34 protein-coding genes and 1 pseudogene (1 of these 35 only partly in view) are annotated in these 44061 nt (G+C 71.3%); 19 read left to right on the top strand and 16 right to left on the bottom strand.

Annotated elements, in window-relative coordinates:
- The first annotated feature begins 1457 nt into the window (after nucleotides 1-1457).
- The 4 genes from ACFWU9_RS03170 (at nucleotide 1458) to ACFWU9_RS03155 (ending at nucleotide 5702) form a co-directional block, all read left to right on the top strand.
- Nucleotides 1458-2177 (top strand): GPP34 family phosphoprotein, encoded by a 720-nt coding sequence (locus ACFWU9_RS03170; protein ID WP_384314319.1) that lies wholly within the window; start codon nucleotides 1458-1460, stop codon nucleotides 2175-2177.
- A gap of 279 nt (nucleotides 2178-2456) precedes the next feature.
- Entirely contained in the window at nucleotides 2457-3323 is an 867-nt protein-coding gene (locus ACFWU9_RS03165) for a helix-turn-helix domain-containing protein (RefSeq protein WP_384314317.1), read from the top strand.
- A gap of 174 nt (nucleotides 3324-3497) precedes the next feature.
- The gene (locus ACFWU9_RS03160; protein ID WP_384314314.1) at nucleotides 3498-3707 is read left to right on the top strand and encodes a DUF397 domain-containing protein; all 210 of its coding nucleotides are present in this window, start codon (nucleotides 3498-3500) and stop codon (nucleotides 3705-3707) included.
- A 417-nt stretch (nucleotides 3708-4124) separates the two neighbouring features.
- The gene (locus ACFWU9_RS03155; protein WP_384314312.1) at nucleotides 4125-5702 is read left to right on the top strand and encodes a sodium:solute symporter family protein; all 1578 of its coding nucleotides are present in this window, start codon (nucleotides 4125-4127) and stop codon (nucleotides 5700-5702) included.
- 134 nt (nucleotides 5703-5836) lie between these two features.
- Here the strand turns inward: ACFWU9_RS03155 and ACFWU9_RS03150 are convergent, their stop codons facing one another.
- The 4 genes from ACFWU9_RS03150 to ACFWU9_RS03135 form a co-directional block, all read right to left on the bottom strand.
- A complete protein-coding gene (locus ACFWU9_RS03150; protein WP_384314309.1) occupies nucleotides 5837-6958 on the bottom strand; it encodes an ADP-ribosylglycohydrolase family protein in 1122 nt (373 codons plus the stop codon).
- Between the two features lie 122 nt (nucleotides 6959-7080).
- Nucleotides 7081-9699, bottom strand: a complete 2619-nt coding sequence (locus ACFWU9_RS03145) for a bifunctional FO biosynthesis protein CofGH (protein ID WP_384314307.1) — start codon at nucleotides 9697-9699, stop codon at nucleotides 7081-7083.
- A 276-nt stretch (nucleotides 9700-9975) separates the two neighbouring features.
- Nucleotides 9976-11316, bottom strand: coding sequence for an FtsX-like permease family protein (locus ACFWU9_RS03140; protein WP_384314305.1), 1341 nt, complete (start codon nucleotides 11314-11316; stop codon nucleotides 9976-9978).
- Nucleotides 11317-11319: 3 nt separating this feature from the next.
- Nucleotides 11320-12165, bottom strand: a complete 846-nt coding sequence (locus ACFWU9_RS03135) for an ABC transporter ATP-binding protein (protein ID WP_384314303.1) — start codon at nucleotides 12163-12165, stop codon at nucleotides 11320-11322.
- A gap of 290 nt (nucleotides 12166-12455) precedes the next feature.
- On the opposite strand from ACFWU9_RS03135, the gene ACFWU9_RS03130 reads away from it, so the two are divergent.
- From ACFWU9_RS03130 to ACFWU9_RS03120, 3 genes are all read left to right on the top strand, one after another.
- Complete coding sequence (locus ACFWU9_RS03130; RefSeq protein ID WP_384314301.1) at nucleotides 12456-17714, top strand: DUF6531 domain-containing protein; 5259 nt, start codon at nucleotides 12456-12458, stop codon at nucleotides 17712-17714.
- Nucleotides 17715-17726: 12 nt separating this feature from the next.
- Nucleotides 17727-18155 (top strand): hypothetical protein, encoded by a 429-nt coding sequence (locus ACFWU9_RS03125; RefSeq protein ID WP_384314298.1) that lies wholly within the window; start codon nucleotides 17727-17729, stop codon nucleotides 18153-18155.
- A gap of 141 nt (nucleotides 18156-18296) precedes the next feature.
- Nucleotides 18297-18812 carry a DinB family protein gene (locus ACFWU9_RS03120; protein WP_384314296.1) on the top strand — a complete coding sequence of 172 codons (516 nt, stop codon included), beginning with the start codon at nucleotides 18297-18299 and terminating at the stop codon, nucleotides 18810-18812.
- A 35-nt stretch (nucleotides 18813-18847) separates the two neighbouring features.
- Here the strand turns inward: ACFWU9_RS03120 and murJ are convergent, their stop codons facing one another.
- Entirely contained in the window at nucleotides 18848-20563 is a 1716-nt protein-coding gene (gene murJ, locus ACFWU9_RS03115) for a murein biosynthesis integral membrane protein MurJ (protein WP_384314293.1), read from the bottom strand.
- A gap of 38 nt (nucleotides 20564-20601) precedes the next feature.
- On the opposite strand from murJ, the gene ACFWU9_RS03110 reads away from it, so the two are divergent.
- The 3 genes from ACFWU9_RS03110 to ACFWU9_RS03100 all read left to right on the top strand — a co-directional run bounded on the left by ACFWU9_RS03110 (nucleotide 20602) and on the right by ACFWU9_RS03100 (nucleotide 23784).
- Nucleotides 20602-20760, top strand: coding sequence for a hypothetical protein (locus tag ACFWU9_RS03110; protein ID WP_384314291.1), 159 nt, complete (start codon nucleotides 20602-20604; stop codon nucleotides 20758-20760).
- A gap of 193 nt (nucleotides 20761-20953) precedes the next feature.
- The gene (locus tag ACFWU9_RS03105) at nucleotides 20954-22486 is read left to right on the top strand and encodes a CehA/McbA family metallohydrolase (RefSeq protein ID WP_384314288.1); all 1533 of its coding nucleotides are present in this window, start codon (nucleotides 20954-20956) and stop codon (nucleotides 22484-22486) included.
- Between the two features lie 182 nt (nucleotides 22487-22668).
- Entirely contained in the window at nucleotides 22669-23784 is a 1116-nt protein-coding gene (locus tag ACFWU9_RS03100; protein ID WP_384314286.1) for a PP2C family protein-serine/threonine phosphatase, read from the top strand.
- A 48-nt stretch (nucleotides 23785-23832) separates the two neighbouring features.
- Here ACFWU9_RS03100 and ACFWU9_RS03095 read toward each other — a convergent pair whose 3' ends face one another.
- The gene (locus ACFWU9_RS03095; protein ID WP_384314283.1) at nucleotides 23833-24339 is read right to left on the bottom strand and encodes a carboxymuconolactone decarboxylase family protein; all 507 of its coding nucleotides are present in this window, start codon (nucleotides 24337-24339) and stop codon (nucleotides 23833-23835) included.
- A gap of 278 nt (nucleotides 24340-24617) precedes the next feature.
- Between ACFWU9_RS03095 and ACFWU9_RS03090 the strand changes: the two genes are divergently transcribed.
- Nucleotides 24618-27674, top strand: coding sequence for a BTAD domain-containing putative transcriptional regulator (locus ACFWU9_RS03090; RefSeq protein ID WP_384314281.1), 3057 nt, complete (start codon nucleotides 24618-24620; stop codon nucleotides 27672-27674).
- A gap of 307 nt (nucleotides 27675-27981) precedes the next feature.
- Nucleotides 27982-28152 carry a sigma-like protein gene (locus tag ACFWU9_RS03085; protein ID WP_384314278.1) on the top strand — a complete coding sequence of 57 codons (171 nt, stop codon included), beginning with the start codon at nucleotides 27982-27984 and terminating at the stop codon, nucleotides 28150-28152.
- Between the two features lie 142 nt (nucleotides 28153-28294).
- On the opposite strand, the gene ACFWU9_RS03080 is transcribed toward ACFWU9_RS03085, so the two are convergent.
- The 3 genes from ACFWU9_RS03080 to ACFWU9_RS03070 form a co-directional block, all read right to left on the bottom strand.
- Nucleotides 28295-28816 carry a hypothetical protein gene (locus ACFWU9_RS03080; RefSeq protein ID WP_384314275.1) on the bottom strand — a complete coding sequence of 174 codons (522 nt, stop codon included), beginning with the start codon at nucleotides 28814-28816 and terminating at the stop codon, nucleotides 28295-28297.
- Between the two features lie 154 nt (nucleotides 28817-28970).
- Nucleotides 28971-31451 (bottom strand): PQQ-binding-like beta-propeller repeat protein, encoded by a 2481-nt coding sequence (locus tag ACFWU9_RS03075; protein ID WP_384314272.1) that lies wholly within the window; start codon nucleotides 31449-31451, stop codon nucleotides 28971-28973.
- A 258-nt stretch (nucleotides 31452-31709) separates the two neighbouring features.
- Entirely contained in the window at nucleotides 31710-32495 is a 786-nt protein-coding gene (locus tag ACFWU9_RS03070) for a VOC family protein (protein WP_384314270.1), read from the bottom strand.
- 294 nt (nucleotides 32496-32789) lie between these two features.
- Between ACFWU9_RS03070 and ACFWU9_RS03065 the strand changes: the two genes are divergently transcribed.
- A complete protein-coding gene (locus tag ACFWU9_RS03065; RefSeq protein ID WP_384314267.1) occupies nucleotides 32790-33437 on the top strand; it encodes a TetR family transcriptional regulator in 648 nt (215 codons plus the stop codon).
- A 94-nt stretch (nucleotides 33438-33531) separates the two neighbouring features.
- Here the strand turns inward: ACFWU9_RS03065 and ACFWU9_RS03060 are convergent, their stop codons facing one another.
- Nucleotides 33532-34110, bottom strand: a complete 579-nt coding sequence (locus ACFWU9_RS03060) for a TetR/AcrR family transcriptional regulator (RefSeq protein ID WP_384314265.1) — start codon at nucleotides 34108-34110, stop codon at nucleotides 33532-33534.
- Between the two features lie 122 nt (nucleotides 34111-34232).
- Here ACFWU9_RS03060 and ACFWU9_RS03055 point away from each other — a divergent pair, with 122 nt between their 5' ends.
- Entirely contained in the window at nucleotides 34233-34940 is a 708-nt protein-coding gene (locus ACFWU9_RS03055) for a pyridoxal 5'-phosphate synthase (protein WP_384314262.1), read from the top strand.
- A gap of 20 nt (nucleotides 34941-34960) precedes the next feature.
- On the opposite strand, the pseudogene ACFWU9_RS03050 reads toward ACFWU9_RS03055, so the two are convergent.
- Nucleotides 34961-35335 (bottom strand): annotated as a pseudogene (locus ACFWU9_RS03050) (winged helix-turn-helix transcriptional regulator); the annotation flags it as partial.
- A 118-nt stretch (nucleotides 35336-35453) separates the two neighbouring features.
- Between ACFWU9_RS03050 and ACFWU9_RS03045 the strand changes: the two are divergent.
- The gene (locus ACFWU9_RS03045; RefSeq protein WP_384314261.1) at nucleotides 35454-35861 is read left to right on the top strand and encodes a RidA family protein; all 408 of its coding nucleotides are present in this window, start codon (nucleotides 35454-35456) and stop codon (nucleotides 35859-35861) included.
- Nucleotides 35862-36040: 179 nt separating this feature from the next.
- Nucleotides 36041-37207, top strand: coding sequence for a flavin-containing monooxygenase (locus ACFWU9_RS03040; protein WP_384314259.1), 1167 nt, complete (start codon nucleotides 36041-36043; stop codon nucleotides 37205-37207).
- Here the strand turns inward: ACFWU9_RS03040 and ACFWU9_RS03035 are convergent.
- Nucleotides 37194-38528, bottom strand: a complete 1335-nt coding sequence (locus ACFWU9_RS03035; RefSeq protein WP_384314256.1) for an MFS transporter — start codon at nucleotides 38526-38528, stop codon at nucleotides 37194-37196. The genes ACFWU9_RS03040 and ACFWU9_RS03035 overlap by 14 nt on opposite strands.
- A 107-nt stretch (nucleotides 38529-38635) precedes the next feature.
- The gene (locus tag ACFWU9_RS03030) at nucleotides 38636-39838 is read right to left on the bottom strand and encodes an MFS transporter (protein WP_384314253.1); all 1203 of its coding nucleotides are present in this window, start codon (nucleotides 39836-39838) and stop codon (nucleotides 38636-38638) included.
- Nucleotides 39839-40087: 249 nt separating this feature from the next.
- Between ACFWU9_RS03030 and ACFWU9_RS03025 the strand changes: the two genes are divergently transcribed.
- Nucleotides 40088-41179 carry a GlxA family transcriptional regulator gene (locus tag ACFWU9_RS03025; protein WP_384314251.1) on the top strand — a complete coding sequence of 364 codons (1092 nt, stop codon included), beginning with the start codon at nucleotides 40088-40090 and terminating at the stop codon, nucleotides 41177-41179.
- Here the strand turns inward: ACFWU9_RS03025 and ACFWU9_RS03020 are convergent.
- From ACFWU9_RS03020 to ACFWU9_RS03010, 3 genes are all read right to left on the bottom strand, one after another.
- Nucleotides 41166-41741: an ATP-binding protein gene (locus ACFWU9_RS03020; protein ID WP_384314249.1), complete on the bottom strand. Its 576-nt coding sequence runs from the start codon at nucleotides 41739-41741 to the stop codon at nucleotides 41166-41168. The genes ACFWU9_RS03025 and ACFWU9_RS03020 overlap by 14 nt on opposite strands.
- Before the next feature lie 492 nt (nucleotides 41742-42233).
- Nucleotides 42234-42746, bottom strand: coding sequence for an EF-hand domain-containing protein (locus ACFWU9_RS03015; protein ID WP_384314247.1), 513 nt, complete (start codon nucleotides 42744-42746; stop codon nucleotides 42234-42236).
- A gap of 67 nt (nucleotides 42747-42813) precedes the next feature.
- Nucleotides 42814-43188 (bottom strand): STAS domain-containing protein, encoded by a 375-nt coding sequence (locus ACFWU9_RS03010; RefSeq protein WP_384314245.1) that lies wholly within the window; start codon nucleotides 43186-43188, stop codon nucleotides 42814-42816.
- 277 nt (nucleotides 43189-43465) lie between these two features.
- On the opposite strand from ACFWU9_RS03010, the gene ACFWU9_RS03005 reads away from it, so the two are divergent.
- The gene (locus tag ACFWU9_RS03005) at nucleotides 43466-44047 is read left to right on the top strand and encodes a sigma-70 family RNA polymerase sigma factor (RefSeq protein WP_384314244.1); all 582 of its coding nucleotides are present in this window, start codon (nucleotides 43466-43468) and stop codon (nucleotides 44045-44047) included.
- Nucleotides 44044-44061 carry the start of a maleylpyruvate isomerase N-terminal domain-containing protein gene (locus ACFWU9_RS03000; protein ID WP_384314242.1) on the top strand. The gene runs 1563 nt beyond the window's last position, so the window shows 18 of its 1581 coding nt (coding positions 1-18); it begins with the start codon at nucleotides 44044-44046; its stop codon lies off the right edge, out of view. The genes ACFWU9_RS03005 and ACFWU9_RS03000 overlap by 4 nt, the downstream gene beginning before the upstream one ends.

The following is a 44061-nucleotide window of genomic DNA, read 5'->3' as shown; positions in this document are numbered from 1 at the left end:
GCACCCGACTTGGCGGCACCACCGGACCGGCCACCCGGACCAGCCTCGGGCCGTCCGGCCACAGGGGTCGCCTCCGGCGACGCGGACGCCGCACCGCCCGGCGCCTCCGGCTCGGCAGAAGGCGCCTCGGGCTTCGCCCCACCCACAGCTCCCGCACCCGACTTGGCGGCCCCACCGACCTCAGACCCAGCACCGGACCCGGCACGCGACCCGGCCTCCGGACCGTCGGCCGCAGGAGTCGCCTCCGGCGACGCAGACGTCGCCCCACCCACAGCTCCCGCACCCGACTTGGCGGCACCACCGGACCGGCCACCCGGACCAGCCTCGGGCCGTCCGGCCACAGGGGTCGCCTCCGGCGACGCGGACGCCGCACCATCCGGCGCCTCCGGCTCCGCCGATGGGGCCTCGGGCTTCGCCCCACCCACAGCTCCCGCACCCGACTTGGCGGCGCCACCGACCTCAGACCCAGCACCCGACCCGGCACGCGACACGGCCTCCGGCCCGCCACCCGCAGGAGTCGCCTTCGGCGACGCAGACGTCGCCCCACCCGGCGCTTCCGGCTCCGCCGAAGTGGCTTCGGGCTTCGTCCCGCCCGCGGCTCCCGCACCGGACCGGCCACCCGACCCGGCTTCCGGCGCCTCCGGCGCGGCAGCGGCCGAGGGCAGCTCGGGGTTGGCACCCAGGCCGCCAGGCACCGGCTTGGACGGCGCCTCCGTCTCCGTGGGTTCCGGCTCAGGCCCGGCGGTCGAGGCGGCTTCAGGCGCCGACTCGGACTCGTGTCCGGATGTGGATTCCAGTTCGGCGTCCGGCACGCGGAAAACCGCGGTCCTCCGGTCGACGTCGGACTCGGCCACCGGCCCCGATGTCGCGGCGGCCCGCATCTCCGGGTCCGGAGCGGTGACTTCACCCTCCGCTCCGGCCGGACTCTCCGAAGACCCCTCAGAAGCCGTCACAGGCGCCCCAGCGGCCTCAGGAGCCCCGGAGCCACCCTCCCCGCCCCGGACCGTGAAAACGGCCGTCGCGCGGTCGACAGAGGGCTCCGCAGTGTCCACCGCTGCCGCGCGCCGAGCGGAACCGTCGGCGCCCGGCGCCGCGTCCTTGCCCGTGTCGGCGCCGCCCGCCGCCTCCCCGGCAGTGGCATCCGCCTCTCGGGCGGCGGCCGACTCACGGAAGACCGCGAACCTCGGGTCCCGTTCCTCAGTCGCCTCCCCCGACGACTTCCGCTGCTCCGACTTGTCGGGGGACTCGCCCGCCACCGTGCCTCCTCATGCGTGTGCGGCGCGTCGCGCACTCCGCCGCACTCTCCGAACCGATTATCAGTGTCCTGTGGGAAACCACAGCCCAAGTGCAAGACGAGAACGACATACATAACGGTTCCCGCACAAAGCGACCAGGCACCCTCGACAGACCAATGTGAGAGGGGTCACCCTGTCATTCATCCACGCGGGGAGGCATGGATGGGCAGGAGCCGCAGAACAATTCCGGAGGAGCTTCTGCTGCTCGCTCTGGACCCGGCCACGGGTACCACAGCGCAGCCGCAGTCGCTCGACCTCGGCCTGGCCGGAGCACAGCTAGTAGAGCTGGCTCTGGCAGGACGGATAGCCCCTGACGGGGATCGTATCGCCGTGGTGATGCCACGGCCGACCGGAGATCCGACTCTGGACTCCGCGCTGGAACTGCTGCGCAGACGCGGCAGCCCGGTTCGCGCAGTTCACTGGATCGGCGGGCCCCGATTGGGGCTCCGTCAGATTTACCTCTCGCATCTGGAGCGGTGCGGCATGGTTCATGCCGTGGCGGGCCAGATGTGCGGAGTGCTGCCGACGACTCGCTACCAGGCGACGGAGACGGCGATCAGCCGCGACATCAGGTCACGGCTGGACAGTGCGATCCGTACCGGCGTACCGCCGGACCCGCGGACCGCGGCGCTCGCCGCCCTGGCCCACGCGGTCGGACTGGGCAAGCACCTGTACCCCGGTAACGAGGGGCGCTCGTCGCGCTCCCGGCTCCGGGATCTGATCAGACACGACCCGATGGGCGGTCTCGTGGCGCATGCCGTGATGGACGTCCAGAACGGTGTGGCCGCTCAGCCACGCCGCAATCCCGCACCGGGAGGCCGACCGCCGGCCGTACCGATGCAACCGCAGCGCGGGAGCATGGCCCGCGTCGCGGCGCACTGAGAGCACGGACACGCCAGCACGCGGGTATCCGAATCCGCCGCGCCGACGTCCCCAGAGACCCGGTTCGGGAGCCGCAAAAGGCGCGCGGGGTCCAGCCGTACGATCGGCTGCCCCCGCGCGTCGCGCGCCCCGGTACAGGTCCCTCCGCGGGGTGTCCACTTACCACCCGGGCTTTCTTCTCTGTGCCTGTTTTCCAGCGCAGTTGGCCCTATCGGTGGCAGTCTGCTGAGACGTAGACACACAGAGCTACGCAGTTACTCAGCAGGAGGTGCCGTTTCCGTGGCGTCCAGTGTCAATCCCACCGTCAGGCGACGCCGATTGGGCCAGGAGCTGCGCCGGCTCCGAGAGGTCAAAGGCATGACGGCCGAGGAGGTGGCGGAGCGCCTGCTGGTCTCCCAGTCGAAGATCAGCCGTCTTGAGAACGGTCGCCGTTCCATCAGTCAGCGCGATGTCCGCGACCTGTGCGGTGTGTACGAGGTCGAGGACAACCGCATTGTCGAGTCGCTGATGCAAATGGCCAAGGACTCCCGCCAGCAGGGCTGGTGGCACGCCTTCGGCGATATCCCGTACAGCGTCTACATCGGCCTGGAGACGGACGCGGCCTCACTTCGCGTGTACGAGCCGCAGGTCGTGCCCGGACTGCTCCAGACCCGGAGGTACGCGGAGGCGCTCATCACCGGCGCGCTCCCGGAGACCTCGCCCGCGGACGTCGAGAAGCGCGTCAGCGTACGGGTGCGCCGCCAGGAGCGGGTCAACGCGCCGGAGCAGCCGCTGCGTCTGTGGGCGGTGATCGACGAGTCGGCGCTGCGCCGCGTCGTCGGCGACCGGAATCTGATGCGTGAGCAGCTGGAGTTCCTGGGCGAGCTTTCCCAGCTGCCCCATGTCACGGTGCAGGTGCTGCCCTTCGACATGGGCGCCCATCCGGGTATCAGCGGGCATTACGCGATTCTCGAATTCCCGGACGCCACCGATTCGAGCGTGGTGTACATCGAGGGCGTCACGAGTGATCTTTATCTGGAGAAGGCGAACGACGTCCAGAAGTACAGCGTGATGTACGAACACCTTCGCGCGCAGGCGCTGAATGCCGACCAGACCCGCGAGTTCATCTCGGACATCGCCAAGGGATACGCCCGCGCGGCCGGTTGAGCAAGGCGGGGCGGCAGAATACACCCGGTGGACTCGCGTCGGAAGAGTCCACCGGGATATCCCATCCGGTCGAGTGAACGTCCGCCCCACGCGTCCATCCCGGCTAGTAGCGTCGATCTTGCCGGCAAGAAGTTGGCGTATGGACACCACTTGCTGAATCGGAGCGAACCGAACATGGCAATTCTTCAGGGCGCCACGGACACCTGGACCAAGTCCTCGTACTCCGGCGGAAACGGCGCATGCGTAGAGGTCAAGTCTCCCGTCGTGCAGGCGATTGCCGTACGGGACTCGAAGGCCCCGGAAGGTCCCTCGATCACCTTTGTCCCCGGATCGTGGACCACCTTCGTACAGGAGATGAACCGAGGCGCGTTCGACCTCGGCTGAGCCCTTCGCGCCACCCGCACCACAGCACGGAATGAGCCCTCTCGACCTGTCCGCCGTCCTGGCCGAGGGGGCTCGGCCATGCCCATCACTTCACACGAACTCCCTCTCGGCCGCACGGGACCCGCATCCCGTGCGGTCGTTTCTGTTTGTTGCCGTACTACCTGCCGCAGCTGACGAAGTGCCCGCCCATCGTGTGGTTCCCGTCACGTTCGCGACAACGCCCCACAAGGTCAAGAACCAGTAAAATCGTTCGGCTTTCTGATCCGTGTTCACACTTATGACCGCTGGAACCCTTGACCCGCTGGCGCGAGTAGCGGTTCAATCCCCGAAGTCCCCGCTCCCGCACGGGGGCGCCGCTGACCGGACGTACTGGCGGAGCGCACCCACGTTCACAAGGCGGACCCCTGGAGGGGGCACATGAACAGTCTCGACTGGACCGTGCTCATCGGATACTTCGGTGTGATGGTCGCGATCGGCGTCTGGTCCCACAAGCGCGTGGGCGATGTCCATGACTACTTCACGGCCGGCGGCAAGATGCCGTGGTGGCTGTCCGGCATCTCGCACCACATGTCCGGCTACAGCGCGGTGATGTTCACCGGGTACGCGGCCATCGCGTACACCTACGGCGTCACGTCGTACGTCACCTGGTCCTTCCCCATCGCCATCGGCATCGCGATCGGGGCCAAGCTCTTCGCGCCCCGGCTCAACCGGGTTCGCTCGCGGCTGCATGTCTCGTCGCCGCTCGAATACCTCAAGAACCGCTACAACCTGCCCACCCAGCAGGCGCTCGCCTGGTCGGGCGTGCTGCTGAAGATCGTGGACGTCGGCGCCAAGTGGGCCGCCATCGCCACCCTGCTCTCCGTCTTCACCGGTGTCTCGCTCAACATGGGCATCCTGATCACGGGCGCGGTCACCGCGGTCTACTGCACCGTCGGCGGGCTGTGGGCCGACGCCCTGACCGAACTGGGGCAGTTCATCATCCAGTTCATCGCCGGAATCGCGATGCTCGTCGCCGTCATGGCGGAGCTCGGCGGGTTCAGCAGCCTGTGGAACGTCTGGGACGAGCCCGAACTCCAGGGCCACACCGAGCCGTTGGCCGGGCCGTACATGATGGTCTTCCTGATCGCGTATCTGTTCATCAAGACCTTCGAGTACAACGGCGGCATGTGGAACCAGGCGCAGCGCTACATGGCGACCGACTCCGCCAGGTCCGCGACGCGCTCCGGCGCCCTGTCGGCCGTGCTGTGGCTGGTCTGGCCGCTGGTGCTGTTCTTCCCGATGTGGGTCGCGCCGGTGCTCATCGAGACCGACGTGCCGGCCGACAGTTACGCGCTGATGGCCGAACAGCTCCTGCCGCACGGTCTGCTGGGCCTGGTCATCGTCGGGTTCTTCTCGCACACGATGGCCATGTGCTCCTCGGACGCGAACGCCATCGCGGCGGTCGTGACCCGCGACATCATGCCCGCGGTGTCGCGTACGGCGCGCGAGTGGGACACCCGGGTCGGGCTGCTGGCCGCCCGCTGGACGACGCTGCTCTTCCTCGGTCTGTCGATGGCCATCGCGACGCAGGTCAACTCCGACTTCTTCGGCGACATCATCACCGTCGTCATCAAGTGGGTCGCCGGCCTCATGGGTCCGATCGCGATCCCGCTGATGCTGGGTCTGCTGCCCTGGTTCCGCAAGAGCGGTCCCACGGCCGCCCTGGTCAGCTGGTCGGTGGGTCTGGTCACCTTCTGGCTGGTCAACTACCCGATCAGCTGGAACGTGGACGGCGGGGTGCCGCTCCAGTACCAGGTGTCGATCCCGCTCGCCGTCTCGCTCGTCCTCTACATCCTGATCGGCTACCTCAAGCCGGAGGACACACCGGAGCGCGACGCCGTCCTGGAGAAGATCAACAACGACGACGACGGTTCGGACGCGCTCGCGGCGGCGGTGCCGGCGCCGGCCACGTCGGGCGACACGAAGGTGCTCGGCCGCGAGGACGCCTCCGGCTGACGGATCCGCCCCTGCCGGCCCGGTGCCGGGCCCGGACCCGCTCCACCGGGCCCGGCCCGGGCCGGCAGATCCGACCACCACACAGCGTCCGGCGGGTGGCGTGCTCCCTCGCCGGACGGGCTCGAAGCGCGGCCTCAGCCCCGCGGGTACCTCGTCAGCCAGCCCGACGACGTCACCGACGGGCTGTGGAGCGCCGGCCCCTGCGTCATCTCCATCGCGAAGTCGTCCGCGAGCTCAAGGAGCGTCGGGCGGCCCTCCAACTCGGCCAGCCACGCGGGCGGCAGCGCCGTCTCCCCGTGCATCGCCCCCAGCAGCGCCCCGCAGAGCGCCCCCGTCGCCGACGAGGGCCCGTCGTGGTTGACCGCCAGTCGCAGGCCGTGGCGTACGTCCTCGCCGACCAGCGCGCAGTAGACGGCCACCGCCAGCGAGTCCTCCGCCGCCCGGCCCTCCGCGAGCAGCGCGACCCGGCCCGGGGTCGGGATGCCCTGCCGTACGGCTCCCAGCGCCTGCCCCAGCGCGTCGGTGACCGGCTGGTGGCCCGGCCGCTGGGTCATCAGCGCCAGGGCCCGCTGCACGGCCGCGTCGACGCTGTCGCCCCGCGCGACGCCGTGCACGATCACGGCGTACGCCCCCGCCGACAGGTACGCGGTGGGATGGCCGTGCGTCTGCGCCGCGCACTCCACGGCGAGCTGGCACACCAGCTGCGGCTCCCAGCCGACCAGCAGCCCGAACGGCGCCGAGCGCACCAGCGCGCCCGCGTCGCGCGCGGTCGGGTTCTTGGGCCTCTCCAGGGTGCCCATCAGCTCGTCGCCCAGCCCGGTCAGACAGGACACGGAGGGGTCGCGGCGCGCGTACAGCCACTCCTCCTGGGCCAGCCAGCCGTTGTCCTTGCGGCGCTCGTCCGGCCCCCAGTCGCTCTGGGTCGCGGCCCAGCGCAGATACGCGCGGTGCACGTCGGTCGGCGGGTGCCAGGCGCCCGTGTCGCGCCGGACCTGGGCGCGGATGAGGCCGTCCACGGTGAAGAGGGTCAGCTGGGTCGCGGCGGCGACCGCGCCGCGCCGGCCGTAGGCGGGGGCGAAGTCGGTGACGCCCTCAGCGCCGTGCGCGGAGCGGGTCTCGTCGAGGGTGAGTGTGTCGACCGCCGCTCCCAGCGCGTCGCCGATCGCTCCCCCGAGGAGACAGCCACGGACGCGGCTCCGGAAGTCCTGCTGCTCCGCCCGGCCCCATATGGCGGTGGCGGTGGCTGGCCTGTTCACGCGTCCCCTCCCTCCCGATGCGTGGAAAGCGCGTCTGGCGCAGCACTGTAATCGAACGGGAACGGACGGTTGAGCACGGGCACAGCCGGGTGCGCCCGGCGGGTGCGCCGGGCGCACCCGGGTCACTCCGCGGGCAGCAGTGGCAGCAGCTCCGGCAGGTGCCCGTCGGACGCCTCCGCCGCCCGTACGCGCTCCTCGGGCACCTCCCCGTACAGCGTGGTCCGGGGCCTGGCCGGCCGGCCCGCGGCCTCGGCGATGGCGACCAGGTCCTTGACCGAGCGGTACGAGCCGTAACCGGAGCCCGCCATGCGGGAGATGGTCTCCTCCATGAGCGTGCCGCCGAGGTCGTTCGCGCCGGAGCGCAGCATCTCGGCCGCGCCGTCCGTGCCGAGTTTCACCCAACTCGTCTGGATGTTGGTGATGTACGGGTGGAGGAGGAGCCGGGCCATCGCCATGACGGCGCGGTTGTCGCGGGTCGTCGGGCCGGGGCGGGCGATACCGGCCAGATAGACCGGGGCGTTGGTGTGGATGAAGGGCAGCGTGACGAATTCGGTGAAGCCCTCGCGCCCCGCTTCCAGCGCCTTGCGCTGCATACCGGCCAGGGTGCGGAAGTGCCCCAGCCAGTGGCGGGGCTGGTCGACGTGGCCGTACATCATCGTGGAGCTGGAGCGGATGCCCAGCGAGTGCGCGGTCTCCACGACCTCGATCCAGGTGGCGGTCGGCAGTTTGCCCTTGGTGAGGATCCAGCGCACCTCGTCGTCCAGGATCTCGGCGGCGGTGCCGGGGATCGAGTCGAGCCCGGCCTCCTTCGCGGCGGTGAGCCATTCGCGGATCGACATCCCGGTGCGGGAGGCCCCGTTGACGACCTCCATCGGGGAGAAGGCGTGCACATGCATGCCGGGTACGCGCTCCTTCACGGCGCGCGCGATGTCGAAGTAGGCGGTGCCGGGCAGGTCGGGGTGGATGCCGCCCTGCATGCAGACCTCGACGGCGCCGACGTCCCACGCCTGCGCGGCGCGGTCGGCGACCTGGTCGAGGGAGAGGGTGTACGCGTCGGCGTCGGTACGGCGCTGGGCGAAGGCGCAGAAACGGCAGCCGGTGTAGCAGACGTTGGTGAAGTTGATGTTGCGCGTGACGATGTAGGTGACGTCGTCGCCGACCACCTCGCGGCGCAGCTCGTCGGCGATCCGGGTGAGCGCGTCGAGCGCGGGACCGTCCGCGTGCAGCAGCGCGAGCGCCTCGTCGTCGGTGAGCTTCGTCGGGTCGGCGGCGGCCTGGCCCAGCGCCTGCCTGACGTCGGTGTCGATGCGCTCGGGGACCATGCCGGGGGCGGCGGCCTCGCGCAGCGCGTCCCAGTCGCCGTACACATGGTCGAAGTCGTCGCGCCGGTCGCCGGTGCGGCCCTCGGTGTCGATGGTGCGGTGCAGATCGGTACGGCCGGTGGCGGTGAAGCCCTCGTCGGGCTCCTGCCACGGCAGCCCGGCCGGTCTGACGTCCTCGCGGGCGAGACCGGTCGCCGGGTCGGCGAGCGCGCGCACGTGCGGCATCAGGCGCGGGTCGAGCCAGGGCTCGCCGCGCTGGATGAACTCGGGGTAGATCGTGAGCCGTTCACGCAGCTCGAATCCGGCGGCGGCGGTGCGCTCGGCCAGTTCGTCGATGTGCGGCCAGGGGCGTTCGGGGTTCACATGGTCGGGGGTGAGCGGGGAGACGCCGCCCCAGTCGTCGATGCCGGCGCCGATGAGGAGCGCGTACTCCTCGTCCACGAGATTGGGCGGGGCCTGGATACGGGCGGCCGGGCCGAGGAGATGCCGGGCGACGGCGATCGTGGCGGCCAGCTCCTCCAGTTCGGCGTCGGGCGTGGCGCGCATCGCGGTGTCGGGCTTGGCGCGGAAGTTCTGGACGATGACTTCCTGGATGCCGTGGTAGGCGCGGGCGGTGCGGCGCAGCTCGAAGAGGGAGTCGGCGCGCTCCTCGTAGTCCTCGCCGATGCCGATCAGGATGCCGGTGGTGAAGGGGACGTTGGACCGGCCGGCGTCTTCGAGTACCCGGAGCCGTACGGCGGGCTCCTTGTCCGGCGAGCCGTGGTGCGGGCCGCCGGGCTCGGACCAGAGCCGGGTGGCGGTGGTCTCCAGCATCATGCCCATGCTGGGCGCGACGGGCTTGAGCCGCTGGAAGTCGGTCCAGCCGAGCACACCGGGGTTGAGGTGCGGGAGGAGCCCGGTCTCCTCCAGGACACGGATGGCCATGGCCCGTACGTACGCGAGGGTGTCGTCGTACCCCTCGGCCTCCAGCCAATCCCTCGCCTCGGGCCAGCGGTCCTCGGGGCGGTCGCCGAGTGTGAACAGCGCCTCCTTGCAGCCCATTCGGGCGCCCTCGCGGGCGATGGCCAGGACTTCGTCGGGCGACAGATACATGCCGTGCCCGGCCCGGCGGAGCTTGCCGGGGACCGTGACGAAGGTGCAGTAGTGGCACTTGTCGCGGCAGAGGCGGGTGAGGGGGATGAAGACCTTGCGGGAGTACGTGATGATCCCGGGGCGCCCGACGGCTTCGAGTCCGGCGTCCCGGACCCGCGCGGCGGAGGCGGCCAGGTCCTTCAGGTCGTCGCCGCGCGCCTGGAGCAGTACGGCGGCCTCCCCGACGTCGAGCGCGACGCCGTCCCTGGCGCGTTTGAGGGCGCGGCGCATGGCGTTGGCGGTGGGGGCGGAGGGCGATCCGGAGGGGGACGTGGCGCTCGTCGTCATATCTCCGAGCATACGAGCGGGGCCGGGCGATTCCGGGGTGCGGACGAGCGGGTGAGCGGATGCCCACATTCGGGATACCGGGAATAACTCCGGGCCGCTGAACGACTCGAAGGACCTGTCCGGACCGGCGGGTGGCGGCGCCGGGTTGCGGGGGCACAGCCTCCGCGCCCCAACCGGCCGCGCCACAGAGCCCGGAGGGGCAGTCGCTGTCCGCGACTGCCCCTCGGCGGCTGTTCCTGTCGGTGTGGTGCTGTCCGATTCCTCATGTTCCTCATGTCAGGCGGCCAGTGCCACCGCCTCGGTGGCCGGAGTGCGCAGGCCGCGGCGGGCCGTACCCACGCTGGTGACGATCGTCGCCGCCGCGCCGATGCCCACGACCGCCAGCCAGATCCCGAGGTTCTGGCCCTCGGGGACGGCGGTGCCGGTGCGGACGGCGGTGAAGGAGACGATTCCGGCGAGCGCCGACAGCGTCGCGAAGAAGACCCCGAAGACGGTCAGGATGAGCGATTCGAGGCCGATCATGCCCAGGACCTGGTTCGGCGTGGCGCCGGTGAGACGCTGCTGGCCGAACTCCCTGGTGCGGTAGGTGGTCGCCGCGTAGAGGCTGTTGACCAGCATGATGCAGGCGAAGATCACGATGATGCCGGCGATCACGAAGTTGAGGGTCTGGATGCTCTTGTCGTCGCTCGACCGGGTGAGACCGGCGGCCTTGGCCGCGTCGTTCTCGATGACCTGCATGTAGAGGATGGCCGAGGAGATGCTGATGAAGAGGATCAGCGGCATGAGCACGCTGGAGAGCTGGGTGGCGCGCTGCCGCATGTTGTGGACGGTCAGATAACCGCTGGCACCGAAGAGCAGGGTCAGCGGCCCGGACAGCACACCGAGCAGGATGCGCAGCAGTGCGGGCGAGAGGATCGCGAAGCCCGCGGCGAGCAGGATCGCGCCGTAGCCGGGGGCGGCCATCAGGGCGACGTCCGTCTTGTCCATCGCGAAGGTGGAGCTGACGGTGCCGGCACCCAGGAGGAGGGCGGCGACGCCGGCGAAGTTCTTCGCCCGGCCGCGGGACGTGCGCCCGCCCGCCGCTTCTCTGGTCGCGCGGCGGACCGCGAGGAACGCGGCGCCGACGGAGGCCAGCAGGGTGATGGTGGCACCGAGGGACAGTGCGATCGGACCGAAGACATGGTCGACACCGTCGGCGACCTGGCCGGTGTCCTTGAAGACGTTGAGCAGTTGCTGTCCGCCGATCATCGCGGGGACGACCGCCAGGAGCGCTCCGATGATCCCCACCGCGGCGGCCTCGAAGACCACCATCCGCTTGATCTGCGCGGGAGTCGCGCCGCTCCTGCGGAGCAGGGCGATCTCCTCGCCGCGCTGACGGACGTTGACGGTGAGCGTGGAGGCGATGGCGAAGAAGACGAGGAGGGCGCCGTAGCCGCCGACCACGTTCGCCGCGGTGGTGATCGGCTCCTTGCTGACACTGTCGATGCCCGGGGCGGCGGCCGTGTCGAGCATCGAACTGAAGGTCATGATGACCACAGCGCCGAGGAAGGTCGACAGCAGCGTGGCGATGAAGCGTCCTGGACGGCGGCGGACCGAGCTCATGGCGAGAGTGAACATGTGTCACACCCCCGCGTACATGTGGTGGGCGGAGTGGGCGGGCTGGGCGGCGGAGTGCGAAGCGAACTGCGCGGCCGGCTCGTTGACCGTGTCACCGAGGTGCGCGAGGCGCTCGGCGACGGCGTCCACGGTCGGGTTGTTGATCCGCCCGGCCAGCCGGCCGTCGGCGAGGAAGACGACGGAGTCGGCGTACGAGGCGGCGACCGGGTCGTGGGTGACCATGACGACGGTGCGTCCGTGGACCCGTACGGTCTCCTGGAGCAGCCGCAGCACATCACGCGCGCTGCGGATGTCGAGCGCGCCGGTGGGCTCGTCGGCGAAGACCACGCTGGGCTCGGTGACCAGGGCCCGGGCGATGGCGACGCGCTGCTGCTGACCGCCGGAGAGCTGGTCGGGCCGGTGGCCGAGGCGGTCACCGAGACCCACCTGGGTCAGGATCTGCGTGGCGCGGGCCTTGTCGATTCGGCGGCCGGCGAGCCGCAGCGGGAGAACGGTGTTCTGCGCGACGGTCAGGGTCGGCAGCAGGTTGTACTTCTGGAAGATGAAGCCGATCCGGCGGCGGCGGAACTTCGTCAGGGCCGCCTCGCTGCCGCCCGTCATCTCCTCGCCGTCGACCATGACCCGCCCGCTGTCGGGCCGGTCGAGACCGGCCGCGCACTGGAGGAGGGTCGACTTGCCGGAGCCGGAGGGGCCCATGACGGCGGTGAAGGAACCGGCGGCGAGACTCAGCGACACACCGTCGAGGGCGGTCACGGCGCTCTCGGCCGTCCCGTAGACCTTGCTCACATTCGCCAGACGGAGAGCTTCGGCGCTCGGGGTCGGGCGGTTCGTGTTCTTGCGACGCATCATGATCATTCCTTCCGTCGGGCACCCTCTGTGCCTCGAGTAAGACGCTACGGACGACGGACTTCGATCACATTGGGCGTACAGCCCGAGTCTCCGGTGTCGCTGAATACACCCACCTCCTGCGGCCACCCCCCGGGGGTGGGGAGGGCAGGTACCGGCGGGCCCCGGATGCCCTGTTGACACGTACGACCCCCACCCGTACGTTCGATTCACTAAAGCAAATACACGGGGTGGGGTTTGTGGCGTTCTGGATGGCTGCGGCGTCGTTGTGGTGTGTTCTGCAACTGCTGTTGATGTCGTGGCCGGCGCGTACGGTCGGCTGGCCCACCGTCCTGCTGGCCTTCGGCGTGGGGGCGTACGGCTGCGGCGTCTTCTCGGTCCTGATCGAGACGGTCGTCACCCGCCAAGTGGCCGCAGCCGACGAGACGTCGATGCGTACGGTCCTGGACACCGTCACCTGGACGACGGCTCCGGCGGCCGAGGAACTGCTCAAGGTCGCACCGCTCGCGCTGGCCGCCTGGGCGCTGCGCGGCCGGGTCCAGTGGGGCTTGACGGACTTCGTGGTGCTGGGCGGCGCGGTGGGCGCGGGGTTCGGGCTGCTTGAGTCCGTACTGCAATTCGCGTTCGCACCGGATGTCCACGTGCGCCCCGTCGAGTCGGCGGGCGGCTGGTCGGTGGGGACACGGCTCTTCACGGTGCCCTTCGTCTCCGGTTCTCCCGAGTTCCTGGGGCACTGGCTGCCGTCGGCCGTGGGCTCCCTGGAGCTGGGCTCGACGACGGCGACCGTGCCGGTGGACAACCATGTCGTCTGGTCGGCCCTGGGCGGTCTGTCCATCGGGCTGATCGTCTGCGGGCACCGCCGGTGGGTACGGCTGGCGGGGCCGGCGCCCCTGCTGGCGGCCATCGGCCTGCACACGGCGGTCAACTACATCGCCGCGATGCCGAACTCCCACGGGACACCGCGCGAGTGGTACGACCGGATCATCGCGAGCGGGCTCTGGCTGGTGCTGGGCTGCCTGGTGGTGGCGGTGGTACGGGACGTCACGACGCGACGGGCGGGGCGGGCGCGGGAGCCGGGGGTGTGGCTGAGGGCGGAACGGGAGGGGGCGGTCGGGGACGGGGCTGGTGCCGGTGGGGCTCGTGCCGGGGCAGCCGGGGGCCTGCCTGGTAGCGGGGCGGGCGCCGGTGGGGGCTCCGTGGCCGCGCTGCTCGACTACGCGCTGCTGCGGGCCCCGTGGACCACGCTGATCGCCCTCCGTCACGCACGCCGCCGCCGGACCCTCTTCCACCTCACCACCCACCCCCGCGCCCGCCCGGAGCACCTCACCGCCCTGCGCGACGAACTCATAGCAACGACAGTCGAGTTGGACGCCACCTCGGACCCGGCGGCCTGGCGCGGCGTCTCCCCGCGCGAGGCGTGGCGACGGGTGCGCGCACGCGGCGACAGCCGGCTGCCCTGGTGGGAGAAGGTCCTCCTCGTCCTCGGCCTCCTGCTGCTCATCCCCTCCGCCCTCCTCGCCGCGACCTTCGCCTTCGAGGGCACGGAGGACCTGGAGGAGTTCTTCACCGAGGGCCAGGGGTGGCAGCTGCTCATCGGCTGCGGTGTCGCCGCCCTGCTGCTGGCCGCGTTCCGCCTCGTCATCACCTGGCGTTCCCTCCCCCGTATGCGCGCCCTGCCGCCGGCCGAGCCCTACGCGGCCGCCCTGCTGCGGCTGGCGGTCGTCACGGGAGGGCTCTGCGCGGGGCTGCTCCTGCTGTCGCGCGCGGGTGCCATCGCCGAGTACGACAAGGTCCTGCCCGACCATCTGATCGTCTCGTTCGTCCTGGAGAAGTTCCTGGACGTGGCGCCGGCGCTGATCCTGACGCTGCTGATGTTCGCCCTTCCGTTCGCCCTGCCCCTGGGCGTGGCCAGCGGCGGCCTCGGTGTCCTTCTCCCCGAGCTCCTGGCCATGGCCGCGGGCCGGGTGCTCGCCCCGGTGGCCGGGCGGGTCGCGGCCCAGATGGGCGCGCGGGTGGCGGGGCGGGGCGCGCTGGCGTGGGCGCGGAACGCGCTGCGGGGCGGACGGGGCCGGTTCACCCGGCGACCGGACGAGATCAGGCACGGGCGTACGGACCCGGTGGATGTGGCGACCGGCCGGATGTTCCTGCCGGTGACCGACGTGGAACTGCCGGGCGTGCTGCCGCTGGTGTTCTCGCGGCGGGTCGACTCCGGTTACCGGGGCGGCCGTTGGTTCGGCCCGGCGTGGGCGTCGACGGCCGACCAGCGGCTGGAGTTCGACGACCGGGGCGCGGTGTTCTTCACGGAGGACGGTGCGCTGCTGGCGTATCCGCACCCGGTGCCGGGCGGCGCCGCCGTCCTGCCGGAGGGGGTCGCGGGCCGCGCGCGGTGGCCGCTCGCGCGGGCCGCCGACGGCTCGTACACGGTCACCGACCCGGAGTCCGGGCGGGTGCGCGCCTTCACGGCGCACGGTGACGGCGGAACCGCACTGCTGCGTACGGTCACCGACCGGCGCGGCAACCGGATCACGTTCACGTACGACGCCGGGGGCGCGCCGCTCGAGATCGCGCACAGCGGCGGTTATGTGCTGCGCCTGACGACGCGGGACGAGCGGATCACGGGCCTGTGGCTGGGTGATGTGCGCGTCATGGCGTACGAGTACGGGCCCGGCGGCGAGTTGGAGCGCACGTACAACTCCTCCGGCCTCCCCTTGCGTTTCACCTACGACGAGGCGGGCCGGGTGACGTCGTGGACGGACACCAACAACCGCTCCTACGCGTACGAGTACGGCGGCCCCGACGACGACCGGGTGGTGGCGGAGGGCGGCGAGGGCGGCCACCACAGCTTCCGGTTCGACTACGGGCTCTCGGACCCGTCCTTCCCCGGTCTCACGCTCACCGCGCTCACCGCGCCCGACGGGGCGACCACCCGCTATCTGATCGACGAACGGCATCTCGTCGTCGGCGAGATCGACGCGAACGGCGCGGTGACGCGTACGGCCCACGACGCGGCCGGCCGCGTCACCGCCGAGACGGACGCGCTCGGCCGCACGACGGAGTTCACGTACGACGAGCACGGCCGTCTCATCGGCGTGCGGCGTCCCGACGGCAGCACGGTCGCGGCCGAACTCGACGCCGGGGGCAGGCCGGTACGGATCACGGACCCGGCCGGGCAGGTGTGGCACCGGACGTTCGACGCGTACGGCGACCCGACGTCGCTGACCGACCCGACAGGTGCCACGACCCATTGCCTCCACGACGGCCGGGGCGCCCCGCTCGCGGTCACGGACCCGCTGGGCGCGACCACGCGTGTGCGGTGCGACGCGGCGGGGCTGCCGGTCGAGACGACGGACCCGCTGGGGGCGACGACGCGGCTGGAGCGTGACGCGTTCGGCCGGGTGGTGTCCGTCACCGATCCGCTGGGCGGAGTCTCGCGCCTCGCGTGGTCCACGGAGGGCCTGCTGCTGCGCCGTACGGGCCCGGACGGGGCGGCCGAGTCATGGACGTACGACGGGGAGGGCAACCCCCTCACGTACACCGACGCGAACGGCGGTACCACGCACCACGAGTACACCCACTTCGACCTGCTGACCGCCCGCACCGGCCCGGACGGCGGGCGCCACACCTTCACCCACGACGCGGCGACCCGTCTGACGTCGGTGACCAACCCGGCCGGTCTGACGTGGAGTTACGCGTACGACGCGGCGGGCCACCTCATATCGGAGACGGACTTCGACGGCCGCACGGTCACCTACTCGCTGGACCCGGCGGGCCAACTCCTCTCGCGCGTCGACCCGTTGGGCGTCCGCACCGACCACCGCTACGACCTGCTGGGCCGTCTCGTCGCGCAGGACGCGGACGGCGAGATCACCAGGTTCGAGTGGACGGCGTGCGGGGACCTGGCACGGGCGACCGCGCCGGGTACCGAACTGCTGCGCACGTACGACCGGGCCGGGCGGCCCCTGACGGAGTCGGTGGACGGGCGGGAGCTGCGGCTGTCGTACGACGGGGCGGGGCGGCTGTCCGGGCGGCGGACCCCGGCGGGCGCGATCAGCACGTACGCGTACGACCCGGCCGGCAACCGCACCGAACTCACCGCGTCGGGGCGGGCGTTGACGGTGACGCGCGACATGGCGGGCCGCGGGACCCGTCTCGACTGGGGCGGGGCGCTGTCGCTGACGCAGACCTGGGACCCGGCGGGGCGCCAGCGGTCCCGGTCGTACGCGGGCGCGGCGGTCCCGGAGCTCACGTACACCTGGCGCCCGGACGGCCACCTGCTCGCCGCGGGCGACGCGCGCTACACGCTCGACCCGGTGGGACGGGTCACCGAGGTCCGGGCGGCGGCGGACTGGTCGGAGTCGTACGCCTACGACACGGCCGGCAACCAGACCGACGCCGCCTGGCCGGCCGGCCTCGCGTACCCCGAGTCGAGGGGCCCCCGCACCTACACGGGCACCCGCGTGGGGACGGCGGGCGCGGTCCGCTACGAGTACGACGCGGCGGGCCGCACCACCCTGCGCCAGAGACCCCGCCTCTCCCGGAAACCGGCCAACTGGCGCTACAGCTGGAACGCCCGGGACCAGCTCGCCTCGGTGACCACCCCGGACGGCACGAGGTGGCGCTACGTGTACGACGCGCTGGGCCGCAGGGTCGCCAAGCGGCGCCTGGCGCCGGACGGTTCGGTGGCGGAGGAGACCCGCTTCACGTACCTGGGCGACACCCTGATCGAGGAGACGTCCACGTCGGCGGAGTGGGCGGGCGCCCAGACGCTCACCTGGGACCACGACGAGTCGTCCCTGGCCCCGCTGGCCCAGACGACCCGCTACACCCCGGCGGCGGACGCCCCGCAGCCGGAGATCGACATCCGCTTCCACGCGATCGTCACGGACCTGATCGGCACCCCGACCCATCTGATCGACGAGTCGGGCACGGTGTCCTGGCAGTCCCGCCGAACGCTCTGGGGCACCACGACCTGGCCCCCCGACGCCACGGCGTACACCCCCCTCCGCTTCCCGGGCCAGTACCACGACCTGGAGACGGGCCACCACTACAACCTCCACCGCCACTACGACCCCGAAACCGCCCACTACCTGACCCCGGACCCCCTGGGCCTGACCCCGTCCCCGAACCCGACGTCGTACGTCCACAACCCACTGACGTGGTGCGACCCACTTGGGCTGGCGCCTGAGTGCGACGGCGCCAGCAAAGGCAGGCTTGCCGAGCGGTACGGCAGGGCCTACGAGGAACACCTCGTCAACAGGCTCAGAGGTGTCGGGAGTTTCAAGGAGAATGGACGGGAATTCGACGGCGCCTACATCGATGAGCTCACCGGGCGCGGAGTCTGGTACGAGGCGAAGTCCGGCGACTTCTGGGAAAACATACTGAAGAACCCGAAACGGTTGGACAAATTCTTCTCGACCGAAGGACAGAAGTTGGGCATAGCCCAGTCAAAGGGAATCCACTATGAGATCATCAGCGAGAAATCGATCCCCGAACCCGTCGTGAAATGGCTCGCCAAAAAGGGAATTCCTTGGCGGATTCATCCCGGCCCCTGAATGAGGAACATCGTGACACGGACCAGCGATATGGAATTCAACTTCGAGAAGCCACTGCCGATCCGGCAGGCGCTCCATTTGCTCCAGGAATCCAGCCTGACGTTCACCCGAAGCGATCAGGTCTCGTTCGTGATCGACCATGACAAAATGTTCGACTGGACGAACGGGAGTGCGGCGCATTTGGACACCATCATCGACGAGGCGGACCGAGCAGATCCGGCATCGACTACGTTCGGCATCACCTCCTACTTCGGAAGCAGTGCCCACGGGGGTGATCTGCTGTTCCACCCTGGTCGCCGGGAGATTTCCTTCATGGTGACTGTCGACAAGAGAACTCTCCCCGGTTCCCGGTTCTGCGATTTCGGCTGGTACCTGGGCCGCCTCGTCCCTCCCCTTGAACAACTGGGACTTGTCGAACTGACAGCGACAGATATTCGTTGACGCGAAGCCGGCGTCGACCCCGGGCCCCAATCGGCGGAGGTCTCGGCCATCGGCACGAGTGCCGCCGATTGGCACTACCACTCCACGCACTACAACAACCCCTCCTACTGCGAGAACGCCCGAAAGGCCCAGGACCTCCACATGACCACCGACACCCGCGTGGACCCGCCCCACCGTGGCGGCGAGCGCGAGACCCTGCGGGGCTATCTCGACTATCACCGCGACACCCTCGCCATGAAATGCGCCGGGCTGAGCGACGACGAGTTGCGGCAGCAGTCGATGGCTCCCTCCGCGCTCTCCCTGCTGGGGCTCGTACGGCATATGGCCGAGGTCGAACGCGCATGGTTCCGGCGGGTGTTCGAGGACAGCGCGGCGCCGATGGTGTGGGCGCCCCCCGGCGTGGTCGATTTCCAGCTGGCGTACGACGCGAGCGCCTCGTCCCGGGCCGAGGCCTTCTCCGCCTGGGAGGACGAGGTCGAGAACTCGCGCCGTATCGAACAGGCCGCCGAGTCACTGGATCTGACGGGGCATCAGCCGCGCTGGGGCGAGGACGTGTCGCTGCGGATGGTGATGGTGCACGTCCTGCTGGAGTACGGCCGCCACAACGGGCACGCGGACCTGCTCCGCGAGGGCGTCGACGGGGCGGTCGGCGCGTAGCCGGGGCGGTCGGACCCCCGGCTCCCGCGTGGGCCTCAGCGTCCCAGCCGCTTTCGCACCATCGACGTCAGCGCGGTCAGTTCCGGGACGCGGAGCAGGCGGGCCGCGGTCAGGAAGACCAGCAGCAGCGCCGTGCCGCCCGCCGTCAGGGACAGGAGCGATCCCAGCGCGCCGCTGCCCAGTTCGCGGGTGAGCGCGTACGCCACCGCGCCCGCGGCCAGCGCCGCCGGGACCGAGGCCGCGATCAGGCGGGCGTAGGCGCGCAGCACCCGGCCCCCGTCCAGGTCTCCCCCGAGGCGGTGGCGCAGCCTGCGCCAGGCGATGCCGACGCCGAAGGCGTAGCCGAGGCCGTACGACGCGGCCATGCCGACCACCGCCCAGCGCGGCGGCAGGAGCGCGAAGCAGAGCGCGGACGAGGCGGCGTTGACCAGGGCCACGACGAGGGTGTTGTAGAAGGGGGTCCGGGTGTCCTCGTACGCGTAGAAGCCGCGCAGCACCACGTACTGCACGGAGTACGGGATCAGCCCCGGCCCGAACGCCATCAGCGCGAAGCCGATGCCGCGCGCGCCCTCCGCGCCGGAGCCCGCGTAGAGCAGCGTCGCCATCGGGACTCCCAGCGCCAGGAAGGCGAAGGCGCACGGGACGATCGCGACGGCCGAGGTCCGCAGGCCGTACGAGATGTCGTCGCGCACCGCCGCCACGTCTCCGTCGACGGCGGAGCGCGAGATCCTCGGGAGCACGGCCGTCATGACGGAGACCGTGATGATGGCCTGCGGCATCTGCCAGAGCAGCAGGGCGTAGTTGTACGCGGTGATGCCGGTGCCGGTGAACCCGGCGCGTTCGGCCGCCGCGCCCGCCTTGGTGGCGAGCTGGGTGACGACGACCATGCCGAGCTGGTTGGCGAGCACGAAGAGCAGCGTCCACTTGGCCAGGCCCATCGCCTTGCCGAGCCCATGGCCGCGGAAGTCGAGGCGGGGGCGGAGCCGGAAGCCGGCGGCGCGCAGATACGGCAGCATGGCGAGAGCCTGGACCGCGAGACCGAGCAGCGTGCCGACGCCCAGGAGCCGTACGCCCTCCGGGGTGACCGTGGCGGGGGTGACCCCGGAGGCCGTGGAGCCGCCGAAGGCCCAGATGAAACCGCCGAACGCGGCGATGATCACTATGTTGTTGAGGACCGGGGTCCACATCATGGCGCCGAACCGGCCGCGCGCGTTGAGGATCTGGCCGAGGACGACATGGGCGCCCATGAAGAACATCGTCGGCAGGCAGTAGCGGGCGAAGGCCACCGTGACGGCCATCCGGCGCGGATCGTCCGCGATCTCCGGCGACATCAGATGGACGAGGAGCGGCGCGGCGGCGACGCAGAGCGCGGTGGTGGCCGCCAGCGCGACCATGACGAGGGTGAGGAGGCGGTTGGCGTAGGCCTCGCCCCCGTCGGCGTCCTTCTTCATGGCGCGCACGAGCTGCGGTACGAAGACGGCGTTCAGCGCGCCGCCGCCGACCAGGACGTAGATCATGGTCGGCAGGACGTTGGCGACCTGGTAGGAGTCGTTGAGCGTGCCGACGCCGATCGCCGCCGCCATGACCAGGGTGCGGGCGAATCCGGTGATACGCGAGACGACGGTGCCGGCCGCCATGAGCGCGCTGGACCTGGCGAGGCCGGGGGCCGCGGAGGGGGACTGCCGCCGCTCTTCCAGGGCTTCGGGCGGGAGCCTCAGGGTGACGGTGTCTCTGTCGTACGGCGCGCTCATGCGCACACTCTTTCACCTGCGCGTCAGGTGCATGATCAGTGGATGATCGACGGACGGAATCGGAGACGGGACCCCTGGGCGCCCCGGACACGGTGGTCCGCCTTCCGGCACCCTGGGACCGTCCCGCCGCCGGGGCGATGGGCGCCGGTCTGGACGCGCGCATGGCGGCTAACCCCCTGGACGACACCCTCACCTGACGGCGCCGGGCCGGCCGGGTACCCCACACCCGTGGCAGGCTCCGGGATGTGAAGATCCTGCGGGGCCTTCCGCAATCACCGGCAATGTCCCCACCATCTGCCGACCCCCTTCCCTTGCACGGCCGTTCACGACTCAATACCAGGGTTCGAAACCACCACTCCTGTCCCTCTCGAACCCTGGGGAGCCGTCCGCATGTGCAACGACCACACGGAACACGCGATGGGCAGACGCGGTCTGCTCGCGACCGGGGCCGCCGCTGCCCTTACGTTGGGCAGCGTGAGCTTCGCGAACGCCGCCCCCGCAGCCGGTGGTGCCGGCGGCGCCGGAGGTACGGAGACCAGGACCGTGCGCGGCACCCTGCCGACCGGCTCCCCCGACTTCGTCTATCTGCCCGTCGACGTCCCGCGCGGCGTACGGGAGATCCGCGTCGCGTACACCTACCAGCGGCCGGCCGTCCCCGCCGGCACCCAGGGCAACGCCCTCGACATCGGCATCTTCGACGAGCGCGGCACCGCCCTCGGCGGCGAGGGCTTCCGCGGCTGGTCCGGCGGCGCGCGTACGGAGTTCTTCATCCGTGCCGACGAGGCGACCCCCGGCTATCTGCCCGGCCCGGTGCGCTCCGGGAAGTGGCACATCGCGCTCGGCCCGTACACCGTCGCGCCCGAGGGTCTCGCGTACGAGGTGACGATCACCCTCACCTACGGCGACCCCGGCCGCACCCCGCGCCCGGTGCACCCGCCGGAGCGCGCCAAGGGGCGCGGGCGCGCCTGGTACCGGGGCGACTGCCATCTGCACTCCGTGCACTCCGACGGCAGGCGCACCCCCGCCGAGATCGCGGCGGGCGCGCGGGCCGCCGGGCTGGACTTCATCAACACCAGTGAGCACAACACCTCTTCCGCGCACACCGCGTGGGAGGGGCTGTGGGGCGACGACCTGCTCATCCTCACCGGTGAGGAGATCACCACCCGTAACGGGCATGTCGTGGCCATCGGCATGAACGCGGGCACGTTCGTCGACTGGCGCTACCGGGCCCGTGACAACCGCTTCGGGCACTACGCCCGCGAGGTACGGCGCGCGGGCGGTCTGGTCGTGCCCGCGCACCCGCACGCGACCTGCATCGGCTGCAACTGGAAGTTCGGTTTCGGTGACGCCGACGCGGTCGAGGTGTGGAACGGCCCGTTCACCCCGGACGACGAGGTCGCCCTCGCCTCCTGGGACAACACCCTGGTGTCGTCGGCCCGTTCGGGGCGGCCCTGGACCCCGGCGATGGGCAGCAGCGACGCGCACCGCGACCCGGAGCCGATCGGCACCCCGCAGACGGTCGTCCTCGCCGACGAGTTGTCCCGCAAGGCGATCCTGGCCGGTATCCGCGCGGGCCGCAGCTACATCGCGGAGTCGTCCGCGGTGTCCCTGACCTTCGGCGCGTCGGGCGGTCGGGGCGGGCACGCCGGCATCGGTGAGCGGCTCCGGGTCGACGACGACACCCCGGTGACGGTGCGTCTGGAGGTCACCGGCGCGCCCGCGGGCAGTTCGGCGCGCATCGTCACCGACCAGGGGACGCTGCACACGGCGGAGCTGCCGGCGTCGGGCACGGGAACGGTGGAGTGGCGTACGACGGCCGAGTACGCGACGTACGTACGCGCCGAGGTGCGCCGCCCGTCGACGGTCCCGGGCCTGCCGGGGAACTTCGTGGCGCTGACGAACCCGGTGTTCCTGGGCGGCTAGGTCCCGGGCGGCCGGTCCGGGAAGGCCGGGTCCTGGGCGGCCGGGCGTCGGGCACGGTGACCCGCTGACACCAGCGGGTCACCACCGGCCCGCTCACAGGATGCGGACGAACAGGGATAGATTTACCCATATCGGCGGCCTGTCATCCGGACCAGGGCTGCCGCGACATGGGGAGCGGCACGGTGGCGAGGTCTCCTGAGGAACTCGGAGTGACGCACGGTGCCGGTGCGCGGAGGTCGTTGTCCGCGCTGCCTCCTCTGCTGCTGCTCGCCGGCCTGCTCATCGGCCTCTTCACACCCGACGAGGTCAGGCCGCTCGCCTTCCTCGCCACCGGCATGGTCTCCGCCGCCGCGCTGCTGCCGCTGTGGGGGACCGTGCTCGCCGGGGTGGGCGGGTGCGCCATCTACCTCGGTCTGATGGTGCACTTCGAGGCGCTGACGGACGGGACGGCCTACTCCGAGCTGGCCACCCTCGCGGCGATCGCGGGATTCGCCGTCTTCCTCAACCGACTCATGGACCGGCGCGCCCGCCAGCTGGTGCAGGTCCGCTCGGTGGCCGAGACCGCCCAACTGGCCGTGCTGCATCCGGTCCCACGCCACGTGGGGCACGTGACACTGGAGTGCCTGTATCTGGCCGCCGCGGCGGAGGCCCGGATCGGCGGCGACCTGTACGAGGCGGTCCGCACCCCCCAGGGCGTACGGCTGATCATCGGCGATGTGCGCGGCAAGGGCCTGCTCGCGATCGAGGCGGCCGCGACACTGCTCAGCGCCTTCCGCGAGGCCGCCCATGACACGCCCGACCTGCCCCATCTCGCGCGCCGGCTGGAGACGAGCATCGGCCGCCGCGCCGCCCAGTACCCGACGGTCCCGGGCTCGGAGGTCGCCGAGCGTTTCATCACCGCCCTCCTCGCCGAGATCCCGGAGGACGAACCGGTCGTGCGGACCCTCACCTGCGGCCACCCGCCCCCGCTGCTGCTGCGCCAGGGCGAGGTCCGGGAGCTGCGCGCCTCCGCCCCCTCGCCCCCGCTCAACCTGGGCATGCTGGTGAGCGAGGAGTACCACGTCGATCTCGCCCCCTTCCACCCCGGGGACCAGCTCCTGCTGTACACCGACGGAGTCACCGAGACCCGCGACCGCACGGGCACCTTCTACCCCCTCGCCGAGCGCGTCCGCGCGTGGAGCGGCGAGTCGCCCCACCACCTCCTCAACCATCTCCACCGGGACCTCATCGCCTACAGCGGCGGCGAGCTCGACGACGACGTCGCCGCCCTCGTCGCCCGCCGGCGCCCGAAGCTCTGAGCGCGGACGGCGGCCCCCCGGCCCTCGGGAGCCGGGGAGCCGCCGGGCTCACTCCCAGGGGTCGGTGAAGGACCGGCCGGCCACCGGCTTGGCGACGAGCGCGATCGCGATGAAGAAGCCGACCTGCCCGATCGCGTTCATCAGCGTCGCGAGCGCCTTGGGTTCGTAGTGCTCGGCCACCCGCGCGTAGAGCTCGTCGGAGACGCGCTCACCGTTCACGGACGGCTGGAGCACCGCCTCCACCAGCGCCAGCGCGGCACGCTCCGCGCCGTCGAAGTACGGCGAGTCCTGCCAGGACGCCACCGAGGTGATCTGCTCGTCGGACGCCCCGGCCTTGCGCAGGAACCCGGTGTGCAGAACGGTGAGGTAGGTGCTGGCGACGATCTGCCCCGCGCGCAGATGGACCAGGCTGATCGTCCTGCGCGGTACGGAGCCGTTGCCGACGGCCTTGAAGAGCGCCGCCGACACCTCCGCGAGTTCGGGGACGAGCTTCGACGGGTCCTCCGCGAGCCGCGGGCCCTTCGGTGCCACATCGGTGATCGAACGTACTTCCATGACCGTCTCCTTAAGACTTGTCCGGCACTCTCACCGGCTCTGTCACCGGCGCGACAGCTCTCGTCCTCACTGCCGTGTCCGGTGGCGCTTTCACTGTCCTGACGGATGCGGGCGCGCGGATGTGACCGACGGGCTGTCCGGATCCGGATTTACCCGGGGGGGTCCCGTCCTTTACCGTGTCGAGGGCTTGTGCAGACCCCCGCCCAAGGCTGACGCCACCACTCCGGACAAGGCAGACTGTCGGGGGCGATACCGGCAGTTCGGGGGCAGGGGGAGCTATGGACCGTGACAGCGGGCCGCGCGTACCGGAGCAGCGGAGTCCGGCCACACCGAACACCACGACGAGCGGCGCCGCGAGCAGGACCGCGGGCAGCGCCACGAGCGCGTCCATGAGCGCTTCCACAAGCGCTTCCACGAGCGACGACGCACCCGGCACCCCGCCCAGCACCGAGCTGAGCTTCCGTGTGCTCGGCCCCGTACGCGCCTGGCGCGGCGGCGAACCGCTGCCCTCCGGTTCGCCCCAGCAGCGCGCGCTGCTCGCCGCCCTGCTCCTGCGCGACGGCCGTACCGCCACCGCGAGCGAGCTGATCGACGCCATCTGGGGCGAGTCGGCCCCCTCGCAGGCGCTCGCCGCCGTACGGACGTACGCCTCCCGTCTGCGCAAGATCCTCTCCCCCGGTGTCCTGGTCAGCGAGTCCGGCGGGTACGCCCTGTACACCAGACCCGACGCCCTGGACCTGACGATGGCTCAGGAGCTGGCGTCCGCCGCCGAGAAGGAGCGGACGGCGGGCAATCGCCAGCAGGCCCGGGTCCTGATCAACAAGGCGCTGGGCCTCTGGGACGGTGAGCCCCTGGCGTCCGTGCCCGGTCCCTACGCGGAGACCGAGCGCGCCCGGCTCGACGAGTGGCGCCTCCAGCTCGTCGAGGGCCGCCTGGACATCGACCTGGAGCTGGGCCGGCACGCGGAGGCCGTCTCCGAACTCACCGCCCTGACCGCCGCGCACCCGCTGCGCGAGCGGCTGCGCGAACTGCTCATGCTCGCCCTCTACCGCAGCGGCAGACAGGCCGAGGCGCTGGCCGTGTACGCCGACACGCGCCGCCTCCTGGCCGACGAACTCGGCGTGGACCCGCGTCCCGAACTCGCCAGGCTCCAGCAGCGCATCCTGCGGGCGGACGCGGAGCTGGCCCGTCCCGTGGAGGAGCCCGCACCGGTCGCGACCTTCACCCGCCCCGCCCAACTCCCCGCCACGGTGCCGGACTTCACCGGCCGGGAGCTGTTCGTCAAGCAGCTGGGCAAGCGCCTCGCGAGCGCGGAGGGGTCGGTGATGGCGGTCTCCGCGCTCGCCGGGATCGGCGGCGTGGGCAAGACGACACTCGCGGTGCACGTCGCGCACGCGGCCCGGCCGCGGTTCCCCGACGGCCAGTTGTACGTGGACCTCCAGGGCGCGGGCGCCCGCTTCGCCGAACCGGAGGCGGTGCTGGGCTCGTTCCTGCGGGCGCTCGGCACACCCGACTCGGCGATCCCGGACTCGCTGGACGACCGCTCCGCGCTGTACCGCTCGGCCCTCGACGGCCGCCGGGTGCTGATCCTGCTCGACAACGCGCGCGACGCCGCGCAGGTACGCCCGCTGCTGCCCGGTACGGAGGGCTGCGCCGCGCTCGTCACCAGCCGGGTGCGGATGGTCGACCTGGAGGGCGCCCATCTGGTCGACCTCGACGTGATGTCGCCGGAGGAGGCGCTCCAGCTCTTCACCCGCATCGTCGGCGAGGAGCGGGTCGGCTCCGAGCGCGACGCCGCGCTGGACGTGGTCGCCGCCTGCGGGTTCCTGCCGCTCGCCATCCGTATCGCCGCCTCCCGGCTGGCCGCGCGCCGCACCTGGACGGTCTCGGTGCTGGCGGCGAAGCTCGCGGACGAGCGCCGCCGGCTGGACGAACTCCAGGCGGGCGACCTGGCCGTGAAGGCGACCTTCGAGCTGGGCTACGGCCAGTTGGAGCCCGCCCAGGCCCGCGCGTTCCGGCTGCTGGGGCTCGCCGACGGCCCGGACATCTCGCTGGCGGCCGCCGCCGCCGTACTCGACCTGCCGCTGCACAAGACCGAGGACCTGCTGGAGTCCCTGGTGGACACCTCCCTGGTCGAGTCCGCGGCGCCGGGCCGCTACCGCTACCACGATCTGGTCCGGCTCTACGCGCGCGCCTGCGCCGACCGCGACGAAGAGCCGCCCACCGGCATCGACCAGGCGCTCGCCCGGCTGCTGGACTTCTATCTGGCGACCGTGGCACGGGTGTTCACCATCGAGCGGCCCGGCGACCGGCTCAAGGACCATCTGGAGCCGACGGGGTACGAGGGGCTGGTCTTCACCGACCGGAACGAGGCGCAGGACTGGCTGTACGCCGAGGCGGACTGCCTGCTGGCGTGCGCCCGGCAGGCGGCGGGCGGGGCGCGGCTGCGGGTCGCCGTCGACCTGCTGTGGGCCGCGCAGGACCTGGCGGAGTCGGGCGCCAACTCCAAGTCGTACGAGACGGCGGCCCGTTCGGCGCTCACGGCGGCACGCGAGGCGGGCGACGCCCGTACCGAGGGGCGGGCGCGGACCTCGATGACCAACGTCCATCTGGTCGCGGGCCGTTACGAGGACGCGGACGAGGAGGCCAAGCGGGCGGCGGCGCTCGCGGAGTCCGTCCAGGACCCGGCGCCGGTCTACTGGTCGGACAACGACCGGGGGATCATCGCGTTCAACCAGGGCCGCTTCACGGACGCCGAGGCGCATCTCTTCAAGGCGATGGAGGGCTCCCGCGCCGACGGCAACCGCCCCGGCGAGGCGAGCGCCCTGTGCAACCTCTCGCGCATCCAGCTCGCCATGGGCCGTACCTCACGTGCCATAGCGCTGGCCGAGCAGGGCGTCGAGGTGTACGACAGCATCGGCCACACGCTGCTGCTCGCCAACGCCCGCTACGCGCTGGGCGTCGCGCTCACCCACGCGGGACGGCACCACGAGGCCCTGGAACAACTCGCCCAGGCGCTGGAGCGGTTCGAGACGAACCGGCAGCGGCTCTGGGAAGGCACCACCCACTTCCGTATCGCCGAGGCCCATCTCTCGGCCCGCCGCACCGCCGCCGCCGCGCAGCACGCCGAACAGGCGCTGGCGATCGGCTGCATCGGCGGCGACAGGACCCGGGCCAACGTCCTGATCACGCTCGGCAAGGCGCTGGAGAGTCTGGGCCAGGCGGACCGCGCGCGGGTGTGCTGGCGCGAGGCACTCGCGCTGCACGAGGGGTCGGGCGCGGTGGAGGCCGAAGAGGTACGGGAGTTGCTCGAAGCCCCCCTCAGCGCTGCGTAACGCGCCCCGGACGCGCCCCGGACCCGCCTCTGCCCGGGTCCGCTTCCGGGGGTACGGGGGCGGCCTGGTGAGGTGTCCGTTGACGTACGGGGTGCCCGGCCTGGGCGTTCATCGAATGTTTATGCTCGTTCGGCATGCTCCAGTGCATATTCGATCCGTCGCCTCGGGGGGCAGACGGGTCACTTGGGACCACCGCTTCCCCAGGGAGGCGGCCGGTCTCCCAGGCCTTCTGCCCGGCGACCTCGGGGGAGTATCCGGGCAGAAGGCCGCCTTCGGTCATACGTAGGGCAACCCCAAGGGGGAAGTTATGAGCAGCACCGAGAAGAACGCGGAAGACATCACGACGCAGGGCGACCACCACACGCCCGCACCGCCGAAGGACACCACGACCACCCAGGGCGACCACCACACCCCGGCGCCGCCGAAGACCACGGCCAAGCCGCTGGGCGACCACCACACGCCCGCACCGCCCAAGTAGCGACGGGGCAGGACCGGGCGACGGTCGCGGCGGCGGGGGAGGGGAGCCGCCGGGACCGCGCTCCAGGGGGAAAAGAAGAGACGACGGCAGTCGGGACCGTTCAGGGGGCCCCGCCTGTCGTCGTCTCTCCGTGCGTTCGGGGTCAGGTGGCGAGGCGGACGACGTTGTCGACCTCGCACTCGCCGCCGGACGCGCCGTTGTCGCCGGACAGGTCCACCGCGGTGACCTCGATGGTCTTCGTGCCGCCCGCAAGGACGTCCGGGATGCTGCCGACGGTGTTGCCGACCGTCGCGCCGGCCGCGTCGGTGAAGTCGACCGTGAACGAGTAGGAGTACTCCACCGAGCCGCTGTTGTCGGCGGTGACCTCGGCGACGAAGCCGCGGGCGGTGTCGTACGTGCAGCTGGCGATGGTCAGATCGCGGCCGGCGTCGGCCGTGCCGCCGCCCGTCACGGAGCCCCCGGTGCTGCTGGAGCCCGACGTGCTGTCGCTGTCGTAATCGCTGTCGTAATCGCTGTCATAGTCACTGTCCGAGTGGCTGCCGCCGCTGCTGCCACTGCTGGAGCTGTTGCTGGAACAGCCGCCGCCGCTGGAGCCCCGTGCGCCGGTCAGCGCGACGATGGCGATGCCGAAGACGGCTATGGCGCGGACATGGCGGATCTTCATTTCAACCCCCGTTGAAATTGGTGCGGTTGGTCACTGTTCGTGCCCTTTTGTCAAGCGCATGTCACCCTAGCAGGAGGCAGAGGGCTCCCCCCACGGGACAAGATCCGGCGGCTCCCGGTTCCCGGGCAGGGTGTGGAGAAAACGGAAAGGCGCGTCAGCGGTTGCCGCGACCGGTGGCCGTCCCCTTGATGGCGTCCAGCGCGTACACGCACCGGTCCTTGCTGCACGCGTACACGACTCCCCCGCGTGCCACCGGCGATCCGGTGATCTCGCCGCCCGTCGCCAGCTTCCAGCGGAGCTGTCCGCCGCCGGCGTCCAGGGTGTAGAGGACATGGTCGGCCGAGCCGAAGTGCAGTCTGCCGTCGGCCACCACGGGTGCGCCGACGACCTCGCCGCCCGCCGCGAAGCGCCACTTGGGCGTGCCGGCCACCGCGTCGAGCGTGTAGAGCGCGCTGCCGCTGCCCACGTGCACGTTCCCGGCCGTGACCAGGACCGGTTCGAGGGACTGGCGGGCCTCGGTGGCGATGCGCCAGCGGTCCTTGCCGGTGGTGGCGTCGAGCGCGTACACCGTGCCGAGGTAGTCGGCGAGATACACGCCGCCGCCGGTCACGGCGGGGCCCGGCGCGAAGGCGGGCGGCGAGAGGAAGACGGCGGGCGCCTCGAAGTGCCAGCGCACGTGCCCGCTCGCGATGTCGATGGAGAGCACGCGGGTGCCGGCGGAGACGTACACGTATCCGTCCTGCGCGGGCACCAGACGGATCGGTACGCCACCGCAGGCCGCGCCGTCGCCGATGGGGTACGACCAGCGCTCGCTGCCGGTGCGCGCGTCGAGCGCCCTGAGGCGGGCGTTCTGCCACACGTACACCGTGCCGTCGAAGATGACCGGCCCGGCCTCGGGAGTCTCGAAGTCGGTCTGGGCGCCGGTGACTTCCCACAGCTTCTCGCCGTTGGACGCCTCCCACGCCTGGACGCCGCCGCCGCGCGTACCGGTGACGACGGTCCCCCGGTCGGTCTTGAGCGAGTACACCCAGGCGTCGGTCTGGAGGCGCCAGCGCTCGGTGCCGTCCGCGCCGTCCAGCGCGTAGAGCGTGGGGCCGTCGGAGGCGTGGATACGGCCTCCGGCCACGGCCATCGCCCAGGCCACGTCGCGGGTCTTGAACTGCCGGCGACCGCTGCCCACGTCCAGCGCGTGCACCTCGAACGACGTGACGTAGAGGAGATCGCCGTCGACGACGGGGGTGCCCCAGACGTCGTTGGACATCCGGAAGCGCCAGGGCCGCCAGCGGGCGGGTGCGGCGCCGGCGTCGGCGACGGCCGACGGGGGGCTCACGGGAGCCTGGACGGTGCCGACGGGCTCGCCCGAGGTCAGTCCGGCGGGCGGGCGGATCCAGCCGGTGGCAGGTCCGGCGTCGACGGACGCGGCGCCGGGGCCCCGGCGGTCGGCGGCGCGGGGGCCGGGGCCGATCGGGACGGGGGAGCCGGAGAGCCTGACGGGGCCGCCGGGGCCGGGTACGGCGGCGGCCGGTACGGGGGCGCCGTGGCCACCGCCCCGCTGCCCCTGACCGGCACCCTGGCCGCCGCCCCGACCACCCTGATTGCCGCCCTGCCCGCCCTGGCCCTCGCCCTCGCGGCGCCACGCGGAGTCCCAGTCGGGCGCGTGCGCGGGCGGCGGCGGGTGGTGGGAGGGCGGCGGCGGTACGGCGGGACGCGCGGCAGCGGCGGCGGCGGCCGCGTTGATACGCCCGCCGCCCCGCCGTTCCTCGATCATCTCGGTGGCGGAGGCGGGCAGCCAGGCCGATGCCGTACCGCTGTCGTCGCTGCCCGAGGCGAACAGATGCGGCGCGAGCTGCGACTGGAGATCGGCGGGCGACGGGCGCTGGGTGGCGTCCATCTGCATGCACGACTCGATGAGCGGGCGCAGCTCATCGGGCAGCCCCTCCAGATTCGGCCCCTCGCGCAGCAGCATGAAGACGGTCTCGACGGGGTTGGCCCCGTGGAAGGGCGCGTGGCCGGTGGCGGCGAAGACGAGGGTGGAGCCGAGGGAGAAGACATCGCTGGCGCCCGTGACGCTGCGGGAGTCGCGGGCCTGCTCGGGCGACATGTACGCGGGGGTGCCGACGGCCACGTTGGTCATGGTCAGCCGGGTGTTGGAGACGCCGGACGCGATACCGAAGTCGATGACGCGCGGGCCGTCCTCCACCACCAGCACGTTCGACGGCTTGAGGTCACGGTGGACCAGGCCCTCGCCGTGGATGGACTGGAGCGCCTCGGCGATCCCGGCCGCCAGCCAGCGCACGCCCTGCGCGGGCAGCGGCCCGCAGCGGTTGACCATCTCTTCGAGCGAGGGCGCGGGCACATAGGCGGTCGCGAGCCACGGCACCGCGGCGCGGGGGTCGGCGTCCACGACGGCGGCCGTGTAGAAGCCGCTGACCGCGCGGGCGGCCTCCACCTCGCGGGTGAAACGGACACGGAACAGCTGGTCCTCGGCGAGCTCGGTGCGCACCGTCTTGATCGCGACGCGCCTTCCCGAGGCCGACCGGGCGAGATAGACAAGCCCCATACCGCCGGCTCCGAGGCGTCCCAGCACCTCGAAGGGCCCGATGCGTCTCGGATCGTGCTGCGTCAGCTGCTCCACTTGCCTGCCACCTCCCCGTACGGGCCACCAAGGTACGGCCCCCTGCCCCCTGATTCTTCCTGTCTGGCCCGTTGGTTGCGAACCCGGGGGCGGATCGGGGTGTCTCACCCCGATTCGGACAGGGAATGAGCGAACGGCCTCGTACGGAGTACGTATCACGCCCGCACCTGTCTTGACGCGTACTGGCCAACGCCGGTTGCTCCGCCCGCGGTACGGGAGTTGCCCCAGGGACGGAGGAGAACCCACGCCAAAGGGGGCCTAGGCCGCCTCCAGCTCCGCCAGCACCGCGAAGACCGCGCCCTGGTTGTCCTGGAGGACGGCGATCCGGCCGTACGGGGTGTCGGCGGGGGACTCCCTGACCCGGCCGCCCAGCCGTACGGTCTCCGAGACCGTCTCGTCGCAGTCCGCCACGGAGAAGTAAACGAGGAAATGCCCCGGCATCTCCTTGGGAAATGCGTCGGTGATGACACTTCGCCCGCCGATCGCGCTGTCGGCGCCCGGCTCGGACCCCGCCGGAGACCAGGTACGGAAGTCGGCCGGTTCGTCCGGGAGATCCTTCCCGAGGAAGCCGAATACCGACTCGTAGAAGAGGTCGACGCTCTCCTTGTCCCTCGTATAGACCTCTGTCCAGCAGAAAGATCCGGGCTCGCCCTGCTTTTCGAAGCCGGAGTGGGCGCCGGGCTGCCAGAGGCCGAAGACCGCGCCGCCGGGATCGACGCCCTGGGCCATCGTGCCGTAGGGACCCACGGCCGCCGGATCCCTCACCATTCCGCCGCCGGCCTCCTTGATTCGCGCGCTGAGCGCGGCGGCGTCCGATGTCGCGAAATAAACGCCCCAGGCGGTCGGCATACGCCCGTCCTGCTTCGCGGCGAGAGCGGCCACTCGCTTTCCGTCACTGAAAGCATTCGTGTAGTACCCGTATGCCGCACCGCCGTCCGCGCCGAATGTCCAGCCGAACAGGTCGCCGTAGAAACGCTTGCCCGCCTGGACGTCGGGAAGCGACACATCCACCCAACAGGGGGTGCCTTCCGCGAATGCGGCCATGAGCCCGGATCCTTCCTGCGTGTGCGCACCGCACCAGGGGTGCGCCTTCCGGCCACGCTAATGGCGCATTCCCGAGGGCGCAGGGTGGGGCAAATCGAACAATTGACTAATTGTCTCCCGGTGAGGGCTTGTGCGCATTGAGTTGTCCACCACAGTTATCCACAGGCTGTTGATAACACTATTCCTGGTCACGGGCTCCGGGCGAGCCTCTTCCGGGCCCCCGCGATCAGCGGGCGGTTCCCCATTTGCAGTCGGCCGAATCGCGCTCCGATCACCCCTCGGTAAGCTGACGGCATGACAGGACAAGTACGTACCGTCGACGGCCGCGTGGCCGGTCGGCGCGGCCAGGCGACGCGGCAGAAGCTGCTCGACTGCCTCAGCGAGATGCTCAGCACCTCGCCATATCGGGACGTCAAAGTCATCGACGTGGCCCGGAAGGCAGGCACTTCACCCGCGACCTTCTATCAGTACTTCCCGGACGTCGAGGGCGCTGTCCTTGAGATCGCCGAGGAAATGGCCAAGGAGGGTACCGGATTGACCGATCTGGTCTCCGGGCGCTCCTGGGCCGGGAAAGCGGGACGCCAGACGGCGGAAGAACTCGTGGAGGGATTCCTCGACTTCTGGCGCAAGAACGACGCGATCCTCAGGGTCATCGATCTCGGCGCCGCCGAGGGCGACAAGCGGTTCTACAAGATCCGCATGAAGATCCTGAGTTCGGTCACCAACTCCCTTACGGATTCCGTGAAGGAGCTCCAGTCCAAAGGCAGGGTCGACAAGGACGTCAACCCCGCCGCGATGGCCGGTTCACTGGTCGTGATGCTCGCCGCGGTGGCGGGACACCAGAAGGGCTTCCAGACCTGGGGTGTGAAGCAGGCCGAACTGAAGCCGAACCTGGCCCTGTTGGTCCATCTGGGCATCACGGGCAAGAAGCCGGCGAAGTAGCCGCGCGCCCGGGGCACGGTGCGGGCGTGCCCTTCCCTCCGTCCTGTCACGCCGGCGGCGGATCAGTGAACTGATCCCCGCCGGCGCTCCCGTCTCACGGACCGGACGGCAGCACCCGCTCCACGAGCTCGCCGATCAGCCGCTCCGCCTCCTCCTCCGAGAAGACACCGGGCAGCGTGAGCCGCTCCACCACCAGCCAGTTGGTGGCCAGGTAGAGCATCCTGACCGCGTCGCCGTCACCGGGCAGCCCGGACGCCAGATGCTGCGTGACGTTCTGCTCGACATCCTCGGCCACGCGCGCGGTCAGTACGGCACGCAGCTCGGGACGCCTGGTGGCCTCCAGCCTCAGTTCGAGCAGAGCGAGGAAACCGGTCCGGAACGCGGCGACCCGCTCCACCACCTGCCGTACCAACTCCGCCGTCCGCTCCCGGGTGTGGGGCCCGGTGACCATCCCCGCGACGGTGGCCTCGTCCGGGATCAGCCGCTCGTAGATCCGGTGGCCGGCCTGGTTGAGGAGTTCGTCCCGGCTGGTGAAGTAGTTGGACGCCGTGCCCTTGGGTACGGCCGCCTCGACGTCGACGGCCCGGAAGGTCAGCCCGCGGGCGCCGTCACGGGCGAGCACCTCGATGGCGGCGTCGACGAGCGCGGAACGACGGGCCAGGTTCTGTCGCATCGGGGCGGTCACACCTCTCTCCATGGAAACCACTTCACGCGTAGTACTACACCCTAAGTGGCGGAAGGACCCCGGCTGTCCTCCGGGGCGCCGCCGTCCCGCCCGCGCGGTTGAATGGGCCCATGAGCGACGATCAGGGGGAGTTCGGGGCGGTTCTGCGGGACCTGCCGGTCTGGGAGAACGGGCTGGCCGCCTTCGACGCGGACGATGTCCCCGGCCGGCCGATGACGCTGTTCCGGCGGTGGTTCGTCGAGGCGGCTGCGGCCGGGCAGACCGAGCCGCACGCCATGACGCTCGCGACCGTCGACACGGACGGGCTGCCGGACGTACGCACTCTGCTGCTGCACGGCGCCGACGAGCGCGGCTGGCACTTCGCCTCGCACGACACCAGCGCGAAGGGCCGCCAGTTGGCCGCGCGGCCGTGGGCGGCGCTCGGGTTCTACTGGCCCGCGCAGGGGCGGCAGGTCCGGGTGCGGGGCGCGGTGAGTGCGGCCGGGGCCGAGGAGAGCCGGGCCGATCTGGCCGTACGGTCCACCGGCGCCCTGGCCTCGGCACTCACCGGGCGGCAGAGCGAAGTGCTGGACTCCGCCGAGGAGTTGGCGCGTGCGTCGGAGGCGGCGTGGGAGCGGGCGCGGGCCGACCCGGACGCACCGGTGCCGGCCTGGACGCGGTACGTGCTCGCGGCCGAGGAGGTCGAGTTCTTCCAGGGCGACGCCCGGCGCCGCCATGTCCGCCTGCGCTACCGCCGCACCGCCCCCGACGGCGCGGACGCCCCGGACAGCGCGGACGCCGCCGACGGCGACTGGTCACGAGAGCTGCTCTGGCCCTGAGGCCCCGTCCCCGACGGTGCCTCGAAGCGCTCGCGGGAGGACTCGATGTGGCCGATGAACCGGTGGGTCCAGTCGCACATCCGGTCGACCGTCTCCCGCAGGGCCAGACCGGGCTCGGTGAGGCGGTACTCGACCCGCGGCGGCACGGTGGGGTGCACCGTCCGCTCGGCCAGACCGTTGCGCTCCAGCATCCGCAGATTCTGCGTGAGCATCTTGTGGCTGATGCCCTCGACCGCGTCGCGCACCTCGCCGAAGCGCAGGGTGCGCTCCCCCAGCGCCTCGATGATCAGCAGCGCCCACTTGTTGGCGACGTCCGAGAAGATCTCGCGCGCCAGCGAGTCCGCGCGGGTGAGGTCCGCGTCCTCGGGTGAGCCGCTGAACTGCTTGGTCACCATCAGGTTCCCCAGTCACCGAAAAGTGCGTTCTTCCATGTCAGCCCACACTCTCTTACGGTTCCCGAGTAACCAGAAGTGACCGACAAGACCGACAGGACCGAAGAAGGCAGGCACCGGCATGGCCGTCACCCTGATGAACCCCACCGGACTCCCCCGGATCGACGCCTACCACCAGGTGTCCGTCTCGACCGGCTCGAAGCTGGTCTTCCTCGCCGGGCAGGTCGCCTGGGACGCCGACGGGGTCACCGTCGGCGAAGGCGATCTCGCCGCCCAGGTCGAGCAGTGCTACCTCAACGTCGCCACCGCCCTCGCCGGAGCGGGAGCCACCTTCGCGCACGTGGCCAAACTGACCGTCTACGTCGTCGACTGGACCCCGGACAAGATGCCCCTGTTCCTGGAGGGGGTCGCGCGGGCGTCCGCGAGGCTCGGGGCCACCCCCGTACCGCCGGGCACCCTGCTGGGCGTGGCCGCCCTCGACGTACCGGAACATCTGGTCGAGCTGGAGGCGACCGCCGTCATCGACTGACCGGGGCGGCGGGACCGATTCCGCGTCGGCGGAGGGCGCGTGCGGAGCGTCGGATTCACGCCGCTTTCACGGCGGATTCAGCCTCCGCGCGCAGGACTTACCCGGACGTAACCGATTCGCAATCGATTCCCATCTTGACCGAGACCCAACAAGTGCACGCTCGATTACGCTCAGCTTCCATGGCCAGCGACATCGACCTCACCAACGACCGTCCCGTGTACGTCGTCGGCGGCGGCCCGGGCGGTCTCGCCGTCGCCGCGGCGCTGCGCGCCCAGGGCGTACGAGCCGTCGTACTGGAGAAGTCCGAGGCCGTCGGGGCCTCCTGGCGCCGGCACTACGACCGGCTCCATCTGCACACCACCCGCAAGCTGTCCGCGCTCCCGGGCCTCCCGATGCCGCGGTCCTTCGGCCGCTGGGTCTCGCGCGACCACATGGTCCGCTATCTGGAGAAGTACGCGGAGTTCCACGGCCTGGAGATCGTGACGGGCGTCGAGATCACCGGCGTCGAGCGCTCCTCGGACGGCGCGAGCTGGCTGCTGCACGGGACCGGCGGCCGGGAGCTGACCGGAAGCGCCGTCGTCGTCGCCACCGGCTACAACCACACGCCCCGGCTGCCGTCCTGGCCGGGCGCGGAGTCGTACACCGGGGAGCTGCTGCACGCCGGCGAATACCGGGCCCCCGCCCCGTACAAGGGGAAGGACGTCCTGGTCGTCGGCGTCGGCAACACCGGCGCGGAGATCGCGGTCGACCTGGTGGAGGGCGGCGCGGCGCGCGTACGGCTCGCGATCCGTACCGTCCCGCACATCGTGCGCCGCTCGACCCTCGGCTGGCCCGCGCAGCGCACCGGCATCCTGGTACGGCGGCTGCCGACGCGGCTGGTCGACCGGGCGGGCGACATCGTGTGCCGGATCTCGGTGCCCGATCTCACCGCCCAGGGGCTGCCACGCCCCCGCACCGGGCTGTACTCGCGGGTGCGCGAGGGCGCGATCCCGGTGCAGGACGTGGGGCTGATCGACGCCGTGCGCAAGGGGCGGGTCGAGCCGGTCGCGGCGGTCGAGTCGTTCGACGACAACAAGGTGGTGCTGGCGGACGGTTCGCGGATCTCGCCCGACACGGTGATCGCGGCGACCGGCTACCGCCGCGCCCTGGAGGGCCTGGTGGGCGACCTCGGCGTGCTCGACGACCGCGGGCTCCCGGTCGTACGGGGCGGGCGGACGTCCGAGCGGGCGCCGGGGCTGTACTTCACGGGATTCACGAACCCGATCAGCGGGATGCTGCGCGAGCTGTCCATGGACGCGGAGCGCATAGCGAAGGCGATCAAGTCCCAGGCGGTCAAGGGACGTTGACGACTTCGGCGGGCTCCGCCTTCGTACGGCTCCTGATCAGGAGCGCCATCAGCGCCGCCGCCGCGCACAGGGCGCCGGAGGCGTACCAGACGGTGTCGTACGAGCCGGTGACATCCCGCGCGACACCGCCCGCGAACGCGACGACCCCCGCGCCGACCTGGTGCGAGGCGAGCACCCAGCCGAAGACGATCGCGCTGTCGGTGCCGTAGTACTCACGGCACAGGGCGATCGTCGGCGGGACGGTCGCGACCCAGTCCAGGCCGTAGAAGACGATGAAGAACAGCATCGGCGGCCGGACGTCCGGGGCGAGCAGCATGGGCAGGAAGAGCAGCGAGACGCCGCGCAGCGCGTAGTAGACGGCGAGCAGCCGGCGCGCGTCGAAGCGGTCGGTGAACCAGCCGGAGGCGATCGTGCCGATGATGTCGAAAACACCGATCACGGCGAGGAGCGAGGCGGCGGCCGTGATCTGCATGCCGTGGTCGTGCGCGGCGGGGATGAAGTGGGTCTTGATCAGTCCGTTCGTGGAGGCGCCGCAGATCGCGAACGTCCCCGCGAGCAGCCAGAAGGGGCCGGTGCGGGCGGCCTGGAACAGGACGGTGACGGCCCGCCGGGCCGCGCCGGTGACGGGGGCGGGCTTGGGCTTGAACTCCTCGGAGCCGTACGCCGGAAGCCCCACGTCCGCCGGATGGTCTCGCAGCAGCAGCCAGACGAAGGGGACGACGACGAGCGCGGACATCGCGACGGTGATGGAGGCGGGGCGCCAGCCGTGGTTCTCCACGAGCCAGGAGAGCAGCGGCAGGAAGACCAGCTGGCCGGAGGCGCCCGCCGCGGTGAGGATGCCGGTGACGAGCCCGCGCCGGGCGACGAACCAGCGGTCGGTGACGGTGGCGGCGAAGGCGAGGGCCATCGAGCCGGTGCCGAGACCGACGAGGACGCCCCAGTAGAGGACCATCTGCCAGGCGGCGGTCATGACGACGGTGAGGGCGGAGCCGGTCGCGATGACGGTGAGCGCGACGGCGACGACCCGGCGTATCCCGAATCGGTCCATCAGGGCCGCTGCGAACGGGGCGGTCAGCCCGTACAGCGCGAGGTTGACGGAGACGGCGAACCCGATCTCGCCGCGCGACCAGTCGAACTCCGCGTGCAGCGGGTCGATGAGCAGTCCGGGCAGCGACGCGAAGGCGGCGGCGCCGATGATCGTCACGAAGGTGACGGCGGCGACGAACCAGGCCCGGTGGATACGGGGCCCGGGCCGGGGGTGCGGAGGCGGGGAGGGGACCTGGGCGGGCGTCTCGGCTGTCTGTGTCACGTCAAGAAGCATGCGCGGCCCGGACGCCCCGCACGAGCGGCCCGAAGGACAGCGGTCACTAGGATCGGGCCATGCGGTGGAAGGCGGCAAGATCCGGACGACAGGCCCTACGGCAGGCTCTAGGTCCTGTCCGGGGCCGGGCTCTCCGCCTTGGTCTCCACGTGCTTCTCCAGCACCGGGCCCGTCCGCTCGACGCGGGTCAGTTCGCGGATCGGGCGGGCCGCGAACAGCGCGGCGCAGACCAGGACGTTCACCACCGCTCCGCCCACCAGCACCTCGCGTATCCCGACGGCCTCCGCCACCGGTCCGGCCAGCGCGCGGCCGACCGCCAGCATGATCAGGGAGCCCGCCACGTCGTAGGCGTGCAGCCGGTTCAGCGCCTCCGGCGGGATCATCGTCTGGACGGTCGTGGACCACATCACCAGCCAGAACGCCAGGGCCACCCCGCCCACGAAGAACCCGGACGCGAGCAGCCCGAGCGGGACGTCGTACGCCAGTACCAGCAGATTCGCGGCGACCGCCAGCAGCGCGATCGTCCCCGCGAACAGCGGTCTCGCGGGCCGCACCCGCAGCGCCAGCAGCCCGCCCACCACATTGCCCGCGCCGTGCACGGTCATCATCAGGCCGAACATGGTCGAGCTGTACCGCTCGGTGACCACCACCGCCTCCAGCGGGACCATCGGCCCGAGCACCGTGACGCCGTACACCGACCAGACCGCGATCACGCCCCACAGCCAGGACCGGGCCCGGAACTCGCGCCAGCCGCCCATCAGTTCGGTGAGCATCGAGTCCCCGCGCACCGGCTTCATCGTCTCCATCCGGACCAGGAAGAGACAGACGCCGCTGATGCCGAACGTCGCCGCGTTCACCGCGAAGATCGTGCCGGGGCCGCCGAAGCCGGCCAGCGCGCCCGCCGCCGCGGGGCCGGCCATCGTCGCCAGGGACTCGGTGACCCGCAGCACCGCGTTGCCGCGCTGGACGTCGGGCGAGAGCACGGGCAGCATGCTCGCCACGCCCGGCTGGAAGAGCGCGGCGCCGAGCCCGTTGACGGCGCTCAGCGCGTACACGAGCCAGAGCGGCGGCGCTCCCCCGGCGAAGAGGACCGCCAGGGCCGCCGTCCCGAACAGCCGTGTCACATCGGCGAGAACCATCATCCGGCGCGGGGTGAACCGGTCGGCGAGCACCCCGCCGAAGAGGACGAATCCGGCGAAGCAGACCATCCACGCGCCGAGCGCGAAGCTGACGGACGACGCCCCGTGTCCGGCGTCGAGAAGTCCGGCGGCGAGGGCGACGGGCACCATGCCGTCGCCGAAGCGGGCCACGGTCCTGGCAAGGAAGAAGAGCCGGAAGTTACGGTTCCAAAGGGGCGTCCCGTCCGGGTCACCGGCCGATCCGGAGGTGGATCTGGCGGATTTCCCGGTCGGGCCGGGAATGGCAGGGTCCCTCGGACGCTTAGCAGTCACAGGGTCGACAGATATCAAGGACTGGTCTGGACCTCCAGGGGTTTTCCGTATGACGGACAGCTCCGTACGACGGACAGCGCGGACCAACGGCACGGGAGGGGCGGGACGATGACGGAGAACGGTTCGGGGAGCGGTTCGGGGAACGGTTCCCGGGGCGCCGGCGACCGCCCGCGCCACCGCGTCGCGGTCCTCGCGCTCGACGGGGTCCTCCCGTTCGAACTCGGCATCCCCCAGCGGATCTTCGGCCGCGCCAGGAGTCCCGAGGGTGCCCCGCTGTACGAGGTGATCACCTGCTCGGTCCGCCCGCCGGGCCCCGTCCGCACCGACGCGGACTTCGACATCCTCGTGGAGAACGGCCCGGAGGCGATCGCCACCGCCGACACGGTGCTGATCCCCTCCTCGTACCAGCTCGGCGAGGTCTACGAGTCGGGCCGTCTCACCGACGAACTCGGCGCCGCGCTCGCACACTTGCGCCCCGGCACCCGCCTCGTCGCCATCTGCACCGGCGGCTACGTCCTGGCCGCCGCCGGGTTCCTGGACGGCCGGCCCGCCTCGACCCACTGGTCGTCGGCCGCGCACTTCCAGCGGACCTTCCCCCGGATCAAGGTCGACGCGGATGTGCTCTTCATCGACGACGGCGACGTCCTGACCTCGGCCGGGGTCGCCGCCGGGATCGATCTCTGTCTGCACATCGTGCGCAGCGACCACGGCTCGGCGATCGCCAACGACGTGGCCCGGCACACGGTCGTCCCGCCGCACCGGGACGGCGGCCAGGCCCAGTACATCAAACGCCCGGTCCCGGAAGCCCAGTTGGCGACCACCACGAAGGCCAGGGCCTGGGCGCTCGCCCGGCTCCACGAACCGATCCAGCTACGGGACATGGCGGAACAGGAATCGATGTCCGTACGGACGTTCACGCGCCGCTTCCGCGAGGAGGCGGGGATCAGCCCCGGCCAGTGGCTGGTCCTGCAACGGGTCGAACGGGCGCGGTATCTGCTGGAGGCGACGGACCTGTCCGTCGACCAGATCGCCAAGGACGCGGGATTCGGTACGGCGCAGTCCATGCGCCAGCATCTCCAGGCGGCGCTCGGTGTCGCGCCGACCGTCTACCGCCGGACGTTCCGCGCGATCCCCGACGGCGGGCGCCCGCGCCCGCAGGCGCCCGGAGCGGAGATGGCGGCGACGCTCAGGCCTGTGTGACGGCTTTCGACGAGCCGTCGGCGGGTCGGTCCACGTCCACGGGACGCCCGTTCGCGACCGGCAGATCGACCGCGTAACGCGCGATCGCGCCGTTCCGCGCGGGCGGCTGCGTCCGTGTCGCCGCAGGCGGCGGTGCCCCGTACCCGGCGCCCACGCCCGGATCACAGCGGTCCACCTCGCACCAGATGCGTTTGCCCGAGCCCTCCGGCTGCCAGCCCCACCGGTCGGCGAGCCCGTCGACCAGCTCCAGTCCGCGCCCGTTGGTGTCCTCGCCCAGGGCGTGGCGGGGGCAGGGTGGTCGTGCGCTGGTGTCGGCGACCTCGACCCGTACGGTCCCGGCCTCGGCGGCCCCCGATCCGAACAGCATCCGCAGCACGGCCGGACAGCCGGTGTGCACCACGGCGTTGGTGACGAGCTCGGAGATCAGCAGGATCAGCGTCTCCGCCAGTGGCTCGTCGTCGTTCATTCCGGAACCGATGAGCCGCGAACGGGCCCACCGTCGGGCCCGGCCGACCTCCGCCGGATCCGCCCCGACCTCCAACTGCATCTGAAGTACCTGCACCGCTCACACCATCCGAACCGGCGGGCACATCGCCTCGCGCCTCGACAAGGTCCACGACAAGGTCACAGAACGTGATTCCCTTGTGGGACAGCATGGTTGACGTACAGTCACCGCAACAAGCGCTTCGGGCATATTCCAACGCGAAGGAGTACGCGTGAGGCATACTGTGCGACGCGCTCTGCGGAGAGTCGAACAAGGGCGCGTCGAGCGCCTTCGAACGGCGCGATCGGCAGGCATTCGCCGGTCCGGCGTCGCCGTATTGGCCACACCGGATCCGCCACATCTCACCGAAACTCGCACCCGAGCGAGCGTACCGGAGCCCGTCGCCGACTCCGGCCCGTGACGGGTCGCGGGAAGGACACAACCCGGTATCGACATGTGCGAAGAGCGCCTGGTCACGCATAGTGACGCTCTCCGGTACGGCTTCTCCCCGGCACCGGCCGGCCCGGATTCCCGGGTCCGGGCCGCGGCTCCGCCGGGACGGACGGGGGCCTACGGCTCCGGCGTCACGTAGTAGTCGGCGAAGGCCGTGAGGATCTCCTCCTCGGCGATCCGGCCGTCCCCGTCGCTGTCCAGCCCCTGGGCGACCCGCGCCGCCGCGGCCTGCTCCGTGCCGAGTACGAGCAGCACGCGCTCGGCCGCCGCGGGTGTCACGCCGTCGCCGTCCTCGTCGGCGATGGCGATCACCGCGTGCAGGAAGGGGCGGGCGATCTCGGCGAAGCGCTTGGGGCTGTCGCGCAGCCTCTTCACCGCGCCGGTGATGAATTCCTGCCGGGTGACGCGCTGGTCACCGTCGACGTCCGCGATGCCCGCCATGCCCTGCCAGAAGGCCTCGGCCCCGTTGTAGAGGGCCTGTCCCTTGTCGGACCGTGCCGTGACGCCGAACTCCGCGAGCAGTGCCGCTGCCGCTCCGCTGAAGTCCTCGCGGTCGATGTAGCCGTTGCCGTCCTGGTCGAAGGCGGCGAACCGGGAGGCGATCTTGCCCTCGTACTCTGCGCTGTCCATGAAGGGGAGCGTACGACGCCGGGGGGCCACCGTGTGATGGCTTCACGTCTGTCCGGTGAACAGGGGCCTACGCGGACAGGGGCTGTGCTTCCTCGTCCATGGCGTCCGAGACGTCCGAGTAGACCTCGAAGAGACGGCGCACACCGAGAGCCGCGAGAACGCGGTTGACGTGCGAACCCTCCTCCGCGCCGTGGGCCGGCAGGATGAGATGGAGCCGGCCCTGGCAGGAGCGCATCAGCTTGCGGGAGGCGATGAGTACGCCGACCCCGCTGGAGTCGCAGAAGAACACCTCGGACAGGTCGAGCACCAGCTCCCGGCGGCCCGCCGCGACCGCGTCGTGGACGTGCTGGCGGACCACGGGCGAGGTCACGAGATCCAGTTCTCCGGTGATGTGCAGCACAGTCCACAGACCCTGCTCGTGCTTGTCCACCTTGAGCGTCACGCCTGGACCTTCCCTCGCACCGTTCCGGGGACCCGGCGGCGGATTCCCAGATTCCGGACCTTCACCGGAGATTCGTCCTTCGTCTTCGCGGCTGCCCCTCCGACCTCTCATGAAACACAACGGACACCTGCCGGGGAAATTCCTTATCATCTCGGACGGCCTCCGGGGGCGCACTTGACGCAAAGGGGCGCACTTCCATGACACTGGCCAGTACATTCAAAAAGGCGGGGTCGGCTCGGGATTCGGGTAACGGAGCAGTCACAGGGCTGGGGGTCTCATGGCGAAGGACACACCGCCCCGCTGGGACCGCAAAATGCAGCAGCGGCTGGCACGGGGTGAGGCCGCCGCGCTGGGCGAGCTCTACGACCGCTTCGCCTCCCTCGTGCACAGCCTCGCGCATCGTGTGCTCGACGACGACGAGGCCGCCGACCGGATCACCCGCGAGGTCTTCGGCTACGTGTGGGAGAACCCGGAGTCCTTCGACCCCCGGCAGGGCTCGATGCGGTCCTGGATCGCCACGCTCACCCGCCACCAGGCGGTCCGCCGGCTGCGGCAGCTGGAGATGGCCGCCCGTCGGGCCAGCGGCGAGGGCACGGCGGAGGAGCTGGAGCAGAAGATCCGCGAGGCGTCCGCCGCCGCACGCGCCGACTACATCGTGACCTCCATGCCCGCGCCGCTGCGCGCCGCGCTGGACCTGGCGTACTTCCAGCGCCGCGACTACCGGCAGACCGCCGCCGACCTCGGGGTCACCGAGGACGAGGCGCGACGTCGGCTGCGGCTCGGTCTGCAACTGCTCTCGTCGGCGAACACCCGCCCCCTGGAGGGCTCCTCGCCGCCCGGGAACGGACGGTCGCTGTGACCGGGCCGCTCGAC

Origin of the sequence: Streptomyces sp. NPDC058653 (assembly GCF_042716895.1) — a bacterium.
GTDB lineage: Bacteria > Actinomycetota > Actinomycetes > Streptomycetales > Streptomycetaceae > Streptomyces.
Note: the sequence above shows the minus strand (reverse complement) of the source record. Positions and strands in the feature narration are given on the sequence as shown.

Bases quoted from the DNA above. Each gene is read 5' to 3' on its own strand.
- ACFWU9_RS03170 (WP_384314319.1), top strand. From the start codon at position 1,458: ATGGGCAGGAGCCGCAGAACAATTCCGGAGGAGCTTCTGCTGCTCGCT.
- ACFWU9_RS03160 (WP_384314314.1), top strand. From the start codon at position 3,498: ATGGCAATTCTTCAGGGCGCCACGGACACCTGGACCAAGTCCTCGTAC.
- ACFWU9_RS03155 (WP_384314312.1), top strand. From the start codon at position 4,125: ATGAACAGTCTCGACTGGACCGTGCTCATCGGATACTTCGGTGTGATG.
- ACFWU9_RS03145 (WP_384314307.1), bottom strand. From the start codon at position 9,699: ATGACGACGAGCGCCACGTCCCCCTCCGGATCGCCCTCCGCCCCCACC.
- ACFWU9_RS03140 (WP_384314305.1), bottom strand. From the start codon at position 11,316: ATGTTCACTCTCGCCATGAGCTCGGTCCGCCGCCGTCCAGGACGCTTC.
- ACFWU9_RS03135 (WP_384314303.1), bottom strand. From the start codon at position 12,165: ATGATGCGTCGCAAGAACACGAACCGCCCGACCCCGAGCGCCGAAGCT.
- ACFWU9_RS03130 (WP_384314301.1), top strand. From the start codon at position 12,456: ATGTCGTGGCCGGCGCGTACGGTCGGCTGGCCCACCGTCCTGCTGGCC.
- ACFWU9_RS03120 (WP_384314296.1), top strand. From the start codon at position 18,297: ATGACCACCGACACCCGCGTGGACCCGCCCCACCGTGGCGGCGAGCGC.
- murJ (WP_384314293.1), bottom strand. From the start codon at position 20,563: ATGAGCGCGCCGTACGACAGAGACACCGTCACCCTGAGGCTCCCGCCC.
- ACFWU9_RS03105 (WP_384314288.1), top strand. From the start codon at position 20,954: ATGTGCAACGACCACACGGAACACGCGATGGGCAGACGCGGTCTGCTC.
- ACFWU9_RS03095 (WP_384314283.1), bottom strand. From the start codon at position 24,339: ATGGAAGTACGTTCGATCACCGATGTGGCACCGAAGGGCCCGCGGCTC.
- ACFWU9_RS03090 (WP_384314281.1), top strand. From the start codon at position 24,618: ATGGACCGTGACAGCGGGCCGCGCGTACCGGAGCAGCGGAGTCCGGCC.
- ACFWU9_RS03085 (WP_384314278.1), top strand. From the start codon at position 27,982: ATGAGCAGCACCGAGAAGAACGCGGAAGACATCACGACGCAGGGCGAC.
- ACFWU9_RS03080 (WP_384314275.1), bottom strand. From the start codon at position 28,816: ATGAAGATCCGCCATGTCCGCGCCATAGCCGTCTTCGGCATCGCCATC.
- ACFWU9_RS03070 (WP_384314270.1), bottom strand. From the start codon at position 32,495: ATGGCCGCATTCGCGGAAGGCACCCCCTGTTGGGTGGATGTGTCGCTT.
- ACFWU9_RS03065 (WP_384314267.1), top strand. From the start codon at position 32,790: ATGACAGGACAAGTACGTACCGTCGACGGCCGCGTGGCCGGTCGGCGC.
- ACFWU9_RS03060 (WP_384314265.1), bottom strand. From the start codon at position 34,110: ATGCGACAGAACCTGGCCCGTCGTTCCGCGCTCGTCGACGCCGCCATC.
- ACFWU9_RS03055 (WP_384314262.1), top strand. From the start codon at position 34,233: ATGAGCGACGATCAGGGGGAGTTCGGGGCGGTTCTGCGGGACCTGCCG.
- ACFWU9_RS03045 (WP_384314261.1), top strand. From the start codon at position 35,454: ATGGCCGTCACCCTGATGAACCCCACCGGACTCCCCCGGATCGACGCC.
- ACFWU9_RS03040 (WP_384314259.1), top strand. From the start codon at position 36,041: ATGGCCAGCGACATCGACCTCACCAACGACCGTCCCGTGTACGTCGTC.
- ACFWU9_RS03035 (WP_384314256.1), bottom strand. From the start codon at position 38,528: ATGCTTCTTGACGTGACACAGACAGCCGAGACGCCCGCCCAGGTCCCC.
- ACFWU9_RS03025 (WP_384314251.1), top strand. From the start codon at position 40,088: ATGACGGAGAACGGTTCGGGGAGCGGTTCGGGGAACGGTTCCCGGGGC.
- ACFWU9_RS03015 (WP_384314247.1), bottom strand. From the start codon at position 42,746: ATGGACAGCGCAGAGTACGAGGGCAAGATCGCCTCCCGGTTCGCCGCC.
- ACFWU9_RS03005 (WP_384314244.1), top strand. From the start codon at position 43,466: ATGGCGAAGGACACACCGCCCCGCTGGGACCGCAAAATGCAGCAGCGG.